Here is a 56,865-nt window from a genome sequence, read left to right as displayed (position 1 = left end):
TGCGCAGCGCGGTCAGGATACGGTGCACGGCCGCCTTGGTCAGGCCGAGCTCCGCGGCGATCTCGGTCACCCCCAGATCCGGGCGGTTGCTGCGCCCGAACAGCAGCAGCACGTCCATCGCGCGTTCCACTGCCGCGATCGACCGGCTCTGGCCGTCGCCCTCGTCCACGGCGTCCGCCGGTCTCGCGCTGGTCCTCGCTGGCACCCGGCGCTCCTCTCGTCTTCGCAGGAGTCCACTCTACGGCGAGAGATTTCCCCATTGGAAACACGACCACCTCCGCCTGGAAACACAGTCACCTCCGCGTTGACACCGACCACGCAACATCGTTACCTTCAGCGTTACAACGTTTCCAACAGTGAAACAGTGAGGGGCAGTGGCTACTGACGGTGTTTCCTTCCGCGCGGTGCTGGCACAGTGGCCGAGCGGCGTGGTCATCGTGACGACCGGCACCGCCGGCGGCGAGTGGCACGGCATGACGGCCAGTTCGTTCTCCAGCGTCAGCGTGGACCCGCCGATGGTCCTGGTCTGTCTCGCGAAGACCACCCGGACCCACCGCCTCGTCGAGGAACGGGGAACCTTCGCCGTCAGCATTCTCGGCAGGGACCAGGCGGCGCTCGGCCGCCGGTTCGCCGGGCAGGAGCCCGCACCGAACGGCCCGTTCACCGACGCGCGCTGGGTCACGGGCGTGACCGGCTCCCCGGTGCTCGCCGACTCGATCGGCTGGCTCGACTGCCGGGTCGCGCACGCCTACCCGGGCGGCGATCACACGATCTTCGTCGGCGAGGTACTGGCGGCGGACACGCCCCGGCGCGTGGCTCCCGTGCTGTTCCACTCCCGGGCCTGGGGCCAGCTCGCCGACCCGCTTCCCGACGAGGTCGCCGTCGCCGACACCGGCCTGCTGTCGATCCTGCGCACCCGCGGTTACGAGGAGGCGCGGCTGGCCAGGATCTCCCGCGCGCTGCGCGCCGCGGGTACCAGGGTCCGGCTGTTCGACCCGTACGGCGAGCCGCTCCCCGCCGAGAACCTCGACCCGGTCACGGCCTCCGCGTTGATCGTGGAACCCGCCCAGGTCCACTCCGCCGTCCGCGCGGGTGCCGGGGTGGTCGAGGTGGTCGTCTCGGCTGAGGAGCACGCCGCCTCCGTGCGTGCGGGCGCCGGCCCGCCGGCTCCGGAGAGCGCGGCCCCGACCGTGGAGGCCGCCCGGCGGGCGGGTCTGACGACGGTCGCGCACATAACCGAGTCCTTCGCCGAGGACCGCGCGGACGCCGTCGTCTCCGCGGTCGGACGGCTGGCCGACCTCGGCTGCGACGAGATCGGGCTGGAGGAGGGCAGGCTCCACGCCTCCCCGCTACGGGTACGCGAGCTCCTGCGGGACGCCTCCGCCGCGGCCCGGTCCGCCGTCCTGCGGGTCCGCCTGCGGGAGCGGAACGGGATCGGCATGGTCAACGCGCTGGTCGCGATGAAGAGCGGGGTAGGGAACTTCGACACCACGCTCGGCGGAGTGGACGGCTCACTCCCCGGGGAGGACGTGCTCTTCCTGGCCTCCCAGCTGGAGGTGGCCAGCTCCGTCGACCGTACCGCCCTGGTCGCCGGCGCCACCGAGCTGGAGGGCTCCTGGGGTTCCCCCCTGCCCGGACGCACCTACCGATTCGTCAGTTGAACCCGTACCACCCCGACTCCACCTGCCTGAGGGGGCACAACGTGACCGACAAGCTGACCGGCGAACGTCTCGTCGACGACATGACCGATGCCGAGCGCGCCCGTGCGGCCCGAGTCGAGGCGGTGCTGCCCGCGCTGCGCGCCGCCGCGGCCAAGGCAGACGAGGACGCCCTCTTCCCGATCGAGCACATCGCGCTGCTGCGCGAGGCCGGGCTGCTCGGGCTGGTGGTTCCCGAGGAGCACGGCGGGCTCGGCGGCACACTGCGCGACCTGGCCGCGGCCACCTTCGCGATGGGCACGGCGTGCCCGTCCACGGCACTGGCCTACTTCTTCCACAACACCAGCGCCTCCCGAGGGCTGCTGCCGCTGGAGGCGATCGAGGCGGGCCTGTTCACCGACGAGGAGGCCCCCGTGGTGCGGGCCTTCGCCGAGAAGGTGCTGACCCGGATGGCCTCCGGGACGTGGCTGGCCAACTTCGCCTCCGAGTCGGTCAAGAGCTCCGGCGCCAACATCACCATCGCCACCACCGCCCGCCGTACCGAGGGCGGCTGGGTCCTGGTCGGCGAGAAGTCCTTCGGCTGCGCCACCGGGGTGGCCGACCACTACCTGACCACCGCCAAGCTGGAGGGGTACGACACGGCCGAGGGCCTGGCCACGTTCTTCGTGCCACGCGACGCGCCGGGGGTCTCCGTCCGCGCGCCGTGGGACGGTCTGGGCATGCGGGCCACGGCCAACAACGGCATCCGGCTCGACGGCGTGTTCATCCCCGACGACGAGGCGCTGACGATCCCCGGGGCGTTCACCCGGATGCTGCAGATGAGCCGGGGCAGCTTCGTCGGCAACCAGCTGGCCATCTCCGCCGTCTACACCGGATGCGCGCAGAACGTCTACGACGTCGTGGTCGAGCAGCTCACCAAGAAGACCTTCGCCGACACCGGGCGGCCGATCGCCGCCAGCCCGATGCACCAGGTGCTGATCGGCGACATGACGGTACAGCTGGAGACCGCCTACCTGTGGCTCCGCCGCCAGCTGCGGCTGGAGACCTCCGAGCCGCCGCTGCGGCCCAAGTCCGAGGTGTTCCGGCAGTGGCGGATGGGCAAGGGCTCGGTCACCGAGGCGTGCTTCCAGGTCGCCCTCGGCGCGTTCAAGGCCTCCGGCACCTCCGGCGCGATGATGGGCGGTGTGGTCGGCCGCGCCCTGCGCGACCTCGCGATGGGGCTGGTGATGACCTTCCCCGCCGAACGCGGCAAACTTGAGGCCGCCCAGATGGTCACCCAGGCCAAGGAGAACGAACTGTTCGCCATCGCGGACCGTCCGTGAGACGACCGGGCGCACCCGAGAACAGCCCTGGAGCATCCATGATCGACATTCCCGAAGTCCAGGACCTGGTCGACGGCACCTGGGCCACCTGCACCGACGACCTGGGCTTTGACCTGGAGGACCCCGCGACGGGCAAGCCGGTGACCCGGGCCGTGGGCACCTCCGCCGCCCGGGTCGGCGCGGCGCTCACCGCGGCCGAGAACACGTCGGCCTCCTGGGCGGCGACCTCGTCCGAACGCCGGGCCGAGATCCTTGACTCCGTCGCCGACGCGCTCGAAGCGCGGATCCCGGCGATCGTCGCCCTGGAGTCCTTCGCCACCGGCGTGCCGATCCGCCAGACCGCCCCGCTGGGAATGATCATCGGGGGCGCGTTCCGGCTGGCCGCGGGAGAACTGCGCGGGGGCCGGCTGCTCGGCACCGAGATCCGTGAGGACGGCCGCACGGTGGAGGTGCACCGGCTTCCCCTGGGGCCCGCCCTGTGTCTGGTGCCGTGGAACGCCCCCGCGCCGATGGCGGCGCACAAGACCGCCAGCGCGCTCGCCGCCGGCTGTCCGGTGATCCTCAAGGTGAGCGAATACGCCCCCTACGGCTCCCAGCTGCTCGCCCGGGTCCTGCATGAGACGCTCCCCCCGGGTGTCTTCCAGCTCGTCCAGGGCGGCCCGAGGACGGGCGAGCGGCTGGTCGGCGACCCACGCGTCCGCGCGGTCTCCTTCACCGGCGGCCTGGCCGGGGGCCGGTCGGTCGCCGCCGCCTGCGCCGCCGGTCTGCGCCCCGCCCAGCTGGAGCTCGGCGGCAACAACCCCCTGGTGGTCCTGCCCGACGCCGGCACCGAGACCGCCGCCCGGGCCGCGGCCGACCTGCTCACCACGCTCAACGGCCAGTGGTGCCGGGCACTGGGCCGCCTCATCGTGCCCCGCGACCGCCTCGGCGAACTCGTCGAGGCCGTCGGTGAGCGGCTGCGCGCGCTGCGCGCCGGTCCCCCGCTGGAGGAGGAGACGGACTTCGGCCCGCTGATCCACTCCGCTCATCTGCGACGGGTCCGCGACGCGATCGCCGCCGCGGGGGGCCGGGCCGTGTCGTACGGGACCGTGCCGGAGGACGGCAACTTCCTGGCTCCCACACTGATCACCGGCACCGACCTCACCGACGAGATCTTCGGCCCCGCCGCGGCGGTCGTCCCCTACGACACCGTGGACGAGGCGGTCGGCCTGGCCAACGCCACGCCGTACGGGCTGGAGGGGTACGTCGTGGGGACGGACGAGGAGCGGGCCCTCGCGGTCGCCCGGCGTGTCCGGGCCGGCGAGGTGAAGGTCAACGGCTCCAGCGTCATGAGCCTGCACCTGTCCACCCCGCGACCGGCCTGGGGCCTGTCCGGTCTGGGCGAGGAGGGCACCCACGAGACCCTCCGTTTCTTCACAGGCGCCAGGGTCGTCGGGGTGGAGGGCGGCTTCGCCCTCCACGGAAGGCGGCGCCCCTGAGGCGCGTGCCGGTGACTCCGCCCAGGTGAACACCCCGCTCGGCGGCCCGGGAACGAGCGGTGCGGCTCGCGCCCGCCGGGCTCCGTGCGGTCACGGGCTCCGTGCGGTCACGGGCCCTGCGCGGGCCCTCGTCTCGCCCGTACGACCGCGGGACAAGGGCCCGCTCAAGGAGGATCCGATGCGTGAGAACCTGATCTTCAGGGAGAATCCGGCTCGCGTCGGTGAACTCGTCGGAAGCGTGCCGGTCACGGACCCCGCCAGGGTGGACGAGGTCGTCCACCGCGCCGACGGCGCGTTCCGCGAGTGGTCGCGGATCCCGGTCGCGGAGCGGATCGCCGCCCTGCGGCACGCCGCCGACACCGTGGCCGCCCGGCTGGAGGAGCTGGCGACGCTGCTGGCCCGGGAGACCGGCAAGCCGCTGGCCGACTGCCGCGGCGAGATCGGATTCGCCGTCACGTTCCTGCGCTGGACCTGTGACCGCGCCCCGGCGGCACTGGCCTCCGTGGAGGTCGACGACGCCGCCGGGCGGCTGGTGGTGCGGTGCAAGCCGTACGGGGTGGTGGGCTGCGTGACCCCGTGGAACGCCCCGATCATCCTGGCGATGCTCAAGCTGGGGCCCGCGCTGGTGGCGGGCAACGCGGTCGTGCTCAAACCGTCCCCGCTGGCGCCGCTGACCGTCACCGAGATCGCGGCCACGCTGCCCGCCACCTGGGTGATCCACGGCGGCGCGGAGACCGGCCGCGCGCTGGTCGGCCACCGGCTCGTCCGCAAGGTGGCGTTCACCGGCGGCGACGCCGCCGGGCGGGAGATCGCCGCGACGGCCGGTGCGATGATCACTCCTTCGGTGCTGGAACTGGGCGGCAACGACCCGGCCGTCTTCCTGCCGGACTTCGCGCTGACCGGCGCCGACTACGAGCGGCTGGTCATGGCGTCGTTCGCGACCGGCGGGCAGGTGTGCATGGCGGCCAAACGGCTGTACGTGCCGCGAGCGCGGAGCACCGAGTTCATCGAGGCGTACCTCGCGGCGGCGGAGCGCGTCCTGGTGGTCGGCGACCCCTTGGCGGAGGAGGTCACCATGGGCCCGGTCATCTCGGCCGCCGCCGCCGACCGGATCGGCGCGCTGGTGGCGGCCTCGACGGGCGCCGGTGGCGGGAGGGCCGTGCCGCTGGGCCGATCCGTACCCGGCCACGACCCGTCATCAGGATATTTCGTGACACCGCACCTGGTCATCGGCCTGGACGACCACGCCCCGCTGGTGGCCGACGAGCAGTTCGGCCCGGTGGTGCCCCTGCTCGTCTACGACGGCGAGGAGGAGGTGCTGGCCCGCGCCAACGCGGGCGAGCTGGGCCTGGGCGCCTCCGTCTGGTCCGCCGACGAGGAGCGCGCCTTCGCTCTGGCGGACCGGTTCGAGGCCGGGTTCGTCTTCGTCAACACCCACAACCGCACCGGGATGTCGCTGCGCGCCCCCTTCGGCGGGGTCAAGCGCAGCGGATACGGCCGCGAATACGGCAAGGAGGGACTGCTGGAGTACGTCCAGTCCGCGGTCGTCCACGCCCCGGCCGCGTTCCGCCCCGGCGGAGGCGGCATGGCCGCGGGGGCCTACCCCGGCTGATCACAGTCCAGCAGACCCGCCGTGAGCGCTCCGGGCCCCGCCGGAGGCGCCACGGCTGTTCAGCGACCTCGGCGATGCCGCAGGTCACGACAGGTCGAAGGCATTCGGCCCGCATTCGCACCTCGCCGCGGCAGAGCTCTCAGCGGACGTCTCCCAGCCGGCGCGCCACGCCCCTTGACGATCCCAAAATTCCCTCCTAGGTTTCCTCTATCGTAACGGCGTATCTCACAGAGATACAGGAAAGGTGGCGTCGTGGAACTCACTCGCCGAAGGATTCTGCAGATGGGCGGGCTGGCTGCCGCGGCGCTCGCCACCGGGTGCGCGACCACGCCGAAGAAGGCGGCGACGGCGACGGCCGGTGCGCCGCTCATCGTCGCCTCCACGGCCATAACCAACTCCCTCGATCCGGCCGCCGCGCTCTCCAACGTGGGAGCCACCTTCAACGCCCAGGTCTACGAACCGCTGGTCGCGTTCGGCGCGAGCGGCAAGCCGGAGCCGGCTCTGGCCACCGCCTGGCGCACGATCGACGACCTCACGATGGAGTTCACGCTCCGTCAGGGGGTGAGGTTCCACCGCGGCGGCGCCTTCGACGCCGCCGCGGTCAAGGCCAACATCGAGCGGCTGCTCTCCGGCGACCCGGCGTTCGCCTTCCGCGTCGGGCAGATGGGCACGCTGGCCGGCGCCGAGGTGGTCGGCCCGGACACCGTGCGGATCATGACGAAGAAGCCGGACCCCATCCTGCTGAACCGCCTGGCCAGGCTGGGCATGACCGACCCGGCGATCTTCGCGGAGAAGCCGGGCACCGTTGCCTCGGGCACCGGCCCCTTCCGGGTGACCGCCTACACCCCGGCCAAGAGCATCGACCTGGAGGCGTTCCCCGACGCCTGGCGGAAGTCGGAGAGCATCAAGACCGGCCGCGTCGTCGCCATCCCCGACCCGGGCACGCTGACCACCGCACTACGCACCGGCGAGGTGGACGGCGCCTACGGCCTGCCGCCCGCGGTGGCAGCGGAGCTGACCGGCTCGTTCGTCGCGAAGTCCGTCTCGGCCGGCTCGTGCGCGATATTGAGCATGATCGGCGAGGTGGAGCCCAAGCTACGCGACAAGCGGGTGCGGCTGGCGCTCAACCTCGCCGTCAACAAGGAGGAGTTCGTCAGGTCCGGGCTGTCGGGCTACGGCGAGGTGCCCACCGGGCAGTTGCTCCAACCCGGCTACGTCGGTTACGACCCCTCTCTGGAGGCCTTCCCGCATGACCCCGAGCGGGCCAGGGCCCTGCTCAAGGAGGCCGGTGCCGAGGGGCTGACCCTGAACATCGCCACCACCGCCATCTTCAAGCAGCAGGCCGAGATAACCGCCGGCTACCTCGCCAAGGTCGGAGTCAAGTCCGAGGTGGTCATCCAGGACCTGTCGTCCTTCATCACCACGCTGCTGAAGAAGAGCGAGGTTCCCCTGCTCTACTGGCAGACCGACTACGTCGACCTGCACGACATCGCCGGCGTCAGCCGCTTCGGGCCGCAACCCGAGGGCGTGCAGCGGCACGTGGACGATGAGGAGTACATCAAGCTGTTCGCGAGCAGCCAGACCGAGATGGATCAGGCCGACCGGGAGGCGACCATCAAGGCGATGGCCAAGCGGCTCCACGACGAGGCCGGGGTGGTCTTCCTGGCCTGGCCGAAGACGGTCTACATGCACTCGCCCAAGTCCGACCTGAAGCTCAACAGCGACGGCCACGTGCTGTTCGCCGAATCCAAGAAGAATGCATGAAAGCAGACCGCACAGGCCCGCGCGTTCTTCGCACGGGTGCGGTATGGCTGGTCCGGCTCGCCGTGACGGTACTGGGCGTGCTGACCCTGCTCTTCTTCCTCCTGCGTCTGTCCGGTGATCCCGCCGCTGTCCTCGTGGGACCCGGCGGCACCGCGGAGGACATCGACAGAGTCCGCCGCGAGCTCGGCCTGGACCTGCCGCTGTGGACGCAGTACGGCGCGTTCCTGGGCGATGTCGCCCGGCTGGACTTCGGTGTCTCCTCCCGCACGGGAGAGCCCGCCGTTTCCGCGGTGCTGGTCCGGCTGCCGCTCACCCTGCAGATCGTCGGTGCCACGCTCGCGCTCGCCCTGCTGATCGGCGTCCCGCTCGGCATGCTCGCCGCGGCCCGGGCCCGGCGCCCCGCGGGCCGGGCGATCACGACGGGCGCCGCGGTCGCCCAGGCGGTACCGAACTTCGTGCTCGGCCTGTTGCTCCTGCTGGTCTTCGCGCTCTGGCTCGGCTGGCTGCCGAGCTACGGCTCGGAGAGCCTGCTGCATTCGGTGCTCCCGACGTTGACCCTGGCCGCCTTCACCGTCGCCCGTGTCGTACGACTGGTGAGGGCCGGCCTGCTGGAGGCGATCGAGCAGGACTTCATCCGGACGGTCCGGGCCAAGGGGGGCGGCCGCCTGCGCGTGCTCACGCGGCACGCGCTGCCCAACGCCTTCCCGCCGGTACTGGCCTTCCTCGTGGTCGACAGCGCCTACCTGCTGTCCAGCACGGTGATCGTCGAACAGCTCTACGCCTACGACGGGATCGGCAAGCAGCTCGTGGACGCGATCTTCCAGCAGGACTACCCGATCGTACAGGCGACGGTGTTCGTGGTGGCCGTGCTGGTGGTCGCGGTCAGCGCGCTCGGCGACGTACTCGGCGCACTCGCCGACCCCAGGGTCAGAAGGGAGGCGGCCGGATGAGGCCGTCGGTGCGGATCGCGTTGGCGGGGCTGGCGTTGATCGCCCTCGCGGTGGCGTTCGGGCCGTCCCTGCTCGGTGTGGATCCGCTGGAGCAGGACCTGCCGGCCAAACTGGCGCCGCCGTTCTGGATGGAGGGCGCGCTGGCCGGCCACCCCCTCGGCACCGACCAGCTCGGCCGCGATCTGCTGGCGCGCGTCCTGGCGGGCGGGCGGACCTCGCTGCTGGTGGGCTTCGCGGCCAGCACGCTGGCCTGCGCGGCGGGAATCGTGGTGGGGCTGCTCTCGGGTTATCTCGGCGGTTGGATCGACCGGCTGATCATGGGCCTGGGCGACCTGTGGATCGCCTTTCCCTTCCTGGTGCTGGCGATCGCGACCGTTGGCGTCGTGGGCTCCTCGACACCGGTTCTGATCACGCTGCTCACCCTCGCCGGCTGGGTCACCTCCGCCAGGGTGACCCGGACGATCGTCAGGCAGGTCAGGGGAGAGGACTACGTGGCGGCCTCGATCGGAGCGGGCGCCGGTCACCTGAACGTGCTGACCCGGCATCTGCTGCCCGCGGTGGCCGGCGCCAACCTGGTGATGTGGACCTTCGTGGTCGGCACGATGGTGCTCGTCGAGGGCGGCCTGTCGTTCCTCGGCCTGGGCGTGCGCCCCCCCGCCCCCTCCTGGGGCACGATCCTCAACGACGGGCGCGAGCTGCTGGAGACCGCCTGGTGGATCCCGCTGTGGCCGGGGCTGGCACTCACCCTGACCGTGTTCCTGGTCAACCTGCTGGGCGACGGACTCCGTGACGCCCTCGACGTTCGGACGGACGACCATGCTTGAGGTGAAGGACCTGGTGGTGACCGCCGGCGGCGTGCGGATCGTGGACGGCGTCTCCTTCGAAGTACGGCCGGGCGAGGTGCTCGGCATGGTCGGCGAGTCGGGGTCGGGTAAGACGATGACCATGCTCGCCGTGGCCGGCCTGCTGCCCGGCCCTGCCAAGGTCACCGAAGGGACGGCCTTTCTGGACGGCGCCGAACTCACCGAGGCCCGGCTCGAACGGATCAGAGGGCGCCAGATCGGCTTCGTCTTCCAGGACCCGGCGACATCGCTCGATCCGCTCATGCGGATCGGCGTACAGATCTCGGAGGTGCTGCGGATCCACGGCGCGAACCGTACCGGGGCCCGGCGACGGGCGGCGGAGCTGCTGGAGCAGGTCGGCATCGGCCCTGAGCGGGCCGGGGTCTACCCGCACGAGCTTTCCGGCGGGATGCGGCAGCGGATCGTGATCGCGATGGCCATCGCGCTCCGGCCGTCCCTGCTGATCGCGGACGAGCCCACCACCGCGCTGGACGTCACGGTCCAGGAGCAGATCATGCAGGTGCTGCGTGCCGCGCAGCGGGAGACGGGAGCGGCGACCGTGCTTGTCAGCCACGACCTCGGCCTCGTCGCCGGGGCCGCGCACCGGATCGCGGTGATGTACGCCGGCCGCCTGGTCGAGACGGGAACCGTGGAGGAGGTCCTTGGCGCGCCGCGCCACCCCTATTCCGCCGCACTCATGCGATCCCGGCCGCGGATCGGTACGGGCCGGGGGCCGCTACCGGTGATCCCCGGGTACCCACCGGCGCCCAGGTCGCGACCACCCGGCTGCGCTTTCCATCCCCGCTGTCCCGCCGCGCTCGCCCGCTGCGCGAAGGAGACCCCGCCACTCGCCGATGGCGTGGCCTGCTGGGCGGTGCAGGATGGCTGAACCGCTGCTCCGCGTCACGGACCTGCGCAAGAGCTACGGCGCGCTGCGTGCGGTGGACGGCGTGACGTTCGAGGTCGACCGGGGCGAGACGCTCGCGATCGTGGGCGAGTCCGGCTGCGGGAAGTCGACGCTGGCCCGGTGCGTGGCGCGGCTGACGCAGCCCACCGGCGGGAGCGTGCGCCTGGACGGGGTGGAGCTGGCCGCCCTGTCACGCCGGCGGCTGCGCCCGCTGCGGCCCCGTTTCCAGCTCGTCTTCCAGGACCCCGCCACCTCGCTGAACCCGCGCTGGACGGTCGGGGAGATCGTGCGGGAGCCGCTGCGCCTGCAGAACGTGCGCGGGGACGTGCCCGGCCTGCTCGCGGAGGTGGGCCTGGACCCGGAACTCGCCGGCCGTCACCCGCACCAGCTCTCCGGCGGGCAGCGGCAGCGGGTGGGCATGGCGAGGGCGCTGGCCCTCTCTCCCGACCTGCTGGTGCTCGACGAGCCGGTCACCGCCCTGGACGTCTCGGTGCAGGCCCAGATCATCAACCTGCTGCTCCGGCTGCAGGAGGAGCGCGGCCTTGGCTACCTGTTCATCTCGCACGACCTGGCCGTGGTGAGCGCCGTCGCCCATCGGGTCGCGGTGATGCACGCCGGCCGGCTGGTCGAGACAGGGCCGGCCGAGCAGGTGCTCGGCCGGCCCTCGCACGACTACACCAGGGCACTGGTCGCGGCCGTCCCCGGCGCCTGACCGCTACGCGTGTGCCACGACGGGACGCGCGAGACCGTAGTGCCCGCGGAGCGTCCGGCCCTCGTACTCGGTACGGAACAGGCCCCGGCGCTGCAGTTCCGGCACGACGTGATCGACGAAGTCGGCCAGGCCGCCGGGCAGCGTCGGAGGCATGACGTTGAAGCCGTCGGCAGCGCCCTTGACGAACCACTCCTCGATCTGGTCGGCGATCTGCTCGGGGGTGCCCGACACCACGCGGTGCCCCCGGTTGCCGGACAGGCGGCGGATCAGCTGTTCCAGCGACAGGTTCTCCCGCCTGGCCAGGTCGACGATGACCCCGGCCCGGCTCCGCTGGCCTTCAACCACCCCGGGGATGTCGGGCAGCGGCTGGTCGAGCGGGTGCTTCGTCAGGTCCACGCCGAGCATCTCGGAGATCGTGGCGACGGTGGACTCGGGAACGACCAGCGACGCGAGCTCCTCCTGCAGCTGTGCCGCCTCACGCTCGGTGGAGCCGATGATCGGCGACAGGCCCGGCAGGATCGCCACGTCCTCGGGGCTCCTGCCGTACTTCGCGAGCCGCCTCTTGAAGTCGGCGTAGAACGCCTGGGCCGAGTAGATGACCGGCTGCGCGGTGAAGACGGCCTCGGCATAGCGGGCGGCGAACTCCTTGCCGTCCTCCGAGGAGCCCGCCTGGACCAGCAGCGGCCGGCCCTGCGGCGAGCGGGGAATGTTCAGCGGCCCGCTGACCCTGAACCGCTCTCCCTCGTGCTCGACGGCGCGGACCTTCTCCACGTCCGCGTAGATGCCCTCCGACTGGTCGCCGACGACGGCACCGTCTTCCCAGCTGTCCCAGAGTTTGGTGACCACGTCCACGAACTCGGTGGCCCTGGCGTACCTGACGGCGTGCAGCGGAAGACTCCCGCCGAAGTTGCGCGCCTCCGACTCGTTGGCCGAGGTGACGATGTTCCACCCGGCGCGGCCACCGCTGATGTGATCCAGCGAGGCGAACTTACGCGCCACGTTGAACGGCTCGTTGTAGGTGGTGGACATGGTGGCGATCAGGCCGACGTGCTCGGTGACCACCGCCATCGCCGCCAGCATCGTCAGGGGCTCCAGTCCGCCCAGGGTGTGGTACTTGATGTCGCCCCAGAAGGACAGGGAGTCGGCCAGGAACACCGAGTCGAGCTTGCCCCGCTCGGCGGTCCTGGCCAGTTCCTGGTAGTGCCGGATATCGGTGACTCTGGACGGGTCCGCGCCCGGGATGCGCCAGGCGGCCTCGTGGTGGCCCACGCCCATGAGGAAGGCGTTCAAGTGGAGCTTTCTCATCTCATCCTCCAGCCCCGCACGGTGTTTCTCATAGAGAAACGTTGTTTCGGGAGAGGAGACTAGCAGGATTGGATCACGAATCGTGGTCCACCACGGCACGGGCGGCGAGCCTCGGGCGAAGCCAGGCCGCCACCTCGAGGTGGGCCGGATGCTCCTGGTAACCGCACAACTCTTCGGCGGACTCGTGCCGCGTGACCAGGCACAGGTCATAGGAGACCGGCGACCCGATCATGTCCAGGCCGACGACGAGATCCCGGATCTGCTCGACCCGGCCACCCATGCCCTCGAGCAGATCCCTGGCCTTCGGCGCGTCCCGCGGGTCGGTGAACTTCATCAGCACCACATGGGTCAGCACGATTGCCTCCTAGACATTTCCTCCGGTTTCGCGAGATCCTATGTCTCGGAAACACCGTTTCTCTAGACGTAACAATCGAGGAGTGCACATGGTACGCGTCGCCGCGGCGCAACTCGAGACAGGCCAGGACCCGGCCGCCAATCTGGCCGCCTGTCTGCGCGCGATCGACTCGGCCGCGGCCCGGGGAGCCGAACTGATCGTGCTGCCCGAGTTCTGCAACCACCTGTCCTGGTACGAGGACCGCGCGCACGCCCGGCGGCTGGCCTGCCGCCACGGGGACCCGTTTCTCACCGCCGTCTCCGAGCGGGCCGCCCGGCACCGCGCGTATGTCAAGATCGGTGTCACCCTCGCCAGGGAGGACGGGCGCACCACCGGCGCCTCCCTGCTCTACGGCCCGGACGGCACCCTCCTCGGCGAGGCCGACAAGCAGACCCTGATGGGCGCGGAGAACGACCACCTCGATCCCGGGACGGCCGTGGGCCCGGTGATCGCGACCGAACTCGGCCGGCTCGGCATGTACGCCTGCATGGAGGGCGTGATCAGCGAGGTCACCCGCGGGCTGGTGCTACGCGGCGCGCAGGTGCTGCTCAACAGCCTGAACTCGTTCGCCGTGGACGAGGCGAGCCTGCACATCCCCGTCCGCGCCGCCGAGAACAAGGTGTGGGTGGTCGCCGCCAACAAGGTCGGGCCGCTGATCCCCGCCGACATGCTGGAGTCCGTCGGCGCCGGGCTCGGCGTCCCGCCGGAGTGGCTGCACGGCGCGGGCGAGAGCCAGATCGTCGCCCCGGACGGCACGGTCGTGGCCAGAGCTCCTCGGACCGGCGAGGCGGTGGTCGTCGCCGACATCGACGTCACCCTCGCCGACTCCAAGCTCCGCCCCGACGGCACGGACATCCTCACCGCCCGCCGCCCCGCCCTCTACCGGCCGATCTCCGCCGAGCCCCGCGGCCGCCGGGCACCCGCCGGAGCCGAGCGCCTGGCCGTGGCCGTGGTGCGGCCCCACGACGAGCCGGGCACCGCCGGAGAGCTCATCGGGCAGGCGGTCGCGGGCGGGGCGGAACTGATCGTGCTCCCCGAGCTGTGCGGGGTGAGTGCCGAGGAGGCGGCGCGAGCCGTCCGCGGGACCGCGGCGCACGTGGTGCTCAGCGAGATCCGCCAGGGGGCGCACGAGGGACTGCTGATCTCGGGCGAGGGGGTCGTGGGACGGCAGCGGGCCCTGCACCCCGTCACCCGGCACGCCGGGCGTGTCACCTCGCTGGGCGACGGTCTGGAGATCTTCGAACTGCCCTGGGGACGACTCGCCGTCATCGTCGGCGACGACGCCGTGTTTCCCGAGACGTTCCGGCTGGCGGCGCTGGCCGACGTGGACGTCGTCGCGGTGCCGTTCACCCCCTCCGAACCCTGGGAGCTGGAGTACGGCCTGCTGGAACGGGCCGCGGAGAACCGGCTCAACGTCGTCGCCGCCGGTCACGACGGGCCGGCGGGCCTGGCCGGGACCATCTTGGCCACACCGCGCGACTTCACCCTCTGGGCCGCCTGGGAGGGCCCGTTCAGCGGTCGCATCAGCCACCCACTCGTCACCCCGGTCAAGAACGGTGACCGCTTGGTAAGCGCCGATCTCTACCCGGCGCAGGCTGTCAACCGACACGTCTCACGCGGCACCGACCTGGTGGACGGCAGACCGTGGCGGCTGGCGGGCGCGCTTCAGGAAGGAAGCTCATGAAGGAAACGTTGCAGCACGTCGAGCAGATGCTCGACGAGTCTTCGGCCATAGACGTCACCGAGACGTTCGAGCAGTTGCGGACGATACTCGCCGAGCTCAAGGCGAAGATCGACGCCAGGTTCGAGCTGACACGAGACCCCTCCAGCGACCGGTTCGACAGCTACGGCAGCTATCCCGACGGGCCCGGCGGCCGGATCGAGGCCTACACCGGGCCGGAGGTCGACTGGATGGTCCACTCCTGGCTGGGAAACCCGAAGGCGAGCTTCACCAACCTGCACCTGACCACCTGGCTGGGCCCGCAGATCGACGTGCCGCACCTGGGCATCGCGCTGCTGGTCTGGCCGGGGGGCTGGTTCTACCAGGACTTCATCCCGCGGGTGAACCTGGCCGAGCGGGCCGACTACTACGACCGCTACTACGCACCACTGGACGCCGACTGGGTGCGGTTCAAGGAGGAGAACCCGGACTTCACCTGGTTCACCAGCCGGACCGGGTTCATCCGCGCGAGCCTGTCGCCCAACGTGTACTGCTACTCCTTCCCGCGCGCCCAGCAGCACATCGACGTGGTCCGCGAACTGCTCGACGCCCGCGTCGACCGCTGGCTGCGCTGGGTGGACGAGGCCGACCCGGTGCCCGAGGCCGACCGGCCCGCGCTGGCCGCCACCGATCTGGCGATCCGCCGGAACATCGCCGACCGCGACCCCGCCAACGTCATGGGCGTGCGCTACTTCGGTGAGGAGACGACCGACAAGCTGGTCCGGGCGCTGTGGGGCGGCGACCGCGTGCTGCCGAGGCCCGCGTGATCCGATCGCTGTGGTGGGCGGCGAAGACCGGCGGCGATCCTCCCTTCGACACCTCGCACCTGAAGGTGTACTACCCGGCGGCCCCGGACGGCGACCGGCTGACCGGGGTGTTCCGGCCAGAGGGCGGCCCGTATCCGGTGGTGCTGTTCCTGTCCGGGATCAACGTGGGTCAGGACGCCTATCGATGGCTCGCAACCGAGATCGCGGCCGCCGGCTTCGTCTGTGTGACCTTCGACCGGGTGGGTGAGCTGTTCGGCGGCGAGTACGGGCTGACGCCCGGCGTCGACCTGGACGCCGCCCGGCCCGGGATCTACGGGTCGCGCCCGACCTGCCCGGCGATCCCGGCGATCCTGGCCGCGCTGGCCGAGATCGACCTGCTGAAGGGCGCGATCGACCTGGAGCGGGTGGCGCTCGGCGGGCACTCGGCGGGCGGCTCGGTGGTCCTGCAGTCGGCTCGGCACCTCCCCGAGGTGAAGGCCGTGTTCGCCTACGGCGCGCACACCATGGTGGCCACCATGCTGGGCTGGCCCGCGGGGACCGTGGTACCCGCCCAGGTGGACTGCCCGGTCCTGCTCTCGGTCGGCACCAGGGACGGTGTGATCATGGGAAGCTCGGACCGGTACGGTCAGGAGGAACACCCGGCCGATCCTGTCACCCGGACGTTCGACGAGGCACTCGGCGACCGGGACGGATCCCACCTGCTGGCCGTCATCGAGGGGGCCAACCACTTCGGGATCGCCGACCCGGTGGACCCGACCGCCGCGCGAGCCTTCCTGGACCTACCGGCCACGGCCGAACCGCGACCGATCCTCTCCCGGCTGATCACCACGTTCTTGCGGACACACCTGTGCGGTGACGAGCATGCCCGATCGGAACTCGACGGCCTGCCTGACCTGCAACGCCGTTAGGAGGAAAGATGCTGAAGAACTTCTGGTACGCGATCGAGTTCGCCCACGTGGTCGACGGCAGGCCGCGGCGGATCACCTGCCTCGGTCAGGACTTCGTGATCTGGCGCAAGCGCGACGGCAGCGTGGCCTGCCTGTCCGACCTGTGCGTACACCGCGGCGGCGCGCTGTCGATGGGGAAGATCATCGAGGACCGTGTCGTCTGCCCCTACCACGGCTGGGAGTACGAATCCGACGGCGGCTGTACGAAGATCCCGGCCAACCCGCCGGGGCGGGGCATCCCGAAGAAGGCCCGGGTGGACGCCTATCCGGTGGTCGAGAAGTACGGCATGGTCTGGGCCTTCCTCGGTGACCTGCCGGAGCAGGAGCGCCCGCCGATCCCGCACATCCCCCAGCACGACGACCCCAGGTACCGTGCCGTCTACTGGGAGACCGTACTCGAGGCCAACTACGAGCGCGCCCTGGAGAACGTGGTCGACGCGGCGCACACGCCGTTCGTCCACGGCAGCGCGTTCGGCAACCCGGACAAGCCGGAGATCCCCGACTACGAGGTGACCGAGGCCGAATGGCACGCGGAGGCCGACGTGCTGTTCAGCCCGCCGCCCGCACCCGGTATCTGGGGCACCCTCTACCGGACCAAGGAACGCCAGCACGTGGTGGTGAGCAACGGCTGGTACCTGCCCAACATCGTCAAGCTGCACGTGCGGCTGCCGTTCGGCGACCTGATCCTGTACGACCACAACATCCCGCTCGACCGGGACCGGACCCTCGTGAAGATCGTCGGTTACCGGACCTTCTTCACCGGCAGGTGGGCGGACGCCAGCGCGGCCAAGCGGATCGGCAAGATCTTCGAGCAGGACCGGCCGATCGTCGAGAACCAGCGACCGGAGCTGCTGCCCTTCGACCTCTCGGCCGAACTGCACATCCGCAGCGACGCGCTCCAGGTCTCCTACCGGCGGCGGCGCCAGCAGCTGATCGACCAGGGCTGGTGGATCGGCGACGACGAGACCACCGCCGGCGACGCCGCGCGACGCTCGGCAACGGTGATCCCCTCCCCGGACCGCCGCGACAATCCCGAACTCGCCCGCGCCTGGGTGCACAAGCCCCGAGGAGAAGAACAGCCATGAGCCTGCCCGAAGCGCTGAGTGAACGCACCCTGTCCCGCCTGCTGGCCGCCACCGGCCTGTCGCCCTCGTCGCACCTGGACCTGACCGGCCCGATGTCCCCGGCGCCGGTGGGCGCTCTTCGCGTCTTCCGTCCGGCCGGCGCACCGGCACAGCCGGCCGTGGTGGAGAAGGTCGTGGCGGTCAGCCTGGTGGTGCCGCCGATCGGGCTGGACAGCCACATGATCTTCGCGTTCACCCGGCCGGAGTCGGCCGTCCCGCACTTCACGCTCGACTCGGTCGCCTCGTCCGAGTACCACGCCATGCACCTCGATCTGATCCCCCGGGCCGAGCTCGCCGTCCACCTGGGGTATCTGGACGTCTGCTTCCTGCCGCTGACGGAGCCGCTGGAAGCCGCCTGGAAGATCGACGGCGTCTCCCCCGCCGCCATCGGCCCCCGCCAGCGGGCGATGATGTCACCCTGGATGGTCGTCTGCCGGGCCACCGAGGATGCCTTCGAAAAGCTCGGCACGACCGTCGAGGTCTACCTCGACCACTGGTTCTCCCTCGTGGAGAAGGGCGTGCCCGACCCAGACGGCACCGACCTCGCCGCCCGTGACACGGCCAACCGCGCCAACCTGTTCAGCCCGGAGGTGGACCCGGTCTGGCACCAGGTCACCCGCCTCCTCGGCCCGGAACAGTCCGATCTCGTACGCGGAGAACTTCTGGCATGAGCGACACCACGCGACCCAGCGAATGGCAGCGGCGCATCGCCGGAGAGTGGCACGGCCGTCCCTCCCTGTTCGACGCCACCGGCACCTGGCAGGGATATGAGGACATCCGCCGCTCCTCGGACTTCGTCGACGGCGTGACCACCTACTACATGGACGGCGGCCTGGAGGGCGGCGGCCCCATGGCCGGAAGGTTCCGGCTCGGCGCCCCGTTCGCGTTCGGCGTCGTCGACTCCGACGCCAACCGCGTCTACACCGGACCCGACTTCTACGGCACCGGCCAGCCGTACGGTTCCTTCGTCGACTCCCACTACTACGGCCCCGGCTGGCAGGTGGACCTCAACACCTGGAACCAGGTCCTCGCCGACGACGACATCCAGGTCTACTCCTCGATGCTCTACCAGGGTCCCGCCGTGGTCGGCTGCTTCAACGGCCTCTACACCCGGGACCCCGCCAAGGTGGCGGACTGGCTGGCGGCCGAGACCCGGAACGGGCCGGTGCCCCACATCCTGCCCACCAAGACCGCGGGCGCCTTCTCCGGCACCTGCGAGGTCTTCGGCGCCGACCAGAAGCCGCGCGGCACCGTGGACATCACGGTCGAGGTGGAACCGCTGGATCTGCTGCGGGCCCGCCACCACGTCACCTGGACCGGAGCCCTGGAGCGCGGCCACACCGTCGAGGTGCGGCGTGACGGCTTCCGTTCCTTCTACGAGGGCCCCGAGGCCTGGGGCAACGCGCAGGCGTACGGCAGGGCGAACTACTCGAGCCTGCACTTCCGCGACGTCTGGAAGCTCAAGGGCCGCGAGTTCGTGATCGACGCCACCCCGGGAATGAGCGCGGGAAGGACGATGGCGGTCGTCTACGAACTGTTCGACGGCAACGTGCCGGCCGCCGTGGTCCACGGGGTGCTTCGATGGTCGTAGTCGTGACCGGCGGCACCAGGGGCATCGGGCTCGGGCTGGTCAGGGAGTTCCTCTCCCGGGGACACCGGGTCGCCCTCTGCGGCCGCAGTGACGAGTCCGTCGAGAAGGCACTGGCCGCACTGGACAGCGATCACGCGCTGGGGATGGCGGCGGACATGGCCGACCGTGCCCAGGTTCAGGCGCTGTGGGACGCGGCCGTCGACCGGTTCGGCTCGGTGGACATCTGGATCAACAACGCCGGGATCTCCCAGACACGCGGGCCGCTCTGGCGGCTCCCGGACGCCGAGGCGACGGCCGTCGTCGGCGTGAACCTGACCGGTGTGATCAACGGCAGCGCGGTCGCCGTCACCGGGATGATCGAGCAGGGCCGCGGCCACGTGTGGAACATGGAGGGGCTGGGCAGCGACGGCCGTACGGTCGCCGGCCTGTCCGTCTACGGCGCGACCAAGCGGGCGATCACCTACCTCACCCGGGCCCTCGCCAAGGAGGTCCCGGCCGGCGTCTCGGTCGGCCTGCTCAGCCCCGGCATGGTCGTCACCGACCTGCTCACCCACGGCTACGCCCCGGAGGAACTCGCCAGAGCCACCCGGATCTTCAACATCCTGGCCGACCGGGTCGAGACCGTCACCCCGTGGCTCGCGGAGCAGGCGCTGACCCGGACCCGCAACGGCGCCCACGTCCGCTGGCTGACCCAGGGCAAGATCCTCTCCCGGTTCGCCTCGGCCCCCTTCTCGAAACGCCGGGTGATCCCGTGATCGAGTACCCCGTCCCCCGCGCGGTGTTCGCGATCGCCGCGTTCCGGCCGCGCCCTACCCGACGCTTGGAGGCCGTATGATGACCGACGCTCTTGGCTGGCGCCGCAAGTTCGGCGTGATCGCCCCGTCCACCAACACGATCGTGGAGCCGGACTTCTACCGGATGACCGTTCCCGGGGTCACCGCGCACTTCAGCCGCATCCACATCCGCGACCAGAACATGTCCGGGAACGAGGGCATGGAACGCCTGCTCGACCAGATCCGCGAGGAGATCGGCTCAGCCTGCGAGCGGGTGATGACCTGCGAGCCGGACCACATGGTGATGGGCATGTCCGCCGAGACCTTCTGGGGCGGTGTCGAGGGCAACCGGCAGTTCGTCAAGCAGATCCACGACCTCACCGGCCTGGAGGTGGCGACCGGCGCGGAGGCGTGCGAGCGGGCGCTGAACCTGTACGGCGCGCGCAAGCTCGGCGTGGTCACCCCCTACCAGCCGGTCGGCGACGAGAACGTGGTGCGCTTCTTCTCCGAGATCGGCTTCGACGTGGTCGCCGTCAAGGGTCTGAAGTGCCCCACGGCCGTGTCGATCGCGCACGTCACCGAGTCCACGCTGCGCGAGGCGCTGATCGAGGTGGACTCCCCCGACGTGGACGCGATCGTGCAGTGCGGCACCAACCTGTCCATGGTCGGCCTGGCCGACGAGGCCGAGCGATGGCTCGGTAAGCCGGTCATCGCCATCAACGCCGCCACCTGGTGGATGGCGCTGCGCGACAACGGCGTCGAGGACAAGGTGTACGGCGCGGGCCGGCTGCTGCGCGAACACTGAGGGCCCGTCCTCAACCGCTTTCTCCCCGTCGCGCGCAGGCTCACGCGAGCGCCGAAGACCGTCTTCGTGCGCTTCTTTCCCCCTGCCGTGAATCCCCACCCCGTCCAGCCGTGGCCCGCCGCATGGCCGGCCGCTTCCTGACCCATGCCCTGAAACACCCCCTGGAGGAAACATGACTCTCTCCACCGGATCCACTCGGCGGATTCGCGCCGGGCTGGTCGCCGCGGCGCTCACCCTGGCGACCGCGCTGACGCCGTCGGCGGCCCTCGCCGGCGGCGCCACCGCGCCCACCGCGTCCACCTTGACGTCGCCCTCCTGGGTCGGCCGGTACGAGACGCAGATCGGCAACGACCCGGCCACCGTCTACTACCCGGCCGCCCAGACCTCCCTGCCGGTCGCCCTGCTCCTGCAGGGCGCGAACGTGCCCAAGGAGAGCTACAGCGAATTCGCCAAGATCGTCGCCGGTTTCGGCTTCGCCGTGGCCGTCCCGAACCATCAGCGCGCCGTCGGCCCGGTCTCCGGGCTCTTCCCCGAGCAGTCCCAGACCAACGCCGCCGTGACGTGGGCGGCGGCGGAGAACGCCCGCGCGGGCTCCCCGGTGGCCGGGCGGCTGGACGCCGACCGGCTGGTCCTGCTCGGGCACTCCTTCGGCGGGGCCGCCGGGCTGTTCGCCATCGGCAACACCTGCACGGTCCCGTTCTGCTTCGGGCCCGTCTACCAGCGTCCCGCGGCGCTGCGCGCGGCGGTGTTCTACGGCGCGAGCACGACAACGCCCGGCGGGGGTGCCGTCCCGATCGCCAACGCCGGGGTACCGGTCGCCCTCGTCCAGGGCGGCCTGGACGGCAACAACCTGCCGGCGGCGGCCGGTGCGACCTACAACGCCCTCGGCGCGCCGCCCAAGGCGCTCATCACCGTGACCGGCGCCAACCACTTCGGTCTCACCGACACCCAGACCCCGCCCGGCGCCATCCCCGACGCCTCGGCGCAGACGCTGTCCCAGGAGGAGAGCATCGACACCGCCGCCAAGTGGAGCGCGCTGTTCCTGCGCGCCTCGCTCGGCGACTCGCTGGCCGCGGCCTACGTCTACGGCTTCGGAGACGCCTCCGACAAGAACGTCACGGTGCTCTCCCAGCGCTAGTTGCATACGACACTGATACATCTGGAACATGTCTTCTCCCCGTATAAGCATCGTTGAGGTGGGACCCCGGGACGGCCTGCAGAACGAGTCCGTCCCGGTCGACACCGACGCCAAGGTGGCCTACATCGAGGCGCTGGCCGATGCCGGTCTCACCCGCATCGAGGCGGTCAGCTTCGTCCATCCCCGCCTGGTTCCCCAGATGGCCGACGCCGAGCAGGTGATGGCCCGCGTCCCGCGGCGCGAAGGGCTCAGCTACATAGGCCTGATCGTCAACGGGCGCGGCCTGGACCGGGCCCTGGCCGCGGGGGTGGACGAGGTCAACGTCACGATCGTGGCGACCGAGGCCTTCTGCCGGCGCAACCAGGGCATGACGGTGGCGGGGGCGCTGGACTCCTTCGCCGAGATCGCCGCCCGCGCCCACGCGGCCGGACTGCGGGTCACCGCGACCGTCGGGGCGGCCTTCGGCTGCCCGTTCGAGGGCGAGGTGGCGCCCGCTCACGTGGCCGAACTGGTACGGCGGTGCGCGGACACCGGGGCCGACGAGATCGCGCTGGCCGACACGATCGGCGTGGGCGTACCCGCCGACGTGCGACGGCTGACCGGGGCCGTGCGCGAGGTCACCGACCTGCCGCTGCGGTTCCACTTCCACAACACCCGCAACACCGGCTACGCCAACGCGCTGGCCGCGGTCGAGGCGGGCGCCACCGCGCTCGACGCGAGCAGCGGCGGGATCGGCGGCTGCCCGTTCGCCCCGGCGGCGACCGGCAACATCGCCACCGAGGACCTCTCCTACGCGCTGCGCCGCTCGGACGTCACCACCGGCGTCGACCTCGACCGGCTGCTCTCGGCCGCCTCCTACATCGGGGAGCGGCTCGGCGCTCCGCTCCCGGCACTCCTCGGCCGCGCGGGCGACTTCCCGCCCGTCCCGGGTGCCCGAACTCTCGATTGACGAGCACGTCTCACCCGCGACATGCTATCGATAATGGAAAAATGTTTCTCCATACGAAACATGAAGGGGCCCTATGCAGCTCTCCATCGCCGGCGGGATCCGCGAACTCGCCGCGGCCACCCCCACGACGGTCGCGGTGGTCGACGGCGGCCGGAGACTGACCTATCGCGGCCTGGACGACCGGTCCAGCCGCCTGGCGAACGCCCTGCTGGCCGCCGGACTGCGGCCGGGCGAACGGGTCGCGCTGCTGCTCGGCAACCGGATGGAGTATCCGGAGGCCGCGGCGGGCATCGCCAAGGCGGGGCTGGTCATGGTGCCGCTCAACCCCCGGCTGACCCCCGGCGAGGCCGCCTACATCCTGGGGCACTGCGCCGCCCGCGCCCTCATTCTGGACGAGGCGCTGGCGGCGGCGGTGGACGGCGTCGAGCTGCCCGGCACGGTCCTGTCCATGGGCGGCAACCGGCTTGGGCCGTCCTACGACGCGGCCCTGGCCACGGCCGGCGCGAGGGACCCGCGGATCGAGGTGGACGAGCGCGAGCCGTTCTGCGTGGCCTACACCTCGGGCACCACCGGCCGCCCCAAGGGCGTGTTGATCAGCCACCGGTCGCGGTCGCTCACCTTCTACGCCTCGGCCCTGGAGTGGGGCCTGGGCCCCGGCCGCCGGACGATCGCCGTGGCCCCGATGTACCACGGCGCCGGATTCGCCTTCGGCTACGCGCCGGTGCACACCGGCGGCACGGTCGCGATGCTGCGAAGCTGGGACCCCGAGCGGCTGCTGGCGATGATCGAACGTGAGCGCGCCCAGTCGGTCTTCCTGGTGCCCACCCACGCCCACATGCTCCGCGCCCTGGGCGAGAAGGCACTGCGCGACCACGACCTGTCCTCGCTGGACACCCTGTACTTCAACGCCGCCGCACTACCGCGCGCGCTGAAGGAATGGGTGCTGGACACCTTCCCCGGGGTCGGGGTGCACGAGCTGTACGGCTCGACCGAGGCCGGGATCATCAGCGACTGCCGCCCGGCCGACGCCCGCGGCAAGATCGGCTCGGTGGGCCGCCCGTGGTTCATGACCGAGGTCAGGGTGGTGGACGACGAGGGGAACCCCGCCGACCGGGGCGAGCTGTTCAGCCGCTCGCCGTACCTGATGAACGGCTACCTGGACGACCCGGCCGCCACCGCTGCGTGCACCGCCCCCGACGGGTTCCTCACCAGCGGCGACATCGTCGAGCGCGACGAGGACGGCTTCATCTACATCGTCGACCGCAAGAAGGACATGATCATCTCTGGCGGGGTGAACATCGCCCCGCGCGAGGTCGAGGAGGTCCTGACCTCCTTCCCCGGCGTCGCCGACGCCGCCGTCGTGGGCCTGCCCGACGAGCGGTGGGGCGAGCAGGTGGCCGCCTTCGTGGTCACCCTGCCCGGCACTCCGGTCGACGCCGAGGCACTGGCGGCGCACTGCCGTACCAGACTGGCCGGCCCCAAGCTGCCCCGGCAGGTCGAGTTCGTTCCCGCGCTACCCCGCAACGCCGCAGGAAAGATCCTCAAGCGCGAGTTGCGTGACAACCACTAAGGAGAACCGCTCATGCGGCCGCATGTCGAAATGATCCACGAAGACGACTACGTCTGGCACGCCGCCGAACTGCCCGGAGGCGAGGGCAGGGCCGGCGAGCGGCGGCTGTCGGCCGACGAGGAGGACGGCTCCGGCTCCCTGCGCCTCGACTTCCACACCGACTGGGGCCGCGGCCCCGGCATCCACCACGCCAACACCGAGTACTACGTGCTCGACGGATCGATGACGTACGGCGGCCGCCGCATCGGCAAGGGTGGCTATCTCTACCTGCCCAAGGGTGTTCCCGCCGACGCCGTCACCTTCGCCGAGGGCACTCGGATCCTGCACTACCGCGAGTACGGCGACGCCGGCTTCGACCCCGTGGAGAGCCTGGCCGCGCCGCGCTGGGAAGGGGCTCGCGAGGACGTCATCGTCATCGACTCCGAGGCCATGAACTGGGACGCGGTGCCGAACGCCGGGCCGATGCCCGGTCTGTTCATCAAGTACCTGCACGTCGACCCGGTCACCGGTTTCTACACCCGCCTCGTCCACGCCCAGGAGGGCTGGGCCGACCACCGGCTGGCCCACCACCCCTGTTACGAGGAGGCGTACACCGTCCAGGGCCACATGGAGTACAACTTCGGCACCCTGGACCTGGGCACCTACTTCTTCCGCCCCGCCCGGGTCAAGCACGGCCACTTCACCACGATGGAGGGCGGCGCCACCTGGTTGCTGCGCTCCGACGGCGAGCTGCACAACTGGTACACCGAGCACGAATGGGTGCGCTGGGGCGGCGAGGCCATCAACTACGGCCCCGAAGGCGGCCGGATGCGCTGGTCCCAGTCCGCCCACGACCTGGGCCGGGGTCCCTCCCGCCGCACCGAGCAGGACCTGGAGATGCTGCGGGCGTCCCTGGCGTACGCCCGCGAGCAGGGTGCCGTCGACACGGACGTCCACCTGCACGGTCACGGCGCCGACAGGAGCCTCATCGCCATCGCCAAGGCCATCGACGCGGCCCGCCTGCAGGGCGGCCACGATGACCACTCACACGACCACTCGCACGACCACGGGGAAGGACAGCCCGCCCTCGGCTGGGGCACCGACCCCGCCGCGCTGGAGCACCCCGACGAGCGCACCGACACAGGCGCCCACAACCGGGGACATGGCCGGGCCTGGAAGTCGGGCGATCCCGTTCCCGCCCCCATCATCTCAAGCCTTCCCGTTCGCTCCCGCTCCCGCGGCTACTGGGACGGCGAGGGTCTCTGACCGCGCAGCCGTATCCCGGAGACTCGTCCGTCATCGCGGTCGCCCGTCGCCGCGATGGCCGCGATCAGTACGGCCTCACCGGCGTTGCCCAGGACGGGCAACGCCACGGCGGCACCCGCGGTCGCCAGGAGCACGGCCGCACCCAGAAAAAGCCAGGGCGTACGCCACCGCACCCACAGCACGAGCCCCACGACCAGCAGGATCACCGTGGTGACCAGCGCCGGGATCGGCGGGCCCAGCGCATCCACGGAAACGTAACGCAGGGTGTCCGACCACCATCGGGGCTCCAGCCGCAGATCCGCCAGACCCACCACCTCGAAGACGACCAGAACACCGGCGAGGCCCCACGCCGGAACGACGAGGCCGCGGCGCACGAGGACCGCCCCGTGGACGATGAGGAGCGGGGTGAGAATGGCGTGGACGGCGAAGCGGCCGGTGTTGAGCGCCTCCAGCCACGGCCCCTCACCGATCAGCCGCCCGGCTCCGACGACCGCCGAGTCGTAGGCGATCCCCGTCGCGACCGCGAACGGGATCCACCGGCCTGATCGCGCCAGCCGTACGGCCAGGGCCACCTGGATCAGGGCCAGCCCGCCGTACAGGACCGAGATCACGGCTCGTGGCCGGCGACGGCTCCGGCGGCGGGCTCGGGAGGGATTTTCCCCTCAGGCCCTTCGGGTGGTTCCTTGGCCGCCGAAACAGCCCCATGGCCGACGGACTCCATCTGCACGACCTGGTTCGGCACAGTCGCCTCCTAGACGTTTCCTCCGGTTTCATGGATCCTACATCTTGGAAACATTGTTTCTCTAGGAGCAACAAGGGTGCGCATGGGTCTCGATCACGGGTGGTTCTCCTTCGACGTCCACCACCACGCAGGCGATTGACGGTGGCGGCTCGCACGCGACATGCTCTTGAACAGCCGACGACATGTGGCCTTCGATCCCCGTGACGCGAATGAATCCGGTCGGAGGAGATCATCTATGGTGCGGTCATGAAAGGCCGGTACCAGGTGTATTTCGAGCGCGCCTGGATCCCGATCACAGCGGTGGACAGGCTCGGCAGGGTCAGGGAGAGCAATCCCGCCTTCCGTGCCGCGGTGGCCCGCACCACCGAGGAACTGGACGGTCTCCCGGCCGAAGAACTGCTCGCGCCCGGCGAGATCGACACACAGCGGCCCTATTGGCAGATGCTGGCCCTCGGGCGGCTCGATGTCTACCGGACCCGGATACGGCTCGTCCGCGGGAACGGCACCGTGATCCGCGCCCGGATCAGCGCCTCCGTCGAACACCGCACCGACGGCCTGCCCTGGCGGGTGGTAACCGTACTGGACGAGATCTCCTCCGCCGCGCCCGCGCTGAGCCCGCTGCAAAGCACGGTGCTGCAGCTGGTCGCCGAAGGCGCGTCCAACGCGCAGATCGCCCGGCGGTTGTACCTGACCCGCCAGGCCGTGGACTATCACCTGGTACGGCTGCGCGCCAAGCTCGGCGCGGAAAGCCGATCGGCGCTGGCCGGGCGGGCCTTCGTGCTGGGCCTGTTCGTACCCGGCGTGTGGCCGCCGACCCTGCACCCGCCCCGAGCCGAGGCGGGTGCGCCGGAGTGCCGTTACTGGACGCCGAGGAACTGAACGTCCGGGTCGGTCTGTGCGGCCGTGCCCCAGACCGTGTCGTACTGGGCGGCGTCGTCACGGAGGTGGTACAGCAGCCAGGCGGTGGTCACCCGGCGGGTGATCGCCTGCTGGGCGGCCCGGGTAATCGAACCGCTGTCGCAGCCGAGGCCGCCGGAGTCGGTAAAGCCGCAGTGGAAACCGCCGACGATCGTGCGCAGTTGCTTGGGAGCGAGCTTGGCGTTGTAGATGGGGATCTGGTGGCCCGACGGGCCCGCGACGGTGTCGCCCGTACCGGCGACCAGCTGCATGGGAACCGCCGTGGTGGCCGCGGCGGCCACGGCCGAGGGGTTGGTCTCGGCTGCGGCCAGGTTCGTCACCGTCCGCACCGCCGAGTTGCGCGCGGCGGCCAGCACGCTGGCGCCGCCGCCCATCGAGTGCCCCGACAGCCCCAGCCGGTCGGTACGCACGTGGGCATTGAACCGCGACCCGGCGACGGTGTTCTGCGCCACCATCCAGGTCAGCGCGGCGTTCAAATCATCAGCGAAGGCACCGTGGCTGGGGAACAGGCCGCCCTGCGAGGTCGGCATGATCGTGATCACGCCCCAGGAGGCCCAGTGGCCGCCCAGAGAGGCGTACTTGTCGATGCCCTGGAAGAACCCGTGACCGAAGGCCACCACAGGGAACTGCCCGGCTGCGACGGTTGTGTTGCTTCCCGCCGAGGTCGCGGGGTAGTAGACCCGGGCGCTGAACGAGCGACCGGAGGCCGAGACGCTGACGTCGGAGTAGCCGACCGAGTGGGAGCCCGGGGCGGACAGGTCGGCGGCGACGGCGGGGGCGGCCGTGAGGAACAGGAAGGGGATCAGGAGGATCACCCAGACCCTGATCGTCCAAGAGCGCATGATGCTTCACCAGCTTTCACGCGGGGGTCGTTATCCGAATTTTGGAAACTTCGATTCCCCTATGGCAACGGTGAGAGGTCCGGACTAGGCAAATGCCAAAAGGCCCAAGGAACGCGTACGCGAGGTCGTCATGGTGCGGCCGACGGGGACCGGCCGCCGGTCCCCGCGTACGGACAGGCCGCAGACCCGGTCGGTGTCACCGACCAGGTGGGTGATCCTCATACCGTCAGCGGCCCCTTCACGGCCGGCGGGAGACCGAACCGTTCCAGCACGGCCGCCTCGTCCCACACCTCGCCGTACTTGGCCTGGATGTCGAACAGGTTGGCCTCGTGTGGCCGGGGGTCGCGGTCCCCGACCGCCTGGCGCACCACGACCGGCACGAACCCGTGCTGTATCCCGTCGACGGCGGTGGCGCGCACGCAGCCGCTGGTGGACACGCCCGCGATGACGAGCGTGTCCACCCGCAGCGCGTTGAGCGTCGAGGCCAGCACCGTACCGAAGAAGGCACTCGCGTACTGCTTGACGATCATCGTCTCCCCCGGCCCGGGCGCGACCTCCGGCATCAGCTCGCCGAGCGGCCCGCCACCGTCCACCAGGTGGCGCAACGGGGCCACCTTGCGGAAGAACAGGCCGCCGTCGACGCCGTCAGGACCGAACGCGACCCTGGTGTGGATCACCGGAGCACCCGCCGAACGGACGGCGGCCAGGACCCGCGCGGCCGAGTCCAGGCAGTCGCGCGAGCCCATGTAGAGCTCGGCGCCCGGTTCGAAGTAGGCGCGCATCAGGTCGATGAGGATCAGCGCCGGGCGTTCCCCGAACGGCAGGGAACGCCCGTACACCTCGTCGTGGTCCCTGATCACCCGCGGCTCCGGGGATGGCGGGCACCCTCCGCGCGGCGCGCGAGAGGTCCCTCGGGCGCCAGGACGCGGACGGCGGGGTGGTGGAACATGGGGGGCTCCCTCTGTTTCAGATGACTCCGGCAGCCGACAGGCCGGTGAACTCCGCCTCCGTCAGGCCGAGGAGCCCGCGGTAGACCTCTTCGTTGTGCTGCCCGAGCGCGGGCCCGGCGCTGCGCACGCTTCCGGGGGTGTCGGAGAGCTTGGGGACCACGTTCTGCATGGCCAACTCGCCGAAGTCCGGGTGCGGGACGCGGACGATGGCCTCACGGGCGGCGAAGTGCGGATCGGCGAACATGTCCTTGGCCGTGTAGACCCGCCCGGCGGGGACACCCCCCTCGTGCAGCGACCGAAGCAGCTCGTCCGCGGGGATCCCCGCGGTCCAGGCGGCGATGATCTCGTCAAGCTCGGCCATGTTCGCGCCGCGCGCGCCGTGGGTGGCGTAGCGCTCGTCGGCGGCCAGCTCGGGCCGGCCCATCAGGGTCGCCAGGCGGGTGAAGACGCTGTCCTGGTTGGCGGCGATGAGGATGGTGTCGCCGTCCTCGGTCGGGTAGACGTTGCTGGGCGAGACGTTGGGCAGCACGGTGCCGGTGCGCTCGCGCTGGTAGCCGGCCTGCTGCCATTCGGGCACCATCGACTCCATCATGGCGAGCACCGCCTCGTAGATCGCCGAGTCGACGACCTGGCCCCTGCCGCTGCGCTCGCGCTCGTGCAGCGCGACGAGCGTGCCGACACAGGCGTGGGTGGCGGCCAGGGAGTCGCCCAGCGAGATGCCGGCGCGCGCCGGCGGCCGGTCGGGGTCGCCGGTGACGTGGCGGATGCCGCCCATGGCCTCGCCGATCGAGCCGTATCCGGCCCGGGGGGCGTAGGGGCCGCTCTGACCGAACCCGGTCACCCGGGTGATGACCAGGCGGGGGTTGATCTCGTGCAACCGGGCCGGGGACATGCCCCAGCGCTCCAGCGTGCCGGGCCGGAAGTTCTCCAGCAGCACGTCCGCCCGCTCCACCAGCCTGATGAGCAGGTCCTGCCCCTCGGGGGTGCGCAGGTCGCAGGTGACCGACTTCTTGTTGCGGGCCACGACCGGCCACCACAGCGACCGGCCGTACGGCTTCTCCCGGCCCCACTGGCGCATGGGGTCGCCCCGGCCGGGGTCCTCCACCTTGATGATCTCAGCGCCGAAGTCACCGAGCAGCTGGCCGCAGAACGGCCCGGCGAGCAGCTGGCCGAGCTCGACGACTCGGATGTCTCCGAGCGGAAGGCCTCTCAAGTGTTGTTCTCCTGACGACGGGGACCGAGCAGGGACGCGCGGGCGGAGAACAGGTGGGCGCGCATCACGGCCTCCGCCCATTCGGGGTCTCCGGCGCGCACGGCCGCCACGATCTCGATGTGATGGTTGACGCTGCGGCGCATGGCCTCGGAGTCGAAGGCGCCGTAGGTGCGCAGCAACACGGGTGAGTGGACCAGCGAGCTGATCGACTGGGCCAGCACCTGACTGCCGCCGAGCCTGACCAGTGCCTGATGGAAGTCGGCGTTGAGGCGGTAGACCGCCTCGACGTCGCGGCGGCCGGCGTGCTCGGCGAGGGTCGTCGCCAGCTCGTGCAGGCCCGCGATGTCCTGCTCGGTCGCGACGGCCACCGCCTGCCGGACGGCCAGCCCTTCGATCCTGGCGCGCAGCTCGAAGATCGTCTCCAGATCGGCGCGGGGATACACCACGATTCTGGCGCCCTTGTTGGCCGTGATCTCGACCAGCCCCTCGGCCTGCAACCGCCGCAGCGCGTCGCGGATCGGGGTCCGGCTGACGCCCCGCGCCTCGGCCAGCTCGACCTCACCGAGGTGGTCACCGGGCTCGTAGTGACCGCTGAGGATCAGGCCGCGCAGGCTATCGATTGTCGACATGTTTCCCCCACGGTGACACTGTAGGAGAAAAATGACAAGCTTTTGCATACGATTGGCGGCGAGCTAGTGCGGTAATCGGGAATCCTCAACGGCTTCCCCGGCGGGCCGAACCAGAGATCGTCTCCGCGCTCCCCGCCGTCGGATGAGCTTCGCCACGTGATGTCGTCGACGACGGACGGCCCGGCCGGTGCCCGGGAGCGACCATCACGTGAAGGCCATAACCCCGTTCTCTCCGCCCGCGTCCCGGCGCGCCGCCGCACAAAATGGAGATCATGACTCCACGACGGCTCTACAACGGCACGGGCCCTGGCCCGATCACCCCGGACGGCTGCTCGGTCGACTACTACACCACCCTCACCCCCAGGGGCGAACCCGAACTCATCCACGCCTCGATCCCGGCCGGGGCGAGCATCCTCGAACTCGGCGCGGGCGTGGGCCGGATCACCCACCGCCTGCTGGAACTCGGGCACGAGGTCGTCGCGGTCGACGAGTCGCCCGAGATGCTCGCCCACATCCGCGGCGCCGAGACCGTGTGCTCTCCCATCCAGACCTTGGCCCTGCCCAGGACCTTCGACCTCGTGCTGCTGATGTCGTTCGTCATCGAAACCGCCGACGACGACCTGCGCGCCGCGTTCCTGCGCACCTGCGGCGCGCACGTCTCCGCCGACGGCTGCGTCATCCTGCAGCGCCAACCCCCCGAGTGGTACGACACCGTCCAGCCGTTCGAACGCGACGCCGACCCCGGTCACACCGTCAGCATGACGCGGGTCAGCCGCCCCGCCCCCGACCTGCTCGACGCCACCATGGAGTACACCATCGGCGAGCGGCGCTGGACCCAGACCTTCCTCAGCCACCGCCTCGACGACGACTATCTGGAACACTCCCTCAACCAGGTGGGCCTGACCATCTCCGGATTCCTGAACGACGACCGCGGGTGGGTACGCGCCACACCTCTGTGACACCCGCCCCTTTCCGAACGATCGAAGCAGAGCCGGCATCGACCCACCGGTGACACTGGGCACCAGGCCGCCACCTCGCCGGAGCGGTCGTCGCGAGCCTGTCAGGGGAGAGACCCCATCTCACCTCCGCCCCGGCCCGTCCGCGAGTCGTGCGGCGCTCATCCGCCCGAGGCCGGTCAGGCGCTCGGCGCCGACCGGCTCGGCCGGGTGATCCCGGTCAGGGCTCGATCCCGTGGCGGAGCAGCGTCCACACCCGTTCGGCGGTCGTGCGCCGCTCGGAGGCCGGGAGCCTGGCGAGGAGCCCGGCGAGCATGCCGACGGCCAGTACCAGGTCATCAGCGGTGACGTCCTCGCTGAGCTCACCGGCGCGCCGGGCCTCGGCGAGCGTGCCCGCCAGCAGGTCCGCCACGCGGTCGCGCACTTCGACGATGCGGAGATCGCCGGCCGAGGGCACGCTGACCATGTCGATGAACGCGGTCGAGGCGATGGTCTGCTCGGTGAGCAGAGCCAGCATGTCGGCGAGGGTGGTGCCGGGTTCGGCGGCCAGCGCCTCCAGGTCGGCGACACTGTCCTGGAACACGGCCAGCGCGAGGCTGATGCGGTCCGGAAAGTGCCGGTAGAGGCTTCCCTGGCCGACCCCGGCCACGCGGGCGACCGTGGTGAGCGGTGCGTCGTATCCGGCGTCGGCGAAGACCTCGCGGGCGGCCGCTATCAGCGCCGCCCGGTTCTCCGCCGCGGCACTGGGTCCTCTGTTGGGTCGACGCGTGACAGTCACAGCGGCTATGGTAGCAACCGGACTATATAGTCCGGTTGCTACCGGAAACGCCATGACCGCTCGACGGATCACGACGCCGGTCCCCCCGCCACAGGTACGACGGCGGGCAGGCTCGGCCGCCGCGACACGATCACCACGACGACACCACCGCCTTGGCCTCGGGCCGCATCTGCCGGAGTCCTGACACCACCACCGCCACACCACCACCGCCCCCGCCGTCATCTCCGGCCGGCAGGCGAACCGCCCTGATCGAAAGGACGCACTCTTGACCACCGGCACCTTCGACGACCGCGTCGCCCTCATCACGGGCGCGGGCTCCGGGATCGGCAGGACGATGGCCGTCGCCTTCGCCAAGGCCGGCGCCCGCCTCGTGGTCTGCGACATCGACCCCGACAGCGCCGGGCGAACCGCCTCCGATATCGGAGACGCCGCCGTCCCCGCCACCGCCGACATCTCCGACGAGGCATCGGTCGCCGCGCTGGTCGAGACGGCGATCAGCACGTACGGACGCGTCGACGTACTGTGCAACAACGCCGGGATCATGGACACCATGGCCCTGCCCGCCGACATACCGGTCGAGCTGTGGGAGCGGGTGCTGCGCGTCAACCTGACCGGCACCTTCCTGGTCACCCATGCCGTCCTGCCGCACATGCTGCGCCAGGGCGGCGGCGCGATCGTCAACACCGCCTCCGAGGCCGGCATCCGCGGCGGCGCGGCCGGAGCGGCCTACACCGCCTCCAAGCACGGCGTCGTCGGCCTGACCCGCAGCCTGGCCTGGGCGTACGCCAAGGACGGCATCCGCTGCAACGCCATCCTGCCCGGCCCCACCATGACCGGCATCGCCACGAACACGACCTTCGATCCGACGGGCGCCGCCCGGCTCGGCCCCGTGCTCGCACTCGGCGAGCGGATAGCCCAGCCCGAGCAGATGGCCGACGCCGCCCTCTTCCTCGCCTCGGACGCCGCCTCGTTCGTCAACGGCGCGATCGTGCCGGTGGATGGCGGCTGGTCCGCGGCCTGAGACATACCGGCTCAACGATCCTCAGCGGGTTCACGTCAAGCAAGTCGATCAATCTACGACCGGAGAGGCCGCGGGCACGGCGTCATCCTGGCCGCCGGAGGCTTTGCGAACAACACCGAGTGGCGCCTGAGGCATCGCGGTACGGCAGCCTTGCCGAGCTGCGACAGCCGGGCATAACGATTGACCGGAGCTCGCCGGGCATGGGGCCGGTCGGCTCGGCTTCAGGCCTGGCTCCGCCGCCCTCACCATGCCACGCTGTTCCCGCCACCTTACTGATCAGTAGGGTTACTTGGCGCGTGCTCCCCATCCCCCCACGGAGGCACCGTGATCCCCCTGGCTCCCCGTCCGCCCGCCCCGGCCCGCCGGGGCGGGTTGCGCGTCCTGGCCGCGTTCATCTCGCTCATCGTCGCCATGGCGCTCGCCGTGGCCGCACCCGCCGCCCCGGCGTGGGCGGCCGGCCGGCACAGCGGCGACCTGCAGCTGGCGTCGAACCCCGACTGGATGAGCGGGCTCCCCGACGGCGCGAGCCTGGCCGCGCTGTCGATCCCGGGTACGCACGACACCATGGCGTACCAGGCGTCCATCATCTCACTCACCCAGGAAAGCGCGCTGCCCGTCCAACTTCAGGCCGGTGTGCGGATGCTGGACATCCGGACCCGGCACTACCGCGACGCCTTCCCGATCCACCACGGCGCCGAATACCTGCGCGCCAACTTCACCGACGTGGTGCGCTCGGTCGCCGCCTTCCTGGCCGGCCACCCCCGGGAGTCGGTGCTGATGCGGTTGAAGCAGGAGCACACAGCCGCCGAGAACACCCGCAGCTACGAGCAGACCCTGAACTGGTATATCAACGACAACCCCGACACACGGGACCTACTGCGTGACCATCTGTGGCGGCCGCCCGCAGGATACGACGGCCGGATCCCCACCCTCGGGGAGACCAGAGGGCGCATCGTCATCCTGCAAGACTTCGGCAGCGGCCACGGCTACGGGCCGCGCTGGAACGGCGACCGCATGGACCTTCAGGACGATTACCAACTGCCGACGCTCTTCCACATCCCCCAGAAGTGGAACGCCGCGCGCGCCCAGTTCGAGCAGGCGGGCGCCGGCGCCGGCGGAATCCTCTACGTCAACCACCTCAGCGCCTCCGGCGGGGCACTGCCCAAGTCGATCGCCTACGGCGCGCTCGGCGTCAAGGGGATGAACGAGCGGGCGCTGACCTACCTGGCCACGGGGAGCGTGCGCAGGACCGGCGTAGTGGTGGCCGACTTCCCTGGGCCAGACCTGGTGAACACGATCATCGCCCATAACTTCTAATCCCTGGAGCCAGGCAGGGACGATCGGGGCTCGCACTCCGCACGACCGCCGCAGCCGCCTTCGAGGTCTACTGCAGCGGATGACCCTCGACCCCGACCATCACTCTGTGTGACTTCGGCGCGGTTGCCCGGCACGGGCGCTTGAGACGCACTTCCGGCTCTGACGGACCTCTGACGGACCAGTGACGGACCAGGGATCCAAAAACGCCCCGCAGAGCCGGTTTCTTGAAACGGACATTTTCAGCGAACGGGCAGGCCGGTGACGGCGCGGCCGATGATCAGGCGCTGAATCTCGGAGGTGCCTTCGAAGATGGTGAAGATCTTGGCGTCGCGGTGGAAGCGCTCGACCGGGTGGTCGCGGGTGTAGCCTGCCCCGCCGAGGATCTGGATGGCCTGCTCGGTGACCCAGACCGCGGTCTCACCGGCGACCAGCTTGGACATGGAGCCCTCGGCCTGGCCGAAGGTGCGGTTGTTGCGGGCCATCCAGGCGGCACGCCAGGTCATCAGGCGGGCGATGTCGACGCGGGTGGCCATGTCGGCCAGCAGGAAGGCGATGGCCTGGTTCTCGCCGATCCTGCGGCCGAACTGCTCGCGCTCGCGGGCGTAGTCGCGGGCGTACTCGTATCCGGCGCGGGCGATGCCGACCGCCATGGCCGCCACCGAGGGGCGGGTGGTCTCGAAGGTGCGCATCGCGCCCTGCTCCCCGGCCCGCTCGCCGGAGCGGACGCGGGCGAGCCTGGCGTCGAGCTTCTCCCTGCCGCCGAGCAGGCAGGAGCCCGGCACGCGCACGTTGTCGAGGACGACCTCGGCGGTGTGGGAGGCACGGATGCCGTGTTTCCTGAACTTCTGGCCCATCGACAGGCCGGGGGTGCCGGCCGGGACGACGAAGGACGCCTGACCGCGGGTGCCCAGGGACGGGTCGACGGAGGCGACGACGACGTGGACGTCGGCGATGCCGCCGTTGGTGGCCCAGGTCTTCACACCGTTGAGGATCCAGTCGTCGCCCGAGGGGACGGCGCGGGTGCGGATGGCACCCACGTCGGAGCCGGCCTCGGGCTCGGAGGCGCAGAACGCTCCGAGCCTGACCTCCGAGGGGGTGCCGAACATCTGCGGGAGCCACTCGCCCAGCTGCTCGGGGGTGCCACTGGCCGAGAGGGCCGCGGCGGCCAGGCCGGTGCCGACGATGGACAGGCCGATGCCCGCATCCCCCCAGAAGAGCTCCTCGAAGGCCACGGTCAGGCCGAGCCCGCTCGGCTCGAACCACTGCTGGGCGAAGAAGTCGAGGGAGTAGAGCCCGATCTTGGCGGCCTCCTGGATGATCGGCCAGGGGGTCTCCTCGCGCTCGTCCCATTCGGCACCGGCCGGGCGGACCACCGAGCGGGCGAAGTCGTGTACCCAGTCCCGCACCTCGCGCACGTCGTCACTCAGCTCCGGGCAGAAGCCGCTCTCGCTCATCGTCCACGCCTCCTCAGGGTGCGTTACCAACGGTAACACCCAAACTTTACCGGCGGACGGTCCGCTCCGCGCAACCGGAGGACCGCCCCTTCTCCGGCACCGACCGGCGAGCGGCCCCGCTCCCGGAGGCCTCGTTCACCGCCGTCGCGGGTTCCGTCCACCGCCGTGCGGGAATGCCGCCGGGCCATGTGCTCCCCGGCATCGCGGGCTCCGTACGCCGCCCGGGATCACGCTCGTACGGTGTGGTCAGCGAGCCGGGCGGTAGCCGGGAACGGTGATCATCGGCGGGCGTTCGGCGACGGCGACGTCCCGGACGCTCACCTGGTGGCCGCTCGCGCCCCGGCGGAACTGGGCCAGGCGGGGAGAGGGGCTGTGCAGGGAGACCATCATGTTCTGGCGCTCCAGGCGCGACCAGGAGGTCTGCAGGATCTGGGCGGCCATCCCGCCGAGCGCCTCCGTCGACTGGTGGGAGTGAACCCGGCGGCCCAGGTCCACCTGGGCCAGGGCGTCGAGCCCGGCGAGGTCGAGCAGGTCGATCAGCAGGCCGAGCTCCACACCGTAGCCGGTGACAAAGGGCACGCTCTCCAGCACGGACCTACGCCCGGCGTACTCCCCGGCGAGGGGTTGCACGAATCCGGCCAGCAGCGGCCAGTGCAGGTTGAGCAGGGGGCGCGCGACGAGCTCGGTGACCCGGCCGCCGCCGCTCTGCACGTTCTGCAGAGGCCGGTCGTAGCAGCCCTTGACGTAGACCACCGCCTCGTCGGCGAGCAGCGGGCCGAGCAGCCCGGTCACGAAGGACGTGCGGAACTCGCGCAGGTCGGCGTCGATGAACACGAGCAGGTCGCCGGAGGTCGCGGCGAGGGACTTCCAGAGCGCCTCGCCCTTGCCGTCCAGCGGTTTGAGGTCGGGCAGGATCTCGTCCTGCGCGATCACCGTCGCCCCGGCGCGCGCGGCGCGTACCGCGGTGTCGTCGACGGAGCGGGAGTCGATGACCACGAGTTCGTCGACGAGCGGCACGGCCTCCATCAGGTCGTGGCGGATCGCGGTGACGATCTCCCCGACCGTCTCCTCCTCATCGCGCGCGGGCAACACGACGCTGATCGTCGTCTCACCCTTGGCTCTCAGCAGCTCCGGCAGCGACCAGTCGCCCGAGGATGAGGTGCGCTCGCGTAGCCATGCCTCGACCTCAGGCAGCACAGCCCACCCTTCCCATCACCTCGGTACTTACGGGTATCACCTTATGTGGCGCTGATTCCGCACAAGTACCGGCTCCCGTCCTCACCGCGCAGGTGGGAAGATCAGTCCAGTCCGGCACGAGGAGGGAAGGCATGGACCCGGTAGCCGTGCTGCGGGCGGCACGCGCCGTCCGCGACGAACTCGACAGCTTGATGGGGGGTGCCTCCGCGGAACTTCGCAACCGGCTGGATCCGCTGCTGGCAGAGGCCGGCAGCCGGCCTCCAGGGCAACTGGCCGACGCGATCATCATGCTGATCGCCCAGTACGGCCCGGCCTGGAACCGGCTCTCCGCGCTGCTGAACCTGGAGCACGGCCTCGTCGCCGAACAGGTGGCCCCCATGCTCGCCGACACGGGCCCGCAGGACCACGGGGCCGCGTACGACGGCGGATACGACAACCTGCCCCCCACCGGCGCCATGAGCGTCGACTGGATGCGCCCCGACCAGGCGGGCCCCGCCGCACCGCAGGCACCGTCCCCGCAGGCACCGCCGACGCCACCCGCCGGGAGCCGGGGTCCCTCGATGCTCGACCGGCTGACCGGGGCCTTTCGCAGGCGGCGCGGGGATGCGCCCGTCCCGGCGCCCGAATCCGAGTGGGAGGGGATCCCGCTGATCGAGGCGCCCACCGAGTCGGTCTCGGGCTGGGGTACGGAGGTGTCGATCGGCGTCGCCCCGGGCCAGGGGCAGGACGGCACCGCGGCACCGCGCGAGCCGGTCGATCTGGACATCCAGCTCATCGCCGAGGGCTTCGACGCACCGGGCGGATGGCAGGTACGGCTGCGCGTCGACGCGGCGTCGCCCTACCCCCGCGCGGTGGTCAACCTTGTCGCCCTCGCGCAGCAGGAGCCCGAGGTCGCCCGGCAGATCCAGGCGATCTGTTCGGTGCGCGGCCAGGTGGTCGGGTTCGGCCTGCGCTCGATCACGCTGCACGGCTCGCCCGGCAGGCTCGGCCGGGAGGAGCCGCCCGAGCCGGTCGCCGGCACCCGGATCCGTCCGGCCCTCGTGGGCGAGCCGGCGGACGTCACGGTGTCCATCGTCCACGGTGACGAGCCGGGACGGCTGTGGTGGACCTACCGGTCGCCGCACTTCGTCACCCCCGACCGGGCCGAGCTCTGCGACCTCGGCATGCGGGCCTCGGAGTTCGGCCGGCAACTGACCGAGCAGGGCCGCCTCTCCGAGGAACTGGGACGGAAGGTCGGCTCGCGCGTGCCCCGGGGTTTCTGGGAACTACTGAACGCGGTGGCCGGCCGGGTGGCACCGCGCCGCCCGAGCGTGCTGTTCCTCTCCCAGGAGCCGCACGTGCCCTGGGAGCTGGCCGTGCTGGAACATCCGTACGATCCGTCGCTCCCCCGCTATCTGAACTGCCAGACGGTGACCGGCCGCTGGCCCCTCGGTGGCCGGCGCCCCGAGCTGCCGCCCCCGGTGAGCGCGCGGGCGGATCACGTCGCGGTGGTGTACGACGAGGCGCAGGCGCACCCGCTGGTGACCGAGTACGGCGCCACGCAGGTCTCCTCCGCGCTCGGCGACGTCCTGGGCGTGCTCGGCCAGGGACCGGACATCGTCCACCTCACAGCCGGCGGATCCGCGGCCGAGGCGCTGGGCCGTGACCTGGCCGGTGCCCCGTTCGTCTTCCTGGAGGAACCGGGGGACGCCCAGGCGTTCCTGCTCGCGGGCGCGAGCGGGGTCGTCGAACCGCTCTGGCCGGTCGGCGGGGGCCTGGCCCGGGAGTTCTACCGGCGCTGCTTCACCGGTGAGCCCCCGGCCGAGGTACTGCGGTCCATGCGCGGGCAGGCCCCCGACAGCGCGGGCGCCTACCGGTTCCACGGCCACCCGTCCCTGACGCTGCGCCGGACGCCCCCGCCCTCGGAGTGACCCACCGTGCCCGGATCTCGTGCTCAGCGGATGGCGTGGCGCTCCAGGAAGGTGTAGACGTCGGCCTCGTCGACGCCGGGGAAGGATCCGGGCGGCAGCGCGGCCAGGATGTGGGAGTTGCCCCGGGCCGAGGGCCAGGCGTATCCCTCCCAGCGCTGGGTCAGCTCGGCGGGCGGGCGGCGGCAGCAGTCGCCGGTGGGGCAGTCCGACTTGGTGCGGTTGGTGGTCTCGCGCCCGCGAAACCAGCGCGACTCCCGGTACGGGACACCGAGGGTGATGGCGAAGTCACGCTCGCGCGACGGGTCGACGTGGGCGACGCAGAAGTAGGTGCCGGTGGGCGAGTCCGAGTACTGGTAGTAGACGGAGAAGCGGTCGGGCGACAGGAAGACCTGGCGCCCGGACCACTGCAGGCACATGCGCTGGCCCTCGATCGCCCCCTGCTCGTCGGCGGGGAAGACGATGCCGTCGTTCTCGTACGCCTTGTAGATGATCCCGCCGGCGTTGTTGCGGACGAAGTGGCAGCTCAGGTCGAGGAAGTGGGTGGCCAGGTTGGTGAAGCGGTGCGCGGCCATCTCGTAGGAGACGGCGAACACGTCGCGCAGGTCCTCCACGCTCAGCGCCCGGTCCTTCTTGGCCTCCCCCAGGTACGGCACGGCGGCCGCCTCGGGCACCAGGACGGCGGCGGCGAAGTAGTTGGCCTCGGTCCGCTGGCGCAGGAAGTCCGCGAAGTCGCGGGGCTTGTGGTGCCCGAGGGAGAGGTGGCCGAGGGTCTGCAGCAGGATCGTGCGGGGGGTGTGCATGCCGACCTGCTCGTGCTTGACGTAGATGCGCCGGTTACGCAGGTCGGAGATGGAGCGCACGGTGCGCGGCAGGTCCTGGACCGTCTGCACGGTGTAGCCGAAGTGGCTGACCAGCGCCTGCACCGTGCTCTGCGACAGCGCTCCGGAACGGTAGCCGACCGCGGCGAGCGCCTCGGCGGCGGCCCGCTCGATCTCCGCGAAGTAGTTGCCCTGCTCACGCTGCTTGCGGCGGAGCTCGGCGTTCGCCGCACGGGCCTCCTCGGGGGTGGCGGTGCCCTTGGCCTGGCGTGAGCGCAACTCCCCGTAGAGGCCGAGAATGTGTTCGAGCACGTCGTTGGGGACGCGCGCGGAGACCTTCAGCCTGGCCAGGCCGAGCCCGGCGTACAGGGGGTCGCGCTGCGCCTCCTCCAGGGCCATCTCCAGCTGCGCCCGCCGGTTGGGGGCCTGCCTGCGCAGTAGTTCCTCGATCGGCACGCCGAGCGCGGCGGCCAGGGACTTCAGCAGCGACAACTTCGGCTCGCGCTTGCCGTTCTCCAGCAGGGAGAGCTGGCTGGGCGCGCGGTTCACCCGTTCCCCCAGGTCGGACAGGGTGAGGCCACGCTGCTTGCGCAGGTGCCGGAGACGCTGGCCGAACGCGATGAGATCGAGCTCCTGCGTCAAGGAAAGCGGTTCTTCACCCACCAAAGATGCCATAGCACGATGCTAAACGAAATTTCCTAGGAAATTTCACAGCCACGCGCGCCACCTGGGAGAACGCCGCCGCACCCGCGCCGGGAACTCCGGTCGGCCTCGCAGGACGGAGGAGGCGGGGTGCCGCGACCTCCGGGCACCGCGGTGACGGTGGCGGCGACCGCGGGGCGAAATCCCCTAGCGGCGGCCTCCGGCGACCCACGACCGGCAAGCCGCAAAGCGCGCTACCGGAATTGGTCTAGTCCATAGCGAAAACTATGAAGTTCTTCCCATCTGAATACCGATGAGTATTGATGACAGGGGAAGAATCTTCATTCTTTCGTTAGAGTCGGCCTTGTTCGACCGTTTTGTCGAGGCACACACTCGAGGTAAGGCACCCAGGGGACGAAAAGGAGTTACACCATGAGTGATCGCCTCAAGGGAGCCGCAGACGAGCTGCGGCGCGAGTGGGAGACCAACCCTCGCTGGAAGGGCACCGAGCGGACGTACACGGCCGAGGACGTGGTTCGACTCAGGGGGTCCGTCCAGGAGGAGCACACTCTCGCCCGGCTCGGCGCCGAGCGGCTGTGGGACCTGCTGAACACCGAGGACTACGTGCACGCCCTTGGCGCGCTGACCGGTAACCAGGCCGTGCAGCAGGTCAAGGCCGGCCTGAAGGCGATCTACCTGTCAGGCTGGCAGGTCGCCGCCGACGCCAACCTCGGCGCGCAGACCTACCCCGACCAGAGCCTCTACCCGGCCAACTCGGTTCCGGCCGTGGTCCGCCGGATCAACAACGCGCTGCTGCGCGCCGACCAGATCACCTGGTCGGAGGGCGACCAGGACGCGCCGCACTGGCTGGCGCCGATCGTGGCCGACGCGGAGGCCGGCTTCGGCGGCGTGCTGAACGCCTTCGAGCTGATGAAGGGCATGATCGCCGCGGGTGCCGCGGGCGTGCACTGGGAGGACCAGCTCGCCTCGGAGAAGAAGTGCGGCCACCTGGGCGGCAAGGTGCTCATCCCCACCGGCCAGCACATCAAGACCCTCAGCGCCGCCCGCCTGGCCGCGGACGTGCTGGGTGTGCCGACCCTGGTCATCGCGCGGACCGACGCCCAGGCCGCGACGCTCCTGACCACCGACGTCGACCCCCGTGACCAGGCGTTCACCACCGGCGACCGCACCGCGGAGGGCTTCTACCGGGTCCGCAACGGCGTGGACGCCTGCATCGCCCGCGGCCTGGCCTACGCGCCCCACTCCGACCTGCTCTGGATGGAGACCTCCACCCCGGACCTGGACGTGGCCCGCGAGTTCGCCGAGGCCATCAAGGCCGAATACCCCGACCAGATGCTGTCCTACAACTGCTCGCCCTCGTTCAACTGGAAGAAGCACCTGGACGACTCCACCATCGCCAAGTTCCAGCGCGAGCTCGGCCACATGGGCTACAAGTTCCAGTTCATCACACTGGCGGGCTTCCACTCGCTGAACCACTCGATGTTCGACCTCGCCAGGGGCTACGCCGAGGACGGCATGACCTCCTACGTCCAGCTCCAGGAGGCCGAGTTCGCCGCCGAGGCACGCGGCTACACCGCCACCCGCCACCAGCGCGAGGTCGGCACCGGATACTTCGACCTGGTCAGCACGGCCATCGCGCCGGACTCCTCCACCACGGCCTTGAAGGGGTCGACGGAGGAGGAGCAGTTCGCAGAGGCTCACTGACTCTCCGGACCGGGCTCGCCCAGACGACTTCCGGGGCATGGAACGGTTCCCCGGGCGAGCGCGATGACCGGGTCGTCGACCGAGGCCCCGCCGTGCGGATCTCCCCCTGATCCGTACGGCGGGGCCTTCCCGTACCCGTCCCGCGCTCCGCGGCGCGTCCCAGGCGCGACCGCGCGGGGAGGCGGGCGGTGCCTCAGCGGCCGACGGCCTCGATGAGCTTGCGGCGCTGCTGGGCGCCGAGACCGCCCAGCCGGCGCGCCTCGTCCACATCGGCCTGCGCCATCAGCTGCGCGGCCTTGACCGTTCCGACTCCGGGCAGCGCCCGGAGAGCCTGATAGACCTTGATGCGCTTGGCGATGTCGTCCTCGCGGCCAAGCAGCTGCTCCAGGCTGAGGGCGCCGTTCTTGACCTCGGCGAGAAGCTTGGCACGGGCCGTGCGGGTCTCGGCGGCCTTGACCAGGGCGGCCTGACGCTGTTCGGGGGTGAGCTTGGGCAAAGCCATGGTGTTTTCTCCCTGATGACGGTAATTCCAGCGTCCTGTTACCCAAAGCGACTGGGTTAATCATCGGAGAGCCTACGGATAGATCCACAGGACCCGTACTGTGCATCACGATATGCCCGTTTGGTTACCCCGCCCTTACCCGGCCCTCCGTAGCCTCGGGCTCATGGGTATCTGGCGAAGCCCTCAGGGCATAGAGGTTGAGGCCATCGTGGTTCACGACGGCCCCTGTCTGCTGGTCACCCGCCGGATCGACGGGCGGCGGGTTCTCGTGGCGTACTGCATGAACATCCGCGAGGTCGGAGAGCACGTCGATCTGGCGGAGCTCGTCCCCGCGTAGGCGAACGCTCAGGGTTGGACCACGACCGAGTCCAGTTCGGTACGGCTGTCAACTTCTGCGGTCACTGGGGCGTCAGACTAGTCAGGGAGGCTCGATGGATGTTCTGGTCGGCCTCGTTGACGAAGATCTCCGCCTGGAGCTCATCCTCGTCGAGGCACTGCACACCGAGGCGGAACGGCTGGCCGCCCAGCCCGACCGCTGAACGGGGGCGGGTGCCCGTCCCACGAACCGGACGGGCCCCGTCCCACCGGCGATCGATGGAGGACGGGGCTCGATTCATCGGGTGGGGATGGCGTTAACTTTCTCCTTGACCTCCTCCCCACGGCTTGAGGCCCGGGGTCTGCACGCTCAAGGAGATGTGATGAACAAGCGCGAGCTGATCGAGAAGGCCGCCGCCGAGGCCGGGCTCACCCGACGGCAGACGGCCGCGGCTCTCGACGCGATCCTGGGGACGATCCAGACCGCGGTGGCGGCCGAGGACAAGGTGGCGATCCCCGGGTTCGGATCCTTCGAGATCGTCCACAAACCCGCACGGACCGGGCGCAACCCGCAGACCGGCGAGCCATTGGAGATCGCGGAGACCTGGACGGCGAAGTTCAAGCCCAGCCCGGGGTTCATGGGCCTGATCCGCCAGCGCAAGAAGGACTGACACCCTCCCGGCTCGCCGAGCGGACCCGGCAGGCTCCCCGGAACGCGCACTCGACCGTCTTCGCCCGTACCCGGCCGATCCGGCGCCCGGCGGCGAACGCCGGACCTGGAGCGAGAGCCTGAGCTTGAGCGGCTGCCCCTCCCTTGGACGAGGGGTTCTCGCGAGCCCGACACGATCCCGCATGTCACGTTCTGTGATGACATGACCACCGTGTGAGATATCGGCCGATCCGCCAAGTGTGATCCCGCTCATACTCACAGATCTCCGCCAATCCGGCGACCGCGCGAAACCTCCGCCCCCGCCCCGTGTTTCGCCACCGGACACCCCCGGGACCCGCGCCGTACACCTGAGCGCCGTAACCCGAATGTCACATCCGGCTTCTTGTAGCCCAAAGGTCTCCTATGGAAGGTTGCACCTCAGACGTTTAAGGTCAAACCTTTCGGAGGTGCTCCCATGCAGCCCCCCAACCATCGCTATCGGGGATACCGGTCGTTCGACTATCTGGAGCCACATACCGACTTCAAGGTCTTCGACCTCGCCCCCGAACTCGATCGTGTTCCCGCGTACGACCTGGGCCTGTCGGCTGAGCAGTCCGTGCGAGTCAGCCGCCTCCTGACCGAGCACATTGCCATCTCGCTGCACGAGCACCCCAAGGTCCTGACCGCGGACGTCACGCAACTGCGCGACTACAACCGGACAGGGCGCAACGTGCTCGGGTACGAGGGCCTGTCGCGTTCGGGCATGACCGCGCTCTTCGACAACTTCATGAACGGCACCAACTGCGTCACCAGCGAGCACGGCTGGAAGTGGGACGACGTCATCTACGACCTCGGCCTACGCTTCGCCGACCTCGCCAAGCAGGACTTCGTCGTCCTGGCCCGCACGGTCGCGGAGATCGAGAAGGCCAAGGCGGGCGGGCAGCTCGCGCTGGTGGCCGGGCTGGAAGCGGCGACGATGATCGAGAACGAGCTCGATCGCCTGGACATCCTGTACGGCTTCGGCGTCCGCCAGATCGGTATCGCCTACTCGCAGGCCAACCAGCTCGGCTCGGGGCTGGCCGAGCGCGCCGACGCCGGGCTGACCAACTTCGGCCGCCGCGCGGTGGAGCGGATGAACAGACTCGGCATGGCCATCGACATCTCACACTCAGGCGACCGCACGAGCCTGGAGGTCATCGAGCACTCGACCGTACCGGTCTTCATCACCCACGCCGGAGCCCGCGCGATCTGGCCGACCAACCGGATGAAGCCCGACGAGGTCATCAAGGCCTGCGCCGAACGCGGCGGCGTCATCGGCCTGGAGGCGGCCCCGCACACCACACTGTCGGAAAAGCACCGCGAACACTCCCTGGAGTCGGTGATGGACCACTTCACCTACTGCGTGGACCTGGTGGGCATCGACCACGTCGCCTTCGGCCCCGACACCAACTTCGGCGACCACGTGGGGCTGCACGACTCCTTCACCGGTCACCTCTCGATCGGCCAGGCCCACGGACATGTCGAGCACCCGCGGGTGCCGTACGTGGCCGGTATGGAGAACCCGGCGGAGAACTTCACCAACATCGTCGGCTGGCTCGTCAAGCACGGCTACGGCGACGACGACATCAGCAAGGTCATCGGCGGGAACATCCTGCGCGTACTCAAGGAAGTCTGGTGAACATGCGTACCCTCGGACGCCTGTCCGGCGCCGTCACGGCCGTCGTGACCGCGCTGACGCTCACGTCGTGCGGCCTCAACGAGGGCCAGGAGGCCTCGAAGCCGGCCGGCGGCGACAGCTCCACCACGCTGCGCATCGGCACCACCACCGACGTCGCGAACTTCAACCCGCTGCAGTCGCTGAGCAAGACCGACAACTGGATTCTCAACGCGATGTACCCGCACCTGCTGCGGATCGACGGGAACGCCAAGAAGGTCCCCGAGCTCGCCAGCGAGTACACCCACGAAGACGGCGGCAAGTCGGTCGTCTTCACCCTGCGCGACGACTTCGTGTGGAGTGACGGCACCCCGGTGACGTCGGCCGACGTGAAGTACTCGGCCGAGACGATCATGAAGAACAAGCTGGGGAACGTGGCCGCGAAGCTCACCTGGGTCGAGGGCATCGAGACGCCCGACGCCACCACGGTGGTCTTCAAGCTCAGCCAGCCCTACGCGCCGTTCGCCGAAGGCGTGGGCTTCTGGATGTCCGTCGTCCCCAAGCACATCTTCGAGAAGGCCGGCGACATCACCAAGTTCGCCAACAACTCCGACTGGGTCGGCGCGGGCGCGTACATCCTGAAGAGCGCCACGCCCGGTCAGCGCTACGTGATGACGCGCAATGACAAGTACCCCTACGCGCCCGAGGGCGGCGCGGCCGTCGACACCGTCGAGTACCGGCTGTACCCGGACGTCAACACCATGCAGCTCGCGCTGCGCAACGGCGACATCGACCTGATGGGCACGCCGGTGCCCGCCTCGGCCGTCGCCTCGTTCAGCGGCGACAAGAAGATCAAGCTGCAGGAGGTCGGCTCGCTGGGCTTCGCCCACATCACCTACAACGTCACCAACGAGCACCTGGCCCGCCCGAAGGTCCGGCAGGCGCTGTCGATGGTCGTCGACACCAAGTCGATCATCTCGACGGTGCTGCAGGGTGAGGGTTCGGCGATGACCGGCCCGATCTCACCGATCTTCGGGGAGTACGACAACACCGAGCTCGAGCCGTACCCGTTCGATCCGGCCGCCGCGCGCAAGCTGCTCGAAGAGGAAGGGTACGCGGACAAGAACGGCGACGGGAAGCTCGACGGCCTGTCCTTGGAGATGGTCTGCGACCAGAGCAACCCGAACCTGACCCGGGTCGCCCAGGTGGTGCGGGAGGACGCGGCCAAGGCCGGCGTCGAACTCGTCGCGTCGTGCGTCGAGCGGAACACGTTCCTCAGCAGGACCAAGAGCGGTGACTACGACATCGACGTCTCGCAGTGGGCCGTCTTCGACAACCCGATGGACCAGCTCCGCAGCACCTACCTGTCGAGCAACCCGGGCGGCATCAACTACAACCTGGTCAAGGACCCCAAGCTCGACAAGCTCATCAACGAGGCCGCCGTCACGACCGACCACGACGAGTTCGTGGGAAAGATCAAGGAGCTTGACGGCTACGTGCACGAGCAGGCGCTGCTGACGCCGCTCTATGTCGAGAAGATCCAGTTTGCCTACAACGCCGCCAAGTTCACCGGCTTCCAGCCCTCGCCCAGCGATCTGCTCGGCATGGTGACCGGCTACTCGCTGTCGCAGGTCCGGCCCGTCGGCTGAGGCGAGGAACGGAGAGGAGGTGGGGTCACCCCATGGCTGGATTCATCGCCAGAAGGGCGATGCGTGCGATCCTGACCATCTGGATCGCGGTCACCGTGACGTTTTTCCTGCTTCGACTGCTGCCGGGTGATCCCACCCTTCTGGTCGTCGAGGGGGACATGACCCCCGAGATGCAGCAGGCGCTGCGGGAGCAGTACGGGCTGGACAAGCCCATGCTCATGCAGTACTGGCTGTATCTGACCGAGTTGCTGCAGGGCAACCTCGGCACGTCGTTCAGGCAGCTCCAGCCGGTCACCGACATCATCGTGTCGCGGTTGCCGTGGACGGCGCTCCTGGCCGGTTCGGCGTTCGTGCTGACCATCGTGCTCGGCATCCCGCTCGGCGTGTACGCGGCCGCCCATCGCGGCAAGCGCGTCGACAGGGTCGTGCAGATGTTCGGGATCACCGGGCACGCGCTGTTCGTCCCGAGCATCGGGATCCTGCTGCTCGTGGTCGCGGGCTCGTGGCTCGGCTGGTTCCCGATCGGCGGCGCGATCGACCCCGACACCCGGGGTGTCGACGCGTACATCAGTCTGTTCCACCATCTCGCGCTGCCTCTGCTGAGCCTCGTGGTCGTGCAGCTCGGGCCGTACGCGCTCACGCTGCGCACCAACATGCTCGAGGTCCTCGGTGAGGACTACATCAAAAGCGCCCGCGGCCGCGGCCTGTCGCCGCAGCGCACTCTGTGGCGGCACGCGTTGCGCAACGCGTTCCTCCCGGCTCTGACGCTGATGGGCCTTCAGCTCGGCACCCTGGTCGGCGGGGCGGTGCTCACCGAGACCGTGTTCGCCTACCCCGGCGTCGGACGGCTGATCTACGAGGCCGTCGGCCAACTCGACTATCCGCTGCTACAGGGAGCGTTCATCATGCTCGCGATCACCGTGGTCGTCGCGAACCTGATCACCGACGTGGTCAGCATGCTGCTCAACCCAAGGATTCGCGCATGAGCGCGATGCCTCCCGACGCGCGGCCCGCCGGTGCCGTCACGGTGGACGAGCCGGCGGCGAGCACCCCGCCGTCGGCGATGAAGAGCCTCCGGCGCTTCCTGGCCAAGCCCAGCGGCGCGCTGTCGATCTCGATGCTGCTGGTGTTCCTGGTGACCGGCCTGCTCGGCCCGCTCTTCGTGGACCGGCCGGGCGGGCTCGGCTCCGAGATCCTGCGGTCGCCGTCGGTCGCGCACTGGTTCGGCACCGACGATCTCGGCCAGGACGTGTTCGCCCAGGTGGTGTGGGGAACCCGGGTCAGCCTGACGGTGGCGATCGCGGCGTCGGCGATCGCGATCGTCATCGGCACGGCCCTCGGCCTGCTCGGCGCCTACTCCCGTCGGGCCGACGCCTGGGTCACCACGGTGACCGACCTGATGCTGTCGCTCCCCCTGCTGCCGCTCATGATCATGGTGACCGCACTGGCCGGCCCGAGCGTCACGACGCTGACGTTCGTCATCGGGCTGTTCTCCTGGCCCGAGGTCACCCGGCTGATCCGATCGAACGGCCTGGTCGTGGTGTCCATGCCCTACATCGACGGCGCCCGCGCGCTCGGCGCGACAGGCTGGCGGATCGTCACCCGCGAGGTACTGCCCGCCGTGGTGCCGCTGATCGTGGTGAGCGTGCTGCTCACCGCGGCCAGAGCGGTGATCTCCGAGGCGGGACTGAGCTTCCTGGGGCTCGGCGACCCCGACTCCTGGTCGTGGGGACGGATCATCCTCAACGCCCAGCGCAGTGGCGTGATCTCCACCGCGTGGTGGCAGACGCTGTTCCCGTCACTGGCGATCCTGCTGCTCGTGCTCTCGGCGACGGTCGCCGGTGTGCGATTCAACGACTCACGCGACCCTCGGCTGAAGGACCGGTGACCTATGCGCCTTTCTTCCGACTACTACGCGGACGTCCATTCCTCGCTCAGGGACGCCCTGGAACAGGACGGTCTGGACGGATTCCTGGCCACGGCACCGAGTGACGTCGCCTACCTCGCCGGATTCTTCTACGCCGTCACCGAACGACCGGTCTACCTATGGTTCCCTCGTGACGGCCGGCCCCTGTGCGTGGTACCGAAGCTCGATGAGGAGTACGCGGCGCTGCAGCGCATCGAGGCCGACGTCGTCACCTACGCCGAGTTTCCCGGCGTCGATCCGGCCGAGGCCGTACTCGCGCGGGAGATCGGACGCACAGGCCGGCCCGCGGCCCGGATCGGCGTCTCGGGCGGGCTCAGCCTCGCCGGCCACCGGGCGCTGACCGAGGCGTTGGGCACGGCCGAACTCCGTACCAGTTCGGTGGTGTCGAACCTGCGGCTCATCAAGCATCCGGAAGAGCTCGCCTGGCACCGCCAGGCGGCCGGGATCTGTGACGAGATGCTCGCGGCGGGCCGGGCGCTCATCGAGGACGCGCTGCGCGCGGGGCGCCCGCTGCCGAGCGAGGGCGATCTCGCACGGCACGTCATCGGGTACGGCTCCGACACGATGTACCAACGCTACGACCATGTCATCTACACGACGAAGCTGGCCGGCGGCCTGGTGTACGCCGGCCCGAACTCCGCGAACCCGCACGGACTGCCCAGCAGGCGCAGGCTGGAGATCGGCGACACCGTCATCCTCTCCCTGGGCGCCGCCGTCGGCAGCCGCTTCGTCGAGAGCGAACGGACATTCGTCATCGGCGAGCCCAACGCCGACCAGCGGCACTACTTCGCCGTCGCGGCGGAGGCTCAGGAGGTCGGCACGGCGGGCCTGCGCGCCGGCCGTACCTGCGCGGAGGTGAACCGCGAGTGTCTCGATGTCATCAGGGGGCACGGGCTCGGCGAGCATATCCGGCACCGCCAGGGGCACGGCATCGGTGTCCAGCAGCACGAGCCGCCGTGGGTGGAGGACGGCGACGACACGGTGCTCCGGGCCGGAATGGTGCTCTCCAGCGAGCCGGGCGTGTACGTGCCGGGCCACGGCGGCTACCGCATCTCCGACACCGTGCTGATCACCGACGCGGGCCCCGAACGGTTGACCAGCTATCCGCGCAGCCTCGAAGAGAACGTGATCGCGCCATGACGAAGAGCCGGAAACAGACCGAGGAGAACACGGTGTTCGTGGAGATCAACGGCAACCCCCTGGCCGTGGAGGTCATGGGACCCGAGAACGCGCCGGCGATGATCGTGCACCACGGCGCTCCCGGGCTGGGCAGCCGGGCCGAACCGCGCCGGTCGTTCGGGCCGTTCTCCGACCGGCTTCGAGTCGTCGTCTTCGACGCTCGCGGGTCCGGTAAGTCCGGTGACGCGGGGCCCTTCAGCCACGCCCAGTGGGTCGCCGACGTCGAGGCGATCCGCCGGCACTTCGATCTGGGCCGAATCGTCATGGCGGGCGGGTCCTACGGCGGCTTCATCGCGATGGAGTACGCCCTGGCCCATCCGGAGAACGTCGCCGCGCTCGTCCTGCGGGACACCGCGGCCAACACCGACTACGACCACCTCGCGGTCGAGCGGGCCCGGACGACGGACCGGGTGCGGATCCCCGAATGGGTCATCGAGCGCATCGGCACCGGCCACTTCACCGGCAACGAGGAGTTCAGGGAGTACTGGCGGGCCATCCTGCCCCTCTACGACCACACCTACGATCCCGAGGCGGTCGAGCGGCGGGTCGCGCAGACCTCCTACCACTACAGGACCCACAACGAGGCGTTCGGCGTCAACATGCCGGCCTACGACCTCACCCCGCGGCTGCACGAGATCACCTGCCCGACGCTCGTGACCGTGGGACGGCACGACTGGCGCACGCCGGTGCCGGCCTCCCAGACGATCGCCGACCTCGTCCCCGACGGGGAGCTGGTGGTGTTCGAGAAGTCCGGTCACTCACCCCAGCTGGAGGAGCCGGAACTCTTCCAGCAGGTGGTGCGCGACTTCCTGACCAGGGCGGGCGTGCTCGTCCCTCGGGCAGGCAGGCCGTGAACGCGCCCGTCCTGCGGGTGGACGACCTCAGCGTGGAGTTCGCCACTCGCGAGGGGGCGGTTCGCGCGGTACGCAACGTCGGCCTTGAGGTCTTCGCCGGCCGTACGCTCGCGCTCCTCGGCGAATCGGGGTCCGGCAAGTCGGTGACGGCCCAGGCGATCATGGGTTTGCTGGACACGCCGCCGGCGAGCATCACCTCGGGAAGCATCGTGTTCGAGGGCACCGACCTGGTGACGGCGGCCGAGCGGGTCCGCCGACGGGTCAACGGCGAGGGCGTCGCCATGGTCTTCCAGGACGCGCTGTCCGCGCTCAACCCCGTCTACACGGTGGGCCATCAGATCGGCGAGCTGCTGCGGGTCAGGCGGAGGATGTCCCGCTCCGCCGCGCGCGCCCGGGCCATCGAACTGATGGAACGGGTGCGGATTCCCGCCGCGGCCCGCCGCGTCGACGACTATCCGCACCAGTTCTCGGGCGGCATGCGCCAGCGGATCATGATCGCCCTGGCGGTCGCGCTCGACCCGCGCGTGCTCATCGCGGACGAGCCCACCACAGCCCTGGACGTCACGGTGCAGGCGCAGATCATGGAGCTGCTGACCGAGCTCCAGCGCGAGAACGGGATGGGGATGATGCTCATCACCCATGATCTCGGAGTGGTCGCCGAGGTGGCCGACGACGTGACCGTGATGTACGCGGGCCGGATCGTCGAACGCGGTTCCGTGGAGGAGCTCTTCGAACACTCGGCTCACCCGTACACCCGGGGGCTGCTGCGCTCGATGCCGCGGACGGATCGGGAGGACGACGAGCTGTGGGCCATCCCCGGCGCGCCGCCGAACCCGGTGATGACGCCGAAGGGGTGCGCGTTCCATCCGCGCTGCGACATCGCGATCGACCTGTGCCGGTCCGAGCAGCCCGGGCTTGAGGTGATCGCGGCAGGCCGTACCAGCGCCTGCCATCTGCGTGCGGAGGTGTTCGATGGGCGAGCGTGAAGTCGTGCTCGAAGTTGATTCCCTGGTCAGGTACTTTCCGGTCAGGGGCGGCCTGTTGAATCTGCGCCGCAGTGCCGTGCAGGCCCTCGACGGCGTGTCGTTCACCCTCGGGCGCGGCGAGACCCTCGGCGTCGTCGGCGAGTCGGGATGCGGCAAGTCGACGCTGGCCCGCACGGTCGTGGGCCTGGACACCCCGACATCGGGGCACGTGCGCTACCGCGGCGTGGACGTCCACGCGGCGTCGGGCCGCGCGCTGCGAACGATGCGACGCAGCGTCCAGATCGTGTTGCAGGACCCCTACACGTCGCTGAATCCCAGGAAGACCGTTCGCGACCTGCTCATGCAGCCGTTCGAGATTCACCCCGACGTGCTGCCCCGCGACAGGCGGCTGAGCCGGGTGAAGGAACTGATCGACGTGGTCGGGCTCAACCCGGACCACCTCGACAGGTACCCCTTCCAGTTCTCCGGCGGGCAGCGCCAGCGCATCGGGATAGCCCGCGCGCTCGCACTGGAGCCGGAGGTCGTGGTCTGTGACGAGCCGGTCTCCGCGCTGGACGTCTCCGTGCAGGCGCAGGTCGTCAACCTGCTGCGGCGACTGCAGCGGGAACTGGGCCTGTCCTACGTGTTCATCGCGCACGACCTGTCGGTGGTACGGCACATCTCCGATCGGGTGGCGGTGATGTACCTGGGCAAGGTCGTGGAACTCGGCGACCGCCGGGAGGTCTACGAGCGTCCCCAGCACCCGTACACCCGGGCGCTGCTCGAAGCGGTGCCCGTCCCCGAGCCGCGGGGCCGGGCCTCGCGCACCCGAACCCTGCTGGCCGGCGACCCGCCGAGTCCGGTCGACCCGCCCTCAGGGTGCCGGTTCCGCACGCGCTGCCCGAAGGCTCGGGACGTGTGCGCCGACACCGAGCCCGTTCTGCGGATCGGGTCCGCGTCGGCCGTCGAGGTCGCCTGTCACTTCCCCGAGCAGACCCCCCTGGCCCGCCTCGGCGGGGCATGACCGACCGTCACCGGCGCCCGGCCCCGGGCTGCCACGACATCAATACATCTGGAGGATTCACCGCCATGCAGTCACCTTCCGCCTCCTACCGCGGTCACCAGGCCTACGGCTATCTCGAACCGGGCGTCGACTACGCCGACTTCGAGCTGGCCGAACAGATCGGCCGGGTGCCCGCCTACGACGGTGAGGTGTCGGCCGAGCAGTCCGAACGGGTCAGCCGGATCATGGCCGAGCACATCGTGATCTCACTGCACGAGCACGCGGTGGTTCTCCCCAAGGACGTCGGTGAACTGCGCCGATACAACCGCACCGGCCGGCAGCGTACCGGCTACGAGGGCCTGTCGCGTTCGGGGATGACCGCCGTGTTCGACAACTTCATGGCCGGGGCGTCGTGCGTCACCAGCGAGAACGGCTGGAAGTGGAACGACATGATCTACGCCCTCGGCCTGCGGCTCGCGGACATCGCCAAGCAGGACTACGTGGTGCACGCGCTGACCGTGGACGACATCAAGGCGGCCAAGCGCGACGACCGGATGGCGCTGGTGGCCGGGCTGGAGTCGGCGACGATGATCGAGAACGAGCTCGATCGCCTGGACATCCTGTACGGCTTCGGCGTCCGCCAGATCGGTATCGCCTACTCGCAGGCCAACCAGCTCGGCTCGGGGCTGGCCGAGCGCGCCGACGCCGGGCTGACCAACTTCGGCCGCCGCGCGGTGGAGCGGATGAACAGACTCGGCATGGCCATCGACATCTCACACTCAGGCGACCGCACGAGCCTGGAGGTCATCGAGCACTCGACCGTACCGGTCTTCATCACCCACGCCGGAGCCCGCGCGATCTGGCCGACCAACCGGATGAAGCCCGACGAGGTCATCAAGGCCTGCGCCGAACGCGGCGGCGTCATCGGCCTGGAGGCGGCCCCGCACACCACACTGTCGGAAAAGCACCGCGAACACTCCCTGGAGTCGGTGATGGACCACTTCACCTACTGCGTGGACCTGGTGGGCATCGACCATGTCACCTTCGGCCCCGACACGATGTTCGGCGACCATGTGGGTGTGCACAAGACCTACGCCGGCAACTACGCCCAGAACCGCGACGCCGCGCCCGACCACCCGAGCGTCGCCTACGTGGACGGCCTGGAGAACCCGGCGGAGAACTTCACCAACATCGTCGGCTGGCTCGTCAAGCACGGCTACGGCGACGACGACATCAGCAAGGTCATTGGCGGCAACACACTCCGCGTGCTCGATCATGTCTGGTAGGACTTCGCCCCCCGGCGTCCTCGGACGCGGGGGGCACTCGGGCAGCGTGACGAAGGGAACCCACGATGGGCCGACGTGATACCGCGGCGCAGGCGGCGCTGCACGGCCTGCGAGCGTTGCTCCAGGAGAAGTTCCAGCCAGGAGACCGGCTGCCGACCGAGCAGGACCTCTGCGAGATGCTGGACGTGAGCCGCGGCACCGTCCGCGAGGCGCTGGGCGTCCTGGCCATCGAGGGCGCGGTGATCCGGCGCTGGGGAATCGGCACGTTCGTCGCCGGCACCCGCGACCTGGCGCCGCTGAGCATGTCGAAGATCCTCGCCTACCGTGACCGTATCCAGATGGCGGGGCACACAGCCGAGCTGGTCACGTCGTCGTGCGACACCGTGCCGAGCTCGCCCGCGGCGGCCGAGGCACTGGGCCTGCCGGCACGGTCGCCCGTGTGGCAGGTGACACGGATCTTCAGCGTCGACGACGTGCGGGCCGCCTACATGCGGGACTACGTGCCGCTGAAGATCGGCACGGACGAGATCGACCCGAGCCCGATGCTCGGCATCGACACCGACCTGTTCACCTTCCTCGACCGGGGCGCCCTGCGCCCGGCCGCCCAGGTGATCACCGACCTCGAAGCCGTGCTCGCCTCCGATCAGGGGGCCGAGGCGTTGCGCGTCCCCGTGGGCTACCCCCTGGCCCGGACGCTGCAGACCGTTTTCGGACACGGCGATGTGCCGCTCGCCTACGGCGTCACCCTGCACCGCACCGACATCGTGCGAATCCGCATCACCCGCTGATCCGGCCGTTTCGGGAGGGAGCCGCCCCGCTTCGACGTGCGCGGGCTCTCAGTCGCGTACCGCGCGGGCGTACCAGCGGCCGTCGAGGTGGTCGACGCGCAGCGGCCGCCCGAAGCACTCCGAGAGGTTCTCCGCGGTCAGGATCTCCGCCACCGGACCACCCGCCTGGATCCGGGCGTCACGCATCAGCAGGGCGTGGGTCGTGGTGGCCGGGACCTCCTCCAGGTGATGGGTGACGGTGACCGTGGTCAGCACCGGACGGGTCGCCGCCAGGTCCTCCACGGCGGTGATCAGGTCCTCGCGGGCGGGCAGGTCGAGTCCGGCGAACGGCTCGTCCAGCAGCAGGATCACCGGGTCGGCCATCAGGGCCCTGGCGACACGGACACGAGCCCGCTCACCCTGGGAGCAGACGCGAAAGAGCCGGTCGGCGAGGTCCTTGCAGCCCATGTCCGCCAGCAGCTGATGGGCGCGCTCGTGCTCGGCGGGTCCGTAGCGGTCCCAGAGCGGGACGCTGGACCCGGTGTAGCCGGTCAGGACCACGGTGTGCGCGGTGGCCCCCTCCTCCTCCAGCAGTTCCTCGTCGACGAGCCGCTGGCTGGCCGCGACGAGGCCGATGTGGCGACGCAACTCCCGCAGGTCGACCCGGCCCAGCCGCTGGCCGAGCACGGTGACGGCCCCCTCGGTGGGATGCCGGACGGCGGCGGCCAGTGACAGCAGCGTGGTCTTGCCGGCCCCGTTGGGGCCCAGCACCACCCAGTGCTCCCCGTACCCGACCCGCCAGCCGATGCCGTCCAGCAGGGTCCGGCCGACCACCCGGACCCCGACGCCGCTCAGCTCCACCGCACCGGGCACAGGCTCGCCCATCGATCTCCCCCTCCGCCTCGATTCGCGGCGCTCACTTTAACCGATCCAGCGATATTTCCCGATAAATCGCCTGAACGGGCCACTCAGCCCATCTGTACGGAAGGAGTGGGAACGGGGGTGATGGTCGTCCCCGAGGGGGCGGGAGCGGTGGGCGTCGGAGACGGGCTCTCCCCGTCACCGGTCTGCGGGATCTGGGTGAAGGAGGGCTTGGGATTGCTCGAGGCCGTCGGGCAATCCCTGTTCCTCCCCCTGCCCTTCGCGGTCGCGTCCGCGCAGTCCTGCCGGTCGTCACCGTCGTCGGGCGAGCCGCCCGAGCCGCGCGGACGCTCCGGCGCCGGCTCCTCGCGGCCGTCACGGCCGTCGTGCCCGTCGTAGCCGGTGACGGGCAGCGAGACGGTCCTGGTGGTGGTGATCTGGACCGTGGAGGGAGTGGCCGGAAGGACCGTCCGCGGCTTGCCCGCATGCGGCCGGGTGCCGCCGCGAAAGACCGAGCCGGAAGGCGTACCGTCGGCGGGCAGGACCAGCGGCGCCGGCTCGGGCATGCC

54 protein-coding genes (1 of these 54 only partly in view) are annotated in these 56,865 nt (G+C 70.3%); 39 read left to right on the top strand and 15 right to left on the bottom strand.

Annotated features, from left to right (window positions below; translation table 11 throughout):
* Positions 1-205, bottom strand: the 5' portion of a protein-coding gene (locus ABZU75_RS19090) for an IclR family transcriptional regulator (RefSeq protein WP_355555649.1). Its footprint begins 611 nt before the window's first position; only the first 205 of its 816 coding nucleotides appear in the window; its start codon is at positions 203-205; its stop codon lies off the left edge, out of view.
* A 169-nt stretch (positions 206-374) separates the two neighbouring features.
* On the opposite strand from ABZU75_RS19090, the gene ABZU75_RS19085 reads away from it, so the two are divergent.
* The 9 genes from ABZU75_RS19085 to ABZU75_RS19045 all read left to right on the top strand — a co-directional run bounded on the left by ABZU75_RS19085 (position 375) and on the right by ABZU75_RS19045 (position 11,245).
* Positions 375-1,661, top strand: a complete 1,287-nt coding sequence (locus ABZU75_RS19085; protein WP_355555647.1) for a flavin reductase — start codon at positions 375-377, stop codon at positions 1,659-1,661.
* Positions 1,662-1,702: 41 nt separating this feature from the next.
* The gene (locus ABZU75_RS19080) at positions 1,703-2,980 is read left to right on the top strand and encodes an acyl-CoA dehydrogenase family protein (RefSeq protein ID WP_355555645.1); all 1,278 of its coding nucleotides are present in this window, start codon (positions 1,703-1,705) and stop codon (positions 2,978-2,980) included.
* 38 nt (positions 2,981-3,018) lie between these two features.
* Positions 3,019-4,458 (top strand): aldehyde dehydrogenase family protein, encoded by a 1,440-nt coding sequence (locus tag ABZU75_RS19075; protein ID WP_355555643.1) that lies wholly within the window; start codon positions 3,019-3,021, stop codon positions 4,456-4,458.
* 178 nt (positions 4,459-4,636) lie between these two features.
* Positions 4,637-6,070: an aldehyde dehydrogenase family protein gene (locus tag ABZU75_RS19070; RefSeq protein WP_355555641.1), complete on the top strand. Its 1,434-nt coding sequence runs from the start codon at positions 4,637-4,639 to the stop codon at positions 6,068-6,070.
* A gap of 282 nt (positions 6,071-6,352) precedes the next feature.
* Positions 6,353-7,834 carry an ABC transporter substrate-binding protein gene (locus tag ABZU75_RS19065; protein ID WP_355555639.1) on the top strand — a complete coding sequence of 494 codons (1,482 nt, stop codon included), beginning with the start codon at positions 6,353-6,355 and terminating at the stop codon, positions 7,832-7,834.
* On the top strand, positions 7,831-8,784 hold the full coding sequence (locus ABZU75_RS19060) for an ABC transporter permease (RefSeq protein WP_355555637.1): 954 nt from the start codon (positions 7,831-7,833) through the stop codon (positions 8,782-8,784). The genes ABZU75_RS19065 and ABZU75_RS19060 overlap by 4 nt, the downstream gene beginning before the upstream one ends.
* An 8-nt stretch (positions 8,785-8,792) precedes the next feature.
* Positions 8,793-9,608, top strand: a complete 816-nt coding sequence (locus ABZU75_RS19055; protein WP_355555635.1) for an ABC transporter permease — start codon at positions 8,793-8,795, stop codon at positions 9,606-9,608.
* Positions 9,601-10,515, top strand: a complete 915-nt coding sequence (locus tag ABZU75_RS19050; RefSeq protein ID WP_355555633.1) for an ABC transporter ATP-binding protein — start codon at positions 9,601-9,603, stop codon at positions 10,513-10,515. Before ABZU75_RS19055 ends, ABZU75_RS19050 begins: the two co-directional genes overlap by 8 nt.
* Positions 10,508-11,245: an ATP-binding cassette domain-containing protein gene (locus ABZU75_RS19045; protein WP_355555631.1), complete on the top strand. Its 738-nt coding sequence runs from the start codon at positions 10,508-10,510 to the stop codon at positions 11,243-11,245. Before ABZU75_RS19050 ends, ABZU75_RS19045 begins: the two co-directional genes overlap by 8 nt.
* A gap of 3 nt (positions 11,246-11,248) precedes the next feature.
* On the opposite strand, the gene ABZU75_RS19040 is transcribed toward ABZU75_RS19045, so the two are convergent.
* The gene (locus ABZU75_RS19040; protein ID WP_355555629.1) at positions 11,249-12,550 is read right to left on the bottom strand and encodes an LLM class flavin-dependent oxidoreductase; all 1,302 of its coding nucleotides are present in this window, start codon (positions 12,548-12,550) and stop codon (positions 11,249-11,251) included.
* 73 nt (positions 12,551-12,623) lie between these two features.
* Positions 12,624-12,905, bottom strand: a complete 282-nt coding sequence (locus tag ABZU75_RS19035) for a Dabb family protein (RefSeq protein WP_355555627.1) — start codon at positions 12,903-12,905, stop codon at positions 12,624-12,626.
* Positions 12,906-12,993: 88 nt separating this feature from the next.
* Between ABZU75_RS19035 and ABZU75_RS19030 the strand changes: the two genes are divergently transcribed.
* The 12 genes from ABZU75_RS19030 (at position 12,994) to ABZU75_RS18975 (ending at position 25,573) form a co-directional block, all read left to right on the top strand.
* Positions 12,994-14,628, top strand: coding sequence for a carbon-nitrogen hydrolase family protein (locus ABZU75_RS19030; protein WP_355555625.1), 1,635 nt, complete (start codon positions 12,994-12,996; stop codon positions 14,626-14,628).
* Positions 14,625-15,431, top strand: a complete 807-nt coding sequence (locus ABZU75_RS19025) for an oxidoreductase (RefSeq protein WP_355555623.1) — start codon at positions 14,625-14,627, stop codon at positions 15,429-15,431. The genes ABZU75_RS19030 and ABZU75_RS19025 overlap by 4 nt, the downstream gene beginning before the upstream one ends.
* A complete protein-coding gene (locus tag ABZU75_RS19020; protein ID WP_355555621.1) occupies positions 15,428-16,339 on the top strand; it encodes a dienelactone hydrolase family protein in 912 nt (303 codons plus the stop codon). The genes ABZU75_RS19025 and ABZU75_RS19020 overlap by 4 nt, the downstream gene beginning before the upstream one ends.
* An 8-nt stretch (positions 16,340-16,347) precedes the next feature.
* Positions 16,348-17,463, top strand: coding sequence for an aromatic ring-hydroxylating dioxygenase subunit alpha (locus tag ABZU75_RS19015; RefSeq protein WP_355555619.1), 1,116 nt, complete (start codon positions 16,348-16,350; stop codon positions 17,461-17,463).
* Positions 17,460-18,173, top strand: coding sequence for a hypothetical protein (locus ABZU75_RS19010; protein ID WP_355555617.1), 714 nt, complete (start codon positions 17,460-17,462; stop codon positions 18,171-18,173). The genes ABZU75_RS19015 and ABZU75_RS19010 overlap by 4 nt, the downstream gene beginning before the upstream one ends.
* A complete protein-coding gene (locus tag ABZU75_RS19005; RefSeq protein WP_355555615.1) occupies positions 18,170-19,093 on the top strand; it encodes a hypothetical protein in 924 nt (307 codons plus the stop codon). The genes ABZU75_RS19010 and ABZU75_RS19005 overlap by 4 nt, the downstream gene beginning before the upstream one ends.
* Entirely contained in the window at positions 19,084-19,848 is a 765-nt protein-coding gene (locus ABZU75_RS19000) for an SDR family oxidoreductase (RefSeq protein WP_355555613.1), read from the top strand. The genes ABZU75_RS19005 and ABZU75_RS19000 overlap by 10 nt, the downstream gene beginning before the upstream one ends.
* A 76-nt stretch (positions 19,849-19,924) precedes the next feature.
* A complete protein-coding gene (locus ABZU75_RS18995) occupies positions 19,925-20,671 on the top strand; it encodes an arylmalonate decarboxylase (RefSeq protein ID WP_355555611.1) in 747 nt (248 codons plus the stop codon).
* Positions 20,672-20,843: 172 nt separating this feature from the next.
* A complete protein-coding gene (locus tag ABZU75_RS18990) occupies positions 20,844-21,809 on the top strand; it encodes a hypothetical protein (protein WP_355555609.1) in 966 nt (321 codons plus the stop codon).
* Between the two features lie 28 nt (positions 21,810-21,837).
* Positions 21,838-22,758: a hydroxymethylglutaryl-CoA lyase gene (locus ABZU75_RS18985; protein ID WP_355555607.1), complete on the top strand. Its 921-nt coding sequence runs from the start codon at positions 21,838-21,840 to the stop codon at positions 22,756-22,758.
* Positions 22,759-22,831: 73 nt separating this feature from the next.
* Positions 22,832-24,328, top strand: coding sequence for an AMP-binding protein (locus tag ABZU75_RS18980; protein WP_355555605.1), 1,497 nt, complete (start codon positions 22,832-22,834; stop codon positions 24,326-24,328).
* Positions 24,329-24,340: 12 nt separating this feature from the next.
* On the top strand, positions 24,341-25,573 hold the full coding sequence (locus tag ABZU75_RS18975) for a DUF4437 domain-containing protein (RefSeq protein WP_355555603.1): 1,233 nt from the start codon (positions 24,341-24,343) through the stop codon (positions 25,571-25,573).
* Here the strand turns inward: ABZU75_RS18975 and ABZU75_RS18970 are convergent.
* Positions 25,549-26,184, bottom strand: coding sequence for a hypothetical protein (locus tag ABZU75_RS18970; protein WP_355555601.1), 636 nt, complete (start codon positions 26,182-26,184; stop codon positions 25,549-25,551). The genes ABZU75_RS18975 and ABZU75_RS18970 overlap by 25 nt on opposite strands.
* A gap of 377 nt (positions 26,185-26,561) precedes the next feature.
* Between ABZU75_RS18970 and ABZU75_RS18965 the strand changes: the two genes are divergently transcribed.
* The gene (locus ABZU75_RS18965; RefSeq protein ID WP_355555599.1) at positions 26,562-27,194 is read left to right on the top strand and encodes a LuxR C-terminal-related transcriptional regulator; all 633 of its coding nucleotides are present in this window, start codon (positions 26,562-26,564) and stop codon (positions 27,192-27,194) included.
* Here the strand turns inward: ABZU75_RS18965 and ABZU75_RS18960 are convergent.
* The 4 genes from ABZU75_RS18960 to ABZU75_RS18945 all read right to left on the bottom strand — a co-directional run bounded on the left by ABZU75_RS18960 (position 27,173) and on the right by ABZU75_RS18945 (position 30,867).
* Positions 27,173-28,075 (bottom strand): alpha/beta hydrolase, encoded by a 903-nt coding sequence (locus ABZU75_RS18960; RefSeq protein WP_355555597.1) that lies wholly within the window; start codon positions 28,073-28,075, stop codon positions 27,173-27,175. The genes ABZU75_RS18965 and ABZU75_RS18960 overlap by 22 nt on opposite strands.
* A gap of 218 nt (positions 28,076-28,293) precedes the next feature.
* The gene (locus tag ABZU75_RS18955) at positions 28,294-28,935 is read right to left on the bottom strand and encodes an isochorismatase family protein (RefSeq protein WP_355555595.1); all 642 of its coding nucleotides are present in this window, start codon (positions 28,933-28,935) and stop codon (positions 28,294-28,296) included.
* 106 nt (positions 28,936-29,041) lie between these two features.
* Positions 29,042-30,238: a CoA transferase gene (locus tag ABZU75_RS18950; RefSeq protein WP_350920333.1), complete on the bottom strand. Its 1,197-nt coding sequence runs from the start codon at positions 30,236-30,238 to the stop codon at positions 29,042-29,044.
* On the bottom strand, positions 30,235-30,867 hold the full coding sequence (locus ABZU75_RS18945; RefSeq protein ID WP_355555592.1) for a GntR family transcriptional regulator: 633 nt from the start codon (positions 30,865-30,867) through the stop codon (positions 30,235-30,237). Before ABZU75_RS18945 ends, ABZU75_RS18950 begins: the two co-directional genes overlap by 4 nt.
* 272 nt (positions 30,868-31,139) lie before the next feature.
* On the opposite strand from ABZU75_RS18945, the gene ABZU75_RS18940 reads away from it, so the two are divergent.
* On the top strand, positions 31,140-31,826 hold the full coding sequence (locus ABZU75_RS18940) for a class I SAM-dependent methyltransferase (RefSeq protein ID WP_355555590.1): 687 nt from the start codon (positions 31,140-31,142) through the stop codon (positions 31,824-31,826).
* 217 nt (positions 31,827-32,043) lie between these two features.
* On the opposite strand, the gene ABZU75_RS18935 is transcribed toward ABZU75_RS18940, so the two are convergent.
* Positions 32,044-32,601, bottom strand: a complete 558-nt coding sequence (locus tag ABZU75_RS18935) for a helix-turn-helix domain-containing protein (protein ID WP_355555588.1) — start codon at positions 32,599-32,601, stop codon at positions 32,044-32,046.
* A 265-nt stretch (positions 32,602-32,866) separates the two neighbouring features.
* On the opposite strand from ABZU75_RS18935, the gene ABZU75_RS18930 reads away from it, so the two are divergent.
* Entirely contained in the window at positions 32,867-33,622 is a 756-nt protein-coding gene (locus ABZU75_RS18930; protein ID WP_355555586.1) for a glucose 1-dehydrogenase, read from the top strand.
* A 324-nt stretch (positions 33,623-33,946) separates the two neighbouring features.
* Positions 33,947-34,939 (top strand): phosphatidylinositol-specific phospholipase C, encoded by a 993-nt coding sequence (locus tag ABZU75_RS18925; protein WP_355555584.1) that lies wholly within the window; start codon positions 33,947-33,949, stop codon positions 34,937-34,939.
* A gap of 239 nt (positions 34,940-35,178) precedes the next feature.
* On the opposite strand, the gene ABZU75_RS18920 is transcribed toward ABZU75_RS18925, so the two are convergent.
* Together ABZU75_RS18920 and ABZU75_RS18915 are read right to left on the bottom strand one after the other, a co-directional pair.
* Positions 35,179-36,393, bottom strand: a complete 1,215-nt coding sequence (locus ABZU75_RS18920; protein WP_355555582.1) for an acyl-CoA dehydrogenase family protein — start codon at positions 36,391-36,393, stop codon at positions 35,179-35,181.
* Between the two features lie 246 nt (positions 36,394-36,639).
* Positions 36,640-37,590 carry a glucosyl-3-phosphoglycerate synthase gene (locus ABZU75_RS18915; protein ID WP_355555579.1) on the bottom strand — a complete coding sequence of 317 codons (951 nt, stop codon included), beginning with the start codon at positions 37,588-37,590 and terminating at the stop codon, positions 36,640-36,642.
* A 131-nt stretch (positions 37,591-37,721) separates the two neighbouring features.
* Between ABZU75_RS18915 and ABZU75_RS18910 the strand changes: the two genes are divergently transcribed.
* Positions 37,722-39,500: a hypothetical protein gene (locus ABZU75_RS18910; protein ID WP_355555577.1), complete on the top strand. Its 1,779-nt coding sequence runs from the start codon at positions 37,722-37,724 to the stop codon at positions 39,498-39,500.
* Positions 39,501-39,523: 23 nt separating this feature from the next.
* Here the strand turns inward: ABZU75_RS18910 and ABZU75_RS18905 are convergent, their stop codons facing one another.
* On the bottom strand, positions 39,524-40,960 hold the full coding sequence (locus tag ABZU75_RS18905) for a helix-turn-helix domain-containing protein (protein WP_355555657.1): 1,437 nt from the start codon (positions 40,958-40,960) through the stop codon (positions 39,524-39,526).
* A gap of 432 nt (positions 40,961-41,392) precedes the next feature.
* Here ABZU75_RS18905 and aceA point away from each other — a divergent pair, with 432 nt between their 5' ends.
* Positions 41,393-42,685, top strand: a complete 1,293-nt coding sequence (gene aceA, locus ABZU75_RS18900) for an isocitrate lyase (protein WP_030909255.1) — start codon at positions 41,393-41,395, stop codon at positions 42,683-42,685.
* 193 nt (positions 42,686-42,878) lie between these two features.
* Here the strand turns inward: aceA and mihF are convergent, their stop codons facing one another.
* On the bottom strand, positions 42,879-43,187 hold the full coding sequence (mihF, locus tag ABZU75_RS18895) for an integration host factor, actinobacterial type (RefSeq protein ID WP_355555575.1): 309 nt from the start codon (positions 43,185-43,187) through the stop codon (positions 42,879-42,881).
* A gap of 163 nt (positions 43,188-43,350) precedes the next feature.
* Between mihF and ABZU75_RS18890 the strand changes: the two genes are divergently transcribed.
* The 12 genes from ABZU75_RS18890 (at position 43,351) to ABZU75_RS18835 (ending at position 55,456) form a co-directional block, all read left to right on the top strand.
* Complete coding sequence (locus ABZU75_RS18890; RefSeq protein WP_350920360.1) at positions 43,351-43,524, top strand: hypothetical protein; 174 nt, start codon at positions 43,351-43,353, stop codon at positions 43,522-43,524.
* Between the two features lie 361 nt (positions 43,525-43,885).
* Positions 43,886-44,173, top strand: coding sequence for an HU family DNA-binding protein (locus ABZU75_RS18885; RefSeq protein ID WP_030909250.1), 288 nt, complete (start codon positions 43,886-43,888; stop codon positions 44,171-44,173).
* Between the two features lie 453 nt (positions 44,174-44,626).
* On the top strand, positions 44,627-45,829 hold the full coding sequence (locus ABZU75_RS18880) for a membrane dipeptidase (RefSeq protein WP_350920364.1): 1,203 nt from the start codon (positions 44,627-44,629) through the stop codon (positions 45,827-45,829).
* Between the two features lie 2 nt (positions 45,830-45,831).
* Positions 45,832-47,454 carry an ABC transporter substrate-binding protein gene (locus ABZU75_RS18875; RefSeq protein ID WP_355555655.1) on the top strand — a complete coding sequence of 541 codons (1,623 nt, stop codon included), beginning with the start codon at positions 45,832-45,834 and terminating at the stop codon, positions 47,452-47,454.
* A 32-nt stretch (positions 47,455-47,486) separates the two neighbouring features.
* Positions 47,487-48,440 (top strand): ABC transporter permease, encoded by a 954-nt coding sequence (locus tag ABZU75_RS18870; RefSeq protein ID WP_355555571.1) that lies wholly within the window; start codon positions 47,487-47,489, stop codon positions 48,438-48,440.
* Positions 48,437-49,342 (top strand): ABC transporter permease, encoded by a 906-nt coding sequence (locus ABZU75_RS18865; RefSeq protein WP_355555569.1) that lies wholly within the window; start codon positions 48,437-48,439, stop codon positions 49,340-49,342. Before ABZU75_RS18870 ends, ABZU75_RS18865 begins: the two co-directional genes overlap by 4 nt.
* A gap of 3 nt (positions 49,343-49,345) precedes the next feature.
* Positions 49,346-50,521: a Xaa-Pro peptidase family protein gene (locus ABZU75_RS18860; RefSeq protein WP_355555567.1), complete on the top strand. Its 1,176-nt coding sequence runs from the start codon at positions 49,346-49,348 to the stop codon at positions 50,519-50,521.
* Complete coding sequence (locus tag ABZU75_RS18855) at positions 50,518-51,414, top strand: alpha/beta hydrolase (protein ID WP_355555565.1); 897 nt, start codon at positions 50,518-50,520, stop codon at positions 51,412-51,414. The genes ABZU75_RS18860 and ABZU75_RS18855 overlap by 4 nt, the downstream gene beginning before the upstream one ends.
* Positions 51,411-52,400 (top strand): ABC transporter ATP-binding protein, encoded by a 990-nt coding sequence (locus ABZU75_RS18850; RefSeq protein ID WP_355555563.1) that lies wholly within the window; start codon positions 51,411-51,413, stop codon positions 52,398-52,400. Before ABZU75_RS18855 ends, ABZU75_RS18850 begins: the two co-directional genes overlap by 4 nt.
* Positions 52,387-53,403 (top strand): dipeptide ABC transporter ATP-binding protein, encoded by a 1,017-nt coding sequence (locus ABZU75_RS18845; protein WP_355555561.1) that lies wholly within the window; start codon positions 52,387-52,389, stop codon positions 53,401-53,403. Before ABZU75_RS18850 ends, ABZU75_RS18845 begins: the two co-directional genes overlap by 14 nt.
* Before the next feature lie 65 nt (positions 53,404-53,468).
* Positions 53,469-54,668 carry a membrane dipeptidase gene (locus ABZU75_RS18840; protein WP_355555559.1) on the top strand — a complete coding sequence of 400 codons (1,200 nt, stop codon included), beginning with the start codon at positions 53,469-53,471 and terminating at the stop codon, positions 54,666-54,668.
* Positions 54,669-54,733: 65 nt separating this feature from the next.
* Entirely contained in the window at positions 54,734-55,456 is a 723-nt protein-coding gene (locus tag ABZU75_RS18835) for a GntR family transcriptional regulator (protein WP_355555557.1), read from the top strand.
* A gap of 48 nt (positions 55,457-55,504) precedes the next feature.
* Here the strand turns inward: ABZU75_RS18835 and ABZU75_RS18830 are convergent, their stop codons facing one another.
* The gene (locus ABZU75_RS18830) at positions 55,505-56,320 is read right to left on the bottom strand and encodes an ATP-binding cassette domain-containing protein (protein ID WP_355555555.1); all 816 of its coding nucleotides are present in this window, start codon (positions 56,318-56,320) and stop codon (positions 55,505-55,507) included.
* Between the two features lie 83 nt (positions 56,321-56,403).
* On the bottom strand, positions 56,404-56,865 hold a 462-nt coding region (locus ABZU75_RS18825; RefSeq protein WP_355555553.1), incomplete at its 5' end, for a hypothetical protein.

This window comes from Streptosporangium sp. NPDC005286, from assembly GCF_040607515.1.
In the GTDB taxonomy this organism is placed as follows: domain Bacteria; phylum Actinomycetota; class Actinomycetes; order Streptosporangiales; family Streptosporangiaceae; genus Streptosporangium.
Note: the sequence above shows the minus strand (reverse complement) of the source record. Positions and strands in the feature narration are given on the sequence as shown.

Bases quoted from the DNA above. Each gene is read 5' to 3' on its own strand.
- ABZU75_RS19075 (WP_355555643.1), top strand. From the start codon at position 3,019: ATGATCGACATTCCCGAAGTCCAGGACCTGGTCGACGGCACCTGGGCC.
- ABZU75_RS19070 (WP_355555641.1), top strand. From the start codon at position 4,637: ATGCGTGAGAACCTGATCTTCAGGGAGAATCCGGCTCGCGTCGGTGAA.
- ABZU75_RS19065 (WP_355555639.1), top strand. From the start codon at position 6,353: ATGGGCGGGCTGGCTGCCGCGGCGCTCGCCACCGGGTGCGCGACCACG.
- ABZU75_RS19060 (WP_355555637.1), top strand. From the start codon at position 7,831: ATGAAAGCAGACCGCACAGGCCCGCGCGTTCTTCGCACGGGTGCGGTA.
- ABZU75_RS19050 (WP_355555633.1), top strand. From the start codon at position 9,601: ATGCTTGAGGTGAAGGACCTGGTGGTGACCGCCGGCGGCGTGCGGATC.
- ABZU75_RS19045 (WP_355555631.1), top strand. From the start codon at position 10,508: ATGGCTGAACCGCTGCTCCGCGTCACGGACCTGCGCAAGAGCTACGGC.
- ABZU75_RS19040 (WP_355555629.1), bottom strand. From the start codon at position 12,550: ATGAGAAAGCTCCACTTGAACGCCTTCCTCATGGGCGTGGGCCACCAC.
- ABZU75_RS19030 (WP_355555625.1), top strand. From the start codon at position 12,994: ATGGTACGCGTCGCCGCGGCGCAACTCGAGACAGGCCAGGACCCGGCC.
- ABZU75_RS19025 (WP_355555623.1), top strand. From the start codon at position 14,625: ATGAAGGAAACGTTGCAGCACGTCGAGCAGATGCTCGACGAGTCTTCG.
- ABZU75_RS19015 (WP_355555619.1), top strand. From the start codon at position 16,348: ATGCTGAAGAACTTCTGGTACGCGATCGAGTTCGCCCACGTGGTCGAC.
- ABZU75_RS19010 (WP_355555617.1), top strand. From the start codon at position 17,460: ATGAGCCTGCCCGAAGCGCTGAGTGAACGCACCCTGTCCCGCCTGCTG.
- ABZU75_RS19005 (WP_355555615.1), top strand. From the start codon at position 18,170: ATGAGCGACACCACGCGACCCAGCGAATGGCAGCGGCGCATCGCCGGA.
- ABZU75_RS19000 (WP_355555613.1), top strand. From the start codon at position 19,084: ATGGTCGTAGTCGTGACCGGCGGCACCAGGGGCATCGGGCTCGGGCTG.
- ABZU75_RS18995 (WP_355555611.1), top strand. From the start codon at position 19,925: ATGATGACCGACGCTCTTGGCTGGCGCCGCAAGTTCGGCGTGATCGCC.
- ABZU75_RS18990 (WP_355555609.1), top strand. From the start codon at position 20,844: ATGACTCTCTCCACCGGATCCACTCGGCGGATTCGCGCCGGGCTGGTC.
- ABZU75_RS18985 (WP_355555607.1), top strand. From the start codon at position 21,838: ATGTCTTCTCCCCGTATAAGCATCGTTGAGGTGGGACCCCGGGACGGC.
- ABZU75_RS18980 (WP_355555605.1), top strand. From the start codon at position 22,832: ATGCAGCTCTCCATCGCCGGCGGGATCCGCGAACTCGCCGCGGCCACC.
- ABZU75_RS18975 (WP_355555603.1), top strand. From the start codon at position 24,341: ATGCGGCCGCATGTCGAAATGATCCACGAAGACGACTACGTCTGGCAC.
- ABZU75_RS18965 (WP_355555599.1), top strand. From the start codon at position 26,562: ATGAAAGGCCGGTACCAGGTGTATTTCGAGCGCGCCTGGATCCCGATC.
- ABZU75_RS18960 (WP_355555597.1), bottom strand. From the start codon at position 28,075: ATGCGCTCTTGGACGATCAGGGTCTGGGTGATCCTCCTGATCCCCTTC.
- ABZU75_RS18945 (WP_355555592.1), bottom strand. From the start codon at position 30,867: ATGTCGACAATCGATAGCCTGCGCGGCCTGATCCTCAGCGGTCACTAC.
- ABZU75_RS18940 (WP_355555590.1), top strand. From the start codon at position 31,140: ATGACTCCACGACGGCTCTACAACGGCACGGGCCCTGGCCCGATCACC.
- ABZU75_RS18920 (WP_355555582.1), bottom strand. From the start codon at position 36,393: ATGAGCGAGAGCGGCTTCTGCCCGGAGCTGAGTGACGACGTGCGCGAG.
- ABZU75_RS18910 (WP_355555577.1), top strand. From the start codon at position 37,722: ATGGACCCGGTAGCCGTGCTGCGGGCGGCACGCGCCGTCCGCGACGAA.
- aceA (WP_030909255.1), top strand. From the start codon at position 41,393: ATGAGTGATCGCCTCAAGGGAGCCGCAGACGAGCTGCGGCGCGAGTGG.
- mihF (WP_355555575.1), bottom strand. From the start codon at position 43,187: ATGGCTTTGCCCAAGCTCACCCCCGAACAGCGTCAGGCCGCCCTGGTC.
- ABZU75_RS18890 (WP_350920360.1), top strand. From the start codon at position 43,351: ATGGGTATCTGGCGAAGCCCTCAGGGCATAGAGGTTGAGGCCATCGTG.
- ABZU75_RS18885 (WP_030909250.1), top strand. From the start codon at position 43,886: ATGAACAAGCGCGAGCTGATCGAGAAGGCCGCCGCCGAGGCCGGGCTC.
- ABZU75_RS18880 (WP_350920364.1), top strand. From the start codon at position 44,627: ATGCAGCCCCCCAACCATCGCTATCGGGGATACCGGTCGTTCGACTAT.
- ABZU75_RS18875 (WP_355555655.1), top strand. From the start codon at position 45,832: ATGCGTACCCTCGGACGCCTGTCCGGCGCCGTCACGGCCGTCGTGACC.
- ABZU75_RS18870 (WP_355555571.1), top strand. From the start codon at position 47,487: ATGGCTGGATTCATCGCCAGAAGGGCGATGCGTGCGATCCTGACCATC.
- ABZU75_RS18865 (WP_355555569.1), top strand. From the start codon at position 48,437: ATGAGCGCGATGCCTCCCGACGCGCGGCCCGCCGGTGCCGTCACGGTG.
- ABZU75_RS18860 (WP_355555567.1), top strand. From the start codon at position 49,346: ATGCGCCTTTCTTCCGACTACTACGCGGACGTCCATTCCTCGCTCAGG.
- ABZU75_RS18855 (WP_355555565.1), top strand. From the start codon at position 50,518: ATGACGAAGAGCCGGAAACAGACCGAGGAGAACACGGTGTTCGTGGAG.
- ABZU75_RS18845 (WP_355555561.1), top strand. From the start codon at position 52,387: ATGGGCGAGCGTGAAGTCGTGCTCGAAGTTGATTCCCTGGTCAGGTAC.
- ABZU75_RS18840 (WP_355555559.1), top strand. From the start codon at position 53,469: ATGCAGTCACCTTCCGCCTCCTACCGCGGTCACCAGGCCTACGGCTAT.
- ABZU75_RS18835 (WP_355555557.1), top strand. From the start codon at position 54,734: ATGGGCCGACGTGATACCGCGGCGCAGGCGGCGCTGCACGGCCTGCGA.
- ABZU75_RS18830 (WP_355555555.1), bottom strand. From the start codon at position 56,320: ATGGGCGAGCCTGTGCCCGGTGCGGTGGAGCTGAGCGGCGTCGGGGTC.